The following is a 57,671-nucleotide window of genomic DNA, read 5'->3' as shown; positions in this document are numbered from 1 at the left end:
CCTTGTGCTGGCCGATGTCCGCAGATCACGAGCATCTCGACACCACGTTCGCTGCGGATAGGCTCTGTTGCGCCGCCGACCGCAGTCCTGGCGACGGCCTGGCGCGTCCGCGGGTCGAGTTGTCCGGCGATCACCTGTTGTAGAGGCGAAGATGTGCCGCTCAGATATTTCCGGATCAATGCCGGTGCGTCTTCACAGGACGTCACCTGCGATCGGAACTCCTGCGCTTCGCGCGCACGCCGATTGACGGCGGCCGGCTCGGCATCCGGGGTCAAGGGAAGGAGAACCTGCATCAACGAATACTGATCGCGCATCGGATCGGCCCCGGTGCCGGTCTGCATGGAGCGGACCTGGATGATGTAAAATCCATTCACGGTGCGGATCGGATCGGAGACCATACCGGGTTGCATGTTTGTGACGATGCTGCCGACGCCTTCGGGAAGCTGGCTGGCGTGCACCCATCCGATATCGCCGCCATTGGCTGCCGAAGGCGACTGACTGAATTGCCGCGCCACGCCTTCGAAGGGCGCGCCTTCGCGTATCTGCTCGACAAGACGTTGTATCCCGGCAGAGATTTCTTCGGCATGCACCGGGCTGTCAAAGGTGATGAGAATTTCGGATATGAGGTAACGCGGCTGGTCTGCCTCTTCTTCCAGGCGGCGCAGCACCTCATCGATCTCATTCTGCCCGACGGTAACAAGGCCGCCGAATTGCTGTTGCACGACACGCTGCCAGGCCATGTCGGATGCAATCTGGGCTTCCAGTGCCGATTTCGAGACGCCACCCTCTTCAAGGAACTCCTCGATCTGCGCGACTGTCATATTCGAACGCTGCGCGACGCGCTCCAGGGCAGAGTCAACCTCGGCCTGCTCGATCCGGATATTGAGGCGTTGTGCCTCCTGCCTTTTCAGATATTCATCGACAAGTGCGCGCAGCACCTGGCCTCGGATTCGCGACACATTCTCCGCCGTATTCGGGATACCGGAACTGACCATGACAAGGCGCACGCGCTGGTCGAGATCGTAGGATGATATGACCTGGTCGTTGACGATCGCTGCAATTGCCTGAGAATCGGTTGCACTGCGGGACTCCTGTGCGTCCACAGCGTCGGCGGGCAGGGCGGCAAGAGCAACGAAGCAGGCAAGCGTCAATCTCAGTACTGACCGGCGTAGTAGGCCTCGGGCGAGCGTTTTGGCGCCCGCTAACATCTCTAACTTCATGGCGTCTTTCTTGAGGGCCGCAGGCCCCTCCCGTTTAGGCGTGATGCCTAGATCTCCTCGGTGTCGCTGGCCGACAGAATACTTGAATCAGGTCGCTAATCAACCTGTCCGGATCCGGCGGTCTATGGCAAAAAGCACCACTTTTCAGGGGCTTGCGAGGGCCCTGGCGCGAATTCGCCGCTAGTCGTTAGGTGTCGCTCCTGCAACCTGGGTTCCGCCGAGAGTCTTCAGCGTAATCTGCAGAATAACGGATGTCTCGGGCTCTATATCGCGATCACGCGTAAACGACTGATTGAAGCTGAGCGAGAAATCGAAACATTCGTCCTCGTATCCAAACCCGACCCGGTTCGCCACAGCCCTGTCGTTGGCGATGTCATGTCGCGTTCGCCCATATACGCGCCAGTAATCGTCGAGTTTCACGGTTGCGCCAAGAAAAACCTCTTCACGCGACGTGAATGTCACGGACTGATCAGCCGCAAAATAAGCATATCCGAGCTGTCCACTGACGCGATCGACCGTGCCAAGCAGGTTAACCTCGTTGCGCCGGATCTTGTAGCGTTCGTCGTCAATCCGGAATCGATAGGAGAGCAGCAGGTCATTTGATGGGGCAATGGCAAGGCGGCCGACATAGTCGGACGTCTGATCGCTCAACCCCGTGCCGGGCGCGAGACTCGTATTGTCCTCGACACGATAACTTTGCCCGATCATGGCCGATGCCTGACCGCCATCGGGCGTGAAAATAGCGTACTTGACGCCAACATTGGCTCGGGCGCCGGTTTCCCAACGATCAAGTCCGGCGAAGCGGTCTTCGGAGAAGAGATTGGTATCGTCGAATTCGAAGCTCAATGAGTCTTCGTTCGGAATTTCGACCGTATTGCCGATATTGGGTGAGTAGATCAGTTGGACGATCGGTTCGATGACTTGCCGGAAGTTTTCATCGGAACGAACCATCGGGAAACTCCATTCGGCTCCAATGGTCGGCAGGCCGCGGGCGATTGTTGTGCTTTCGAAGGTAACGCCTGGCAGGGATGGATCCTGAACGCCACTCACCGAATAGAAGTCGCCACGCAGATTCGCAAAGAGGCGGTAGACCAGGCCCCCGGCTGTGGTTTCGCGCCGGTCCCAGCTGGCGGCGGCCGAAAGGCGGCGGGAACTCGCGCCTTGCCGTCGGTCCAGCACCATCGCATTGGCAGAAAGTCCGACCCTGCCGCCTGCGATCTGATCCGGATAGGAATAGTTGTATTGCAGGATCGGCGCGACCCATGGTGTCGTTGCGTTCTGGTCTGTTGCAAGCAGGCCGCGGAAGTAATAGGCGTCAGCCGTGAAGCTGTTGCGGCCATTTGCATATCGCGCATTGATGTTGCTGATCAGATCCGTCGCGGAGGACAGGTCATATTTGCGCAGATAGGTATCGTCCGTCGCGAGTTCCGAGCGAAAGCCCCAGCGCCAGTGCTCATCGACGACGAAATCGCCGTTGCCGAACAGACTGCCGCGGAAGTCGGCGTCGCCTGGCGTTCCTGCGGTCTGTGTCCGTGGCCACGTGCCAGTGCCGAACATCTCGAATTGTCCGCTTTCGACGCGCTGACGATACTCGCCTTTGTAAACAATGCCCTCTTTGGTCGTGAAGCGCGGCATCAGCGTCACGTCCTTGTCCGGCGCAATGGCCCAGAAGTAAGGGATTTCCACTTCCTGTCCGAGATCGGTTGAACTTGCGAGCTTGGGAGGCAGAAAGCCCGACTGCCGCTTCACGGTCGGGTCGGGTTGCGAGAAATACGGCACATAGGCCACTGGAACACCGAAGAATTCCAGAAACGCGTCCTCATAGATGATGCGCTGCTCTTCCTTGTTGTGGATGACGCGAAACGCCTTGATCTGCCAGAGAGGTGTCGTCTGGCCTTTTTCCTCGCAGATGTCGCAGGGGCTGTAGACGGCACGTTGCAATGTCGTCATGTTGCCGCCGGAGCGGACGACCTCATGGCCGGCGAGCCTTGAATTGTCGCTCAACAGAATCCGGAGCGTTTCGATCACACCATCCTTCATCTCGTTCCGAAGGACCAGACGGTCGGCAAACGCCACGTCGCCCTGAGGGTCGAGCAGGGACACATTTCCATCTGCAGTGACGACGCCGGTTGTTTCGTCATAGGTGACGCGATCGGCAAGGAGGACACGGCTTCCGAACGCGATCTCGACATGGCCGGTTGCCGTGACGACGCGGCTCGCGCGGTCATAGGCCAGCACATCGGCCTGCATCAATACTTCGCCCGACTGCGGAAACGAATGCTCTGGCGCACCGGCGAGCGCTGGCGTCTTGTCCTGAGCTGACACGGGACCCGCGCCGTGAAGGCAAAATGCCAGCACTGCGCTGATAACGAGCCCGCCCTTGCCTAGGCAGCGGCCGCCAAACCCCATCAATCGCCCCCGTGTCACGTCTGCGTCTTTTCCCCGGCCACCGGGATTCGTACCGGGGCCCGCCTAATGTCTAACCGTCTTCGAGGTGAAAGAGAACCGCAAGTCCCAAAAGCATGACGACCGCCGAAGGTGCCCAGGCCGCCAGCAGTGTGGGCAGGATCCCCGACAGGCCGAGAGCGATCGACAGGTCCCCGAGAAAATAGACCAGAAAGCCTGAAAATATGCCGCCCATGACGACCTGAACAAAGCCGCCAAAGCGGGCGGTGCGCATCGAGAACGCCGCGGCGACCAGCACCATGGTGCAGAGCAAAACCGGGGTCGCCAGAATCTGGTGAAAATGCAGATGGTAGCGCCGGGCCGAAAACCCCGCCGACTCGGCTGTCTCGATAAAATGTGGAAGATCCCAGAAGGATATCGTGTCCGGCCGCGCAAAACTATCCTGCACCTGTTCGGCCGTCAGCGATGTCTCCTGTTCGTAGGTTTCGTACCGCCGCGGCTGATCATTGGTCAGCAGGACCCAGACCTCCTGAAGAGCCCAATAGCCGTCCTTGAGAACGGCCTCGCGCGCGTCGATCCGCCCGAGAAAGCTGTTGGAATTGCCGTAAAGAAAGATCGTGACGTCATACAGCTCGATACCCTGTTCGCCCATCCGCAATGCGTGGACGACCGACTGGCCGGTCGAGTCGGCCTGACGCAACCAAAGCCCGTTCGAGGAGAGGGCGAGGAAGCTCGACTGCTGATCGAGATACTTCGATTCCAGCTGCCGGTATTGTGTTGCCAATGTTGCGGAAACGGGATTGTAGATCGTGACGACGAATGTGCCGATGACGAAGGTGACGACGAGTGCCGGTGCAATGATCTGCCACACCGACACGCCCGCCGCCCGCGCCACCACAAGTTCGTTGTTGCGGCTGAGGCGGAGAAATGCCGCCATGCCGCCGAACAGAACGGCAAAGGGCAGCGTCTTGCCACCGACGCGGGGCAACTCCATCAGCGCCATTGAGGCCAGCAATCCGAAGGTGACGCCGGGTTTCTCCGCGCCACGCCGCAGCAGTTCCACCAGTTCGAACATGAAGATGAGAGAAAGAAATACTGCGAAGGTGATCAGGACAACGGTCAGGAACTGTCGGGCCAGATAGCGCGAAAGCGTCCAGGAGATGTTCATGAGCGGGCCTCTTCGCCGGGAGCCCGCTGCAGGATGGACCCGAAGCGAAAGCCGCCGAGAATGGCCAGCGAAATGGCACAAGCCATGATCGGCACGAGATACATCAATGGCATCAGATTGAGGTCGTTCTTGGAGGCATTGGCGAGCGCGAACCCTGCTACCCGCAATCCAAGGGCGGCGCCGGCCGCCGTTGCCATGCGCATTGCATAGCCGCGTCGATTGAACGGCGCAGGCAGCAATGCGGCAAGCGCGATCAGCGCCAGCGCCGTCGGAAAGATGCCTTCCGCGAGGCGTTCATGCGCGTCGGAACGGAGCTTGTCGCGATGCATCTGCCCATACTGATCGTCCGGTGCAGGATCGATCAGTTCGTTGAAGTACCGCTCTCTGCCTTCGTAGACTAGAGAGGGGTGATCCTGCATGTAGGGTGATAGGTCGAATGAGTATTTGTCGAAATAGAGCAACGTGGCCGCGCCCATTTCCTCGTCGCCGTCGCGTGACACCCGTTGAATGTTGCCATTGAACATCACGAGTAGTGGCCCACGCGGACCACGGACAAGACTGCCCGTTTCGGCCATGTAGGTGATGGGCTCGGCTGGATTGCGGCTGTCATGGACGAGAATGCCATAGGTCGTGCCATCGGGCGTGCGGTCGCGCACATAGACCGTCAATCCTGCCGTCGGATTGGCGAAGGTGCCTTCGCGGATCATTGACGACGCGACGTCGGTGCGAATGTCGTAGAGGCGGCTCTTGAGTTCGCGCAACCCGGCTGGCGCGATGTAGACGCTGAAGGAAAGTACGACCATCGACACAGCGACTGCGATGGCAAGGATTGGAAGAGCAACCGACCAGAGGCTGACGCCGGCTGAGAACATCACGACGATTTCGCTATCGGTAATGAGTTTGTGCAGCGTGTAGAGGAGCGCGCAGAAAAGAGAAATCGGCAGCACGATGATGAGGGTGCTGGGAAGAGCCAGTGCGGTCAGCTGGAAGAAGGTCACGAGCGTCTGTCCTTGCGCAATCATGACATCGAGCATCCGCAAGGCCTGGGTGAGCCAGATGATGCCGGTCAGCACCACAGTCGCCACGGCAAATGGCCCCAGCGTCTGAAAAAACAGGTATCGTGATAGACCTATCAGCATGAATCCGGCTCCCGACCGGAGGACTGGCTTGGGCGCTTGAGGATGCCACCCGAAGGGTGCTCCACATCCAGTCGGTGGCGTCTTTCCCTTGTCGCCGATTCAGTTAGGATACACGGCGATTTGTCGGATTCTATTGAGAGAAATGGTTATCCCATTTCGGCCTGTGGGAAAAGGCAGCAGAGGCTCATGGGGACCAGAGAGCCGGCGAATCAGTCAAATGCGACCCGAAATTTGAGCATAGAGTTAATTGAAAGAGGTCCAGATGAATATCTCCTTTGCCGACATCTCGCTTGCCAAGGCAGGTGCGCTGGCTGTGCTGGTGACAGAGGGCGCAACGCTTCGCGGCGCTGCTGCCGACCTTGACGGCAAGACGGGCGGGACCTTGAAGCGGGCGATGAAGGCCGCGGGATTTTCCGGCAAGGCCGGCTCGGTGCTTGAAGTTGCAGGGCCTCGCGGCATTGGCGCCAACCGCATCCTTCTTGTTGGTCTGGGCAAATCGGCGAGCCTCTCGGCATCGGGCATGGAGAAGGCTGGGGGGGAACTGTTCGGCCATCTCGAAAAGTCTAAGGAGACATCGCTCTCGATCGTGCTCGATGGCATTTCGGGCACGAAACTGACCGCGGGCGAAGCAGCCGCACGCTTTGCCTTCGGTGCAAAGCTGCGCTCGTATCGCTTCGACAAGTACAAGACGAAGAAGAAGGATGGCGATGCAAAGATCAGCCTGAAATCCCTGACCGTGATGACACGCGCCGCCGCGGCTGCCCGCAAGGATTATGCGACGCTCGCCAAGGTTGCCGATGGCATGTTCCTGACGCGCGACCTGGTCAATGAGCCGCCGAATATTCTCTTTCCGGGGGAGTTCGCCAAGCGGGTCAGCGCACTGTCCCGGGTCGGTCTCAAGGTCGAGGTGCTCGGCGAAGCGCAAATGAAGAAACTCGGCATGGGCTCGCTGCTGGGTGTCGGATACGGGAGTCAGCACGAAAGCAAGCTGGTCGTCATGCGCTGGATGGGCGGCAAGGCGGGCGAAAAGCCCGTCGCCTTTGTCGGCAAGGGTGTGTGTTTTGACACCGGCGGCATTTCGCTCAAGCCACCAGCCGGCATGGAAGACATGAAAGGCGACATGGGGGGTGCCGCTTGCGTCGCCGGCCTGATGCGCACGCTTGCGACGCGCAAGGCCAAGGTCAATGCAGTCGGTGTGATTGGTCTTGTCGAGAATATGCCGGACGGCAAGGCTCAGCGCCCTGGCGACATCGTGACCTCGATGTCGGGGCAGACAATTGAAGTTATCAATACCGATGCCGAAGGACGCCTCGTGCTGGCCGATGCGCTCTGGTACACGCAGTCGCGCTTCAAGCCGAAGTTCATGGTCGATCTTGCAACGCTGACCGGCGCCATCATGATTGCACTGGGTAAGGAATATGCCGGTCTCTTCTCCAACGATGACAAGCTTTCGAAGCAGTTGTTCGAAGCGGGCGAGGTCGAGGGAGAACGCGTCTGGCGCCTGCCGATGGGCGAAGCCTACGACAAGATGATCGAATCGAAGTTCGCCGACATGAAGAACGTGGGCGGACGCGACGGCGGGTCGATCACGGCGGCGCAGTTTCTTCAGCGGTTCGTCAACAAGGTTCCCTGGGCCCATCTCGACATTGCTGGTACCGCGATGGCGTCGCCGCAAACGGCGACGAACAGGTCATGGGGCTCGGGCTGGGGCGTGCGTTTGCTCGACCGCCTTGTTGCCGATCACTACGAGGGGTAACGGTCCGGTGGCGGTACGATGACCGAAGTGCTGTTCTACCATTTGCAGAACACACCGCTCGAGCGCGTGTTGCCGCAATTGCTGGAGCGCTCGCTGGAGCGCGGCTGGCGTGCGATCGTGCGTGCAGGCGGACCGGAACGTCTTGATGCTCTGAACAATGCGCTCTGGACCTATAGCGACGACAGTTTTCTTCCGCATGGCAGCCGCGAAGACGGACCGCCGGAAGCGGCGCCGATATTTCTGACGATCGAGGATGAAAATCCCAATAATGCGAACGTTCTGTTTCTGGTCGATGGCGCACGCCCGACGGCGCTCGACGGATATGAGCGTTGTGTTCTGATGTTCGATGGGCGGGACGATACAGCACTTTCGACGGCACGCGAGCACTGGAAGGTGCTCAAGGCCGAGGGGCACGACGCGACCTACTGGCAGCAGAACGAAGTCGGGAGGTGGGAAAAGAAGGCCTGAGAAGGCGAGCAGAAGTTGCGCTGGCGCCTGTGATTGGCCTGCGCTGCAACAGATTCATGGTGCGCAGCATGCGCAGAGAGCGAGAGAGGGGACGTCATGCCGATCTGGGTACGCCGTACACTGATATCAATCGGTGTTCTTGCTGTTGTCGGGGGCGCGGCCTATTACTGGCTGGTTGTCGAGAGCCGGATGCCCTCCGATGCCGAATTTGCGTTTGACATCAATCAGGTGCGCCGCGCTATCGCCGCCGTGCCTGGCGACAAGCCGGCAACGGTCGAAGTTGAGCATGTCGGCTCATTTCAGTTTCCGGCAACCGCGATTGTCGCGGGCGACGGCTGGGCGCTGCGCGACATGCCGGTCTATTCCTTCCGTCTCGCCTATCCCGACAGGAGCATCATCGTTGATACGGCGCTGAATGAGGAACTTGGTGGTGGCAATCTCGTGACCTTTGATGCGGAGGCCTATACCCGCATGATGTCGGCGATGACGTCGGCATCACTGATCCTCATAACGCATGAACACATGGACCATATTGGTGGTCTGACCGTGCACCCGGATCTGGTGGCGTTGCTGCCCTCGACGGCCTTGACGCGCGAGCAGGTCGAACATCCGGAGCGGAGCCTGCCGGCGCGTTTCCCTGAGGGAGCGCTTGATGACTATCAGCCGCTTGAGTACGAGCAGTTCAAGGTGGTGGCGCCGGGTGTTGCCTTGATCAAGGCGCCCGGCCACACGCCCGGTAGCCAGATGGTCTATGTGCAGAAGGCGAACGGGCAGGAGTTGCTGCTCATCGGGGACGTGGCCTGGCACTACCGCAATATCGAGGTGTTGCGCGAACGGGCGCGGCTCGTGACCCGCTTTTTTCTCAATGAGGACCGTACGGCGGTATTCGGTCAATTGGCGGCATTGCATGAGTTGCATTTGGCCGAGCCGGACATTGCCATCGTGCCGGGCCATGATGGCGGTATTGTCGATGGGCTGCTGGAGGCCGGGATTCTGGCGCGGGGGTTTTCCGTCGAGTAGAACAGATCCGACCCGGTGCGGAGGTGCCATGGTTCGCCGGACAAACAGATTTTTCGCCGCGATTCTGGCGAGCCTTGCGCTGTATTGTGCGCCAGCCTCCGCAACCGATATCGACAGGACTGTCATTGTCGTGCTGTTCGACGGGTTTGCGCCGTCGATGGTCAAGGCCGCAAACACACCGAATCTCGACAGAATGCGTGTGGAGGGCACGTGGTCGCACCGGCTTGCACCTGTCTTTCCATCGGTGTCCCTGACCAATCACACGAGTTTTACCACCGGATGCTGGCCGGCCCGGCACGGCATTCTCTCGAATGTCTTCTATGACCCGACGCTGGGACGCTTCGACCACAACTACGATGCCGACTGGCGCACGGGCTGTGAAACCATGTGGGAGGCCGCGGAACGTCAGGGCGTCGTTTCGGCGGCGCTCCAGATCGCAGGTCGCGCTTCGGGAACGACGGGAAAGCTTGCGACCTATGCCAATCGCCCGAGGCAGCACATGACCGACGACCAGGTCGCCGAACGCGCAATCGAATTGTTGTCGATGCGCGGCAGCGATAGGCCGCGTTTGATCGCCCTTTATTTTACCGGGCCGGACAACGCGGCGCACCGCTATGGCACGCGCTCGGAGGAGACGCTGGCGGCCGCCAATCGAAGCGATATGCTTGTCGGAAAGCTGATGGAAGCGATCGGTGCGCTGCCGCGGGATCGCGAGGCGACACTGATTGTCGGTACCGATCACGGAATGATGGATGTCGGTCCGTTGATCAACATTGCCCGCATCATCAACAAGCATGAGATAAGGGGGCGCGTCGCGGCATCCGGCGCGAGCGCCTATATCTATCTCGACGAAGACGAAAGTGCAGCCCGCGTCGAGAAAGCGCTTGCGGCATACGGTGCGGCGTTCGATGTTTTCCGCACGGGCATGCACCCGGCCTATGCCCGGTTGGGCAACGGCCCACGCGCCGGCGACCTGATGATCGTGGCAAAGCCGCCGCACTGGATCGAGGGGCCGGAGGTCTTTCCTGACTATGCCCGCCTGCTGGGCGTTACACAGTTGTGGCCGGAAATTTTCACGCCACCCATCGGGGTCCAGCGTGCTGCACATGGATACGATCCGGAAACCGTTCCGCAGATGCACGGAATCTTCTATGCGTGGGGTGCGGGGGTCGCCAGCGGCAAGCGCCTCGGCCGCATCGATATGGTCGACATCCATCCGACCGTCATGGCGCTGCTTGGCCTGTTGCCCGGCAAGGACGCCGAAGGCAGGCCGTTGGCGATTGATCGTTAGCTAGCCGGCGGCCATTGCCTCTTCATAAGTGGCGCTCGCTTCAAGCCACAACTCTTCGGCCCGCGCCCGCGCTCTGAGCGCCTCCGCGCGCTCCTTTGCGGTTGCGGACATGGCGGCCGGATCGCCGGCGACCCTGGGGTCGGCAAGCTTCGCATCAAGTGCATCGATGATCTTCTGAATGCGTTGTATTTCCTGCTCGGCCGCCTGGGCCTTCTTCTTCAGCGGTGCCATCTGCTCGCGCTTCTGCGCGGCAAGCCGCCTTGCTTCGCGCTTGTCGTTGGAGGGACGCGGTGCGGGCGCCGACACTTCGGTGTCATCTTCGGCAACCAGTGGCTTGATACGCCGCGCCGGATCCAGCAGCCATTTGCGGTAATCGTCGAGATCGCCGTCATAGGGCGCGACCGTGCCGTCGGCGACCAGCCACAGCCGGTCGGCGCAGGTCTCGACCAGATGCCGATCATGCGAAATCAGGATGAAGGCGCCGTCATACTCGTTGATTGCCATGACGAGCGCCTCGCGGCTATCGACATCGAGATGGTTGGTGGGCTCGTCGAGAATGATCATGTGCGGTTTGTGGAAGGTCGCGATGGCAAAGAGCAGTCGTGCCTTCTCGCCGCCGGACAGCTTTTCGACCCTTGTATCCGCCTTGTCGGCACCGAAGCCGTATGAGCCCGCCCGCGCGCGCACCTGGGCGATCGTCGCGTCCGGCATCAATTCGCGGAAATGCTCGTAGGGCGTGTCGCCCATATTGAGTTCGTCGAGCTGATGCTGCGCGAAATAGGCGATGCGCAGCTTCTTCGAGGCATATTTGTGGCCGGCCGAAACGCGCAGCCGGTCGCAGAGCAGTTTGGCAAAGGTCGATTTGCCATTGCCATTGGCGCCGAGCAGCGCAATCCGGTCATCCTGGTCGATGCGAAGGTCGAGATTCTTCAGCACCGGCTTGTCGGGCTCATAACCGACGCTCGCATGCTCAAGCCGGATGATCGGTGAGGCGAGAGGCTTTTCAGGTGCCGGGAAGTGGAAGGGGAGAACACGTTCGCTCATGATGTCGGCGATGGGTTCCATTTTTGCGAGCGCCTTCATGCGGCTCTGGGCCTGCCGGGCTTTGGACGCCTTCGCCTTGAAGCGCTCGATGAAGCTCTCCATGTGCCGGCGCGCATCCTCCTGCTTCTTCTTCATCGACAGTTGCAGCATCAGCTTTTCGCGCCGCGTGCGGTCGAAGCGGTCGTAGTTGCCGCTATAGACGCTGAGCTTCTTGTGTTCGAGATGAAGAATGTTCTGCGCCACATTGTTCAGAAGATCGCGGTCATGGCTGACGATCAGGACGGTATAGGGATAGGAGCGCAGATAGTCCTCGAGCCAGATCGTGCCTTCGAGATCGAGATAGTTGGTGGGTTCGTCGAGCAGCAGCAGGTCGGGCTCTGAAAAGAGCACGGCCGCCAGCGCTACGCGCATGCGCCAGCCGCCTGAGAAGTCGGAGCAGGGCCGAGCTTGGGCCGCTTCGTCGAAGCCCAGGCCGGAAAGGATCGTGGCGGCGCGCGCCGGGGCCGCATGGGCCCCCATGTCGGCGAGCCGCGTGTGGATCTCGGCGATGCGGTGCGGATCGGTGGCGGTGTCGGCCTCGGCCAGCAACGAGGCGCGTTCGGCATCGGCCGTCAGCACCGTGTCGAGCAGGGAGGTCGGACCCGCCAGCACTTCCTGCCGGACCATGCCAATACGCCAGCTCTTCGGGAAAGAGATGCTCCCGGTCTCCGGCCCGTACTCGCCGGTGATGAGCTTCAGAAGCGTGGACTTGCCCGTGCCATTGCGGCCGACAAAGCCGGTCCGCTGGCCCGGCGGGATGGCCGCCGTGACATGGTCGAGGAGCAGGCGCCCCTCCATTCGGAAGGTCAGATCGTTGATATGGAGCATGATGAGCGGGCTTTTAGCACCCCCGGTTGCCCGCGTCACCAACCCCGGCTATAAACCGCGCCAAATCTTCACCCCTTCAGATACAGGATGTTGACGCATGGCCCTCGAACGGACCTTCTCGATCATCAAGCCGGACGCGACCCGGCGTAACCTCACCGGCAAGATCATCGACCGCTTCGAAAGTGCCGGCCTCCGCGTGGTGGCCTCCAAGCGCATCCACATGACCAAGGCTCAGGCCGAAGGCTTCTATGCGGTCCATAAGGAGCGCCCCTTCTTCAACGATCTGGTCAAGTTCATGACCTCGGGCCCGGTCGTCGTGCAGGTGCTCGAAGGCGAGAACGCAATTGTCAAGAACCGCGAAGTGATGGGCGCGACCAACCCTGAGAATGCCGCCCCCGGCACGATTCGCAAGGACTTTGCGGAATCGATCGAGGCGAATTCGGTCCACGGCTCGGATGCGCCGGAAACCGCCGCCGAAGAGATCAAGTATTTCTTCAAGGACGAAGAAATCGTCGGCTGATTTGATCGGTCGCAGAGTTTGGAAAGCCCCGCTGGAAACGGCGGGGCTTCTTATCTGGGCGAGGGCATAAACAGTGCCGCCGGAACATTCCCTCCATCCGCGTCGCTCAGCACCACATGCTCGCCGACCACGCGGGCGCGGCCCTCGACCACGAGCTTCAGCGCCATCGGGTAGAGCTTGTGTTCGGCTTCGAGCACGCGCGCGGCCAGCGTCTCCGGTGTGTCGTCCGGTAGCACCGGCACGGCGGCCTGCGCGATAATCGGGCCTTCGTCCATTTCCGGCCGCACAAAATGCACGGTGCAGCCGGTGATCCGGACACCGGCATCGAGCGCTCGCCGATGCACATGCAAGCCCTTGAAGGCAGGGAGCAGAGAGGGGTGGATGTTGATCTGCCTGTTGCGCCATTTCTCGACAAAGCCATCGGAGAGAATGCGCATGAAGCCCGCATTGCATATCAGCTCGACACCCGTCTCGCGCAGCGCCCGGTCGAGTTCGGCATCGAAAGTCTCTCGGCTGGCGAAATCCTTGTGGTCGATGACAAGAGTCGGAATGCCGGCCGCCGCGGCAAGTGCGAGACCCGCGGCATTCGGTCGGTTTGAAATGACGATAGCGATCCGCCCGCGAAAGCCGGGTTCGGCGCAGGCTTCGATCAATGCCTTGAGGTTGGAGCCGCGGCCCGAAATGAGGACGCCGATCTTCACGGCCTGGAGCCCAATGCGCCTTTGACGGCGACGCGCGGCGCGCCTGCGGCCGCCTCGGTGAGGCGGCCGATGCGCTGCACTGTCTCGCCGGCATCGGCAAGAACGGTAGCGACCTTCTCTGCATCTTTCCCGGCGACGACCACCACCATGCCGATGCCGCAATTGAAGGTGCGGCCCATTTCCGCATCGTCGATCCCGCCAAGCTCCATCAGCCAGCGGAAGACGGGTGGCATTTTCCACGATGCGCCGTCGATCTCGACCGAGACGCCGTCTGGCAGCACGCGCGGAATGTTCTCCACGAAGCCGCCGCCGGTGATATGCGCCATTGCCTTCACGGCGCCGGTCTCGCGGATGGCGCGAAGCATCGCCTTCACGTAAATGCGTGTCGGGGCGAGCAACGCTTCGCCAATGCTCACCCCGTCGCCATGCGGGAAGGGTGCGGAATAGGAAAGCCGTTGATCCTCCACGATCCGGCGCACCAGCGAATAGCCGTTGGAATGGAAGCCGGATGAGGAAAGGCCAAGCAGAATGTCGCCGGGCGCAACATCGCCGCGCGGCAGGATCTGGTCTCGTTCGACCGCGCCGACAGCAAAGCCCGCAAGATCATAATCGCCCTTGGCATACATGCCAGGCATCTCGGCCGTTTCGCCGCCGATCAGCGCGCAGCCGGCCTGGCGGCAGCCTTCGGCGATTCCGGCCACCACTTCGCGGGCCACATCGACATGGAGCTTGCCGGTCGCATAGTAGTCGAGGAAGAAAAGCGGTTCGGCGCCCTGCACGATGAGGTCGTTGACCGACATGGCGACAAGGTCGATGCCGACCGTGTCGTGGATATTGGCGTCAATGGCGACCTTGAGCTTGGTCCCCACACCGTCATTGGCCGCCACCAGCACCGGGTCCTTGAAGCCACAAGCCGCAAGATCGAAAAGCCCGCCGAAGCCCCCCAGCGCCGCGTCGGAGCCGGTGCGCCGGGTCGAGGCGGCCAGCGGACCGATGGCCCTGACCAACTCGTTGCCGGCGTCGATGTCCACGCCCGCCTCTGCATAGGTATAGCGGTTGGGGCGGTCCTTCGGGGGGGTGGCGGCCATCGTTGCGGTTTCCGGGACTCGAATGCGGGAAAGAGGGGCACAAATCACCCGAAATCGTCTCCGGGTGCAAGAGAAAGGCTAAAAATCCGGAAGGCCTTTCGTCGCTTGCCGGTGACGGTGATATAGTGTCCGGCAAGTCGCGCCACGCTGGCGCTGAAAATCGTGACGGATCAAGGGCCTATCGATGATTTCTGTGATCGGAGTTTTGCGCGCGCCGGGCCTCGCCCTCGCGATACTGGCGGGTCTGGCGGCGTCGGCATCGGCCAGCGACATTTTCACCGTGCAGGGCATCGCCGTTGATCGCACGGCCGACAGCGCCACCGCCGCACGTGCTGCGGCGCAGGCCGAAGGCCAGCGCCTTGCGCTGATCGAGGTGATGAAGAAGCTGACATTGGCCGAGGACTGGGGTTCCCTGCCGGACGTCGACGAGGCGACGGCCCAGAGTGCCGTGCGCGGCTTTCAGGTTGCCAACGAAAGAGGCAGCGCAACGCGCTATATCGCGGAATTGATTGTCAGCTTCCAGCCGGAAGCTGTGCGTCGTCTGTTGCGCGGCGCCAGTGTGCCCTTCGGCGAGACGCAAGCCCGGCCGGCAGTGCTGCTGCCGGTGCTGCGGCGCGACGGACACCTGGTCCTCTGGGATGATGGCAATCCCTGGCGCGATGCATGGGCCTCGCTGGATCTGGGTAATGCGATGACCCCGCTGGTTCTGCCGCTGGGCGATATCGCCGAAATCAATTCCGTGCCGGCCGATCTGGCGATTTCCGACGACGAAACGTCACAGACGGCACTGGCAGGCCTGGCGGCAAACTATGGTGCGGCCGAGGTGATGGTCGCACAGGCGACGCTGATGGGAGATCGCCTTAATGTGACGCTGGCGCATCGCGGCGGGCCGGCGCCGGCAGCAACGCTCCGACAGAGTTTCGACGCAGGCGCGGATGAGGCAACGCAAATGCGCGACGCCGCGCGCGCCATGCTGGAAGCGCTTGCTCTGCAATGGAAAAGGCAGATCATCGTCCGCGATGCATCGCTTCAGATACTCACGGCTTCAGCAAGCTACGCCAGTCTTGAAGAATGGGAGCGGATTCGCAACAGCCTGACCACCGCGCCGCTGGTACAGGGTCTGGAAGTCATGGGCATCTCTTCGGATGGTGCGGAACTGCGAATTTCCTACAAGGGAGGCGTTGACTTGCTGACGCTGACGCTGGCACAGCGCAACGTCAGCCTGTCGAATGTTGCTGCGGCTGCGGTCGACCCCATGGTGATGGAAACGAACATTGGAACGGCGCCAGGTGCCGCTATCATGCCGGCCTGGCGCCTCAGCGTCGCGCCATGATAATCTCGGGCCAAGCTTTGGACGCGTCGCAATGACCATTCAGCGCCAGTTTGTGGTCTGGGCTCTTGTGATTGGCCTCTTCGTGCTCGGATTGTGGCTGCTGAAGGGCATCCTGTTGCCCTTCGTTGCTGGTATGGCAATTGCCTATCTTCTCGATCCGCTGGCCGATCGCCTCGAACGCTACGGTCTGTCGCGCTTGCTCGCCACGGCCTTGATCACGATATTTTTTCTCGTCTTCACCGTCGTGGCGATGATCCTGTTGTTGCCGGTTGTCTACAATCAGTCGATGGCGTTGCTGGATATCATGCCGGGCGTGATTCAGCGCGGTCAGACATACCTTCTGGAACTGGGCGACGGGCGCCTGGCCGAACTCCTTGGCGCGCGCGCACCGGATGTCGAGAAGGCAATTTCGGACAGCGTCGGCAATTCGGTGAAGTGGCTCGTCGATCTTCTTCCATCCCTTGGTTCGCAAGGTCTGCAGTTCGTCGGTCTGATTTCGCTGATTGTCGTGACGCCGGTCGTCGCCTTTTACCTGCTGCTTGACTGGGACCGCATGGTCGAGCGCATTGACGGCTTGCTGCCGCGAGACCATGCCGAGACGATCCGCCAGCTCGCCCGGGACATCAATGCGGTGCTCGCGGGCTTCGTGCGCGGGCAGGTGATCGTCTGCCTCGTGCTCGGCGTCATCTATGCAGTCGGATTGTCGCTCGTGGGGCTGCGCTTTGGCCTTGCGGTCGGGATTATCGCCGGCATTATCAGCTTCATTCCCTACCTTGGTACCATCGTTGGCTTTGTGGTTGGCGTGGCACTGGCGCTGTTTCAGTTCTGGCCGGACTATGTGTCGATCGGCCTGGTCGTCGCGGTGTTTGCGGTTGGCCAGTTCATCGAAGGGAATTTCCTCTCACCGAAACTCGTGGGCAACCGGGTCGGTCTCCATCCCGTATGGGTCATGTTTGCCATCTTTGCCTTCGCAGCCCTGTTCGGCTTCGCCGGCGCGTTGCTGGCCTTGCCCATTGCCGCCGCACTGGGTGTGCTGACACGCTTCGGCATTGCACGTTACAGGGCAAGCCAGCTCTATCTGGGATCCGGCACCGGGCCGGAAAGCTGAATGGCGCGGCAACTGGTTTTCGAACTCGGCCACCGTCCTGCCTTCGGCCGCGAGGATTTTCTGGTCGCGCGCTCCAATGTGGCCGCAGTGGCGCTGATCGATTCATGGCCGGCATGGAGTGGCTCTGCGGTGCTGCTCTCGGGTCCACCCGGCAGTGGCAAAACCCATCTGGCCGAAGTCTGGCGCAAAAAAGCGCAGGCGCAGCGGATGGAGGCGCCGGCACTTGAAACGGCCGAGATTCCGGCGTTGATCGCCGGTGGCGCTCTGATCGTCGAGAATCTCGGTGAGATGTCTGACGCCACCGAACGCGCGCTTTTCCATCTACTCAATCTGACCGCGCAGGACGGCGCCTTCCTGTTGCTGACGTCCCGCGAGGCGCCGGGTCATCTTGCGGTCCGTCTGCCCGATCTCGCCTCGCGGCTGAGAGCATTGCCGCATGCGGCGCTGGGGCCGCCCGACGACGCGCTTCTCTCCGGCATTCTCGTCAAGCTGTTCGACGACCGCCAGTTGCGCGTGCCCGAAATGCTGATCACCTACATCGCGGCGCGCATTGAACGCTCGGTTGCCGCCGCTCGCGACGTAGTGGCAGCGATTGACCGCGCCTCGCTCTCGGGCAAGCGGCCGATCACGGTGCCGCTCGCCGCCGAAGTCCTGGCAGGGCAGGGGGAGATGGATATCTGATCAGCCTGCCGTCGCGCCGCCGTCGATGACGAGTTCGGCGCCGGTCATGTAGCGAGACTCATCCGACGCCAGGAAGAGAACTCCCATCGCAATATCCTCCGGCACGCCGGCCTTGCCGAGTGGCGCCATCGCCGCTGCCAGCAGCGCCGGATCGACGGCATTGCCCTGTGCGGCGGCGCCGAAGACGGCGCGGGTCTCGGGCGTCACCTTGGTTCAGATCGGCGTGTCGATGACGCCGGGATGCACTGAGTTGACGCGGATCGCATCGCCGAGCTGTGCCATCTCAAGCGCCACGGCCTTTGCAAACAGGCGTACCGCGCCTTTGGTCGCGCAATAGCCCGACATGCCTGGAGCTCCGGTCAGGCCCGCTCCCGACGACATGATGACGATGGAACCGCCGCCCGACGCCCGCATCGCCGGGATCGCATGTTTGGTGCCGAGAAAGACGCCGTCGAGATTGATCGCCGTCTGCCGCCGCCAGTCTTCGAGCGAGAAGGTCTCGCACAAGCCGCCGACGCCGATGCCGGCATTGTTGACGAGAACGTGGAGTCCGCCGAACGCAGCGACGGTAGTCGCCACGACCTCGGCCCAGCATGTTTCCGAGGCGACATCGTGTTCGAGGAAGCGGGCTTTGCCGCCCACATCCCCGATTTCCTTTGCGACCCGCGCGCCGCCTTCCTTGTCGATGTCGCTGACGATGACCGACGCCCCCTCGCGCGCCAGCACTTTCGCGCTAGCCTCACCGATGCCCGAGGCGCCCCCCGTAACGATGGCAACCTTGCCCTCAACCCGTCCCATGATGCGGTTCCCTTCGGCCTTTATTCGGCCGCTGCCTTGACGCGCTGCTGGACCGGCGGAAGCCTCTGCAGTTCAGGCATCACCTTGCTCGCGAAGAGCTTCATGTTGCGTTCGGCATCGTCCCAAGGCATCCCCGAATAGGAGAAGACGCCGGTGAAGTGGTCGGAATGAATCCGCGCTGAGGTCTCTGCGATTTTCCGATAGCACTGCTCGGGTGTGCCCCAGATCTGCAGATCGAGGAAGAATTTGATCGCCGCGTCCTCGCCAGCTTCGCGAATGCCCTGCTGCATCTTGGCGTAGTACTCGTAGCCCTTGAGGTTCTTCATGTGGTCGGCGCGCAGCTCGTAGTGCTTCAGTACCGAGTCATAATAGGCGCCGATATATTTGAACGCGCCTTCATAGGCGGCCTGTTCGTCCTCGTGGCAATAGACCCAGCCGAACTGCAATGTCGGTGGCGCCTCGGTGCCGGTATATTGCAGATACTTGGCGCGGTAGCTGTCAAGTTCGGGGATCAGTTCTTCCCACGGCTTTTGCGGGATCACCAGAATGCCGACGCCGAGTTTCGCCATGATCTCGACGGACTCCGGGCTGACGGCTGCGGCATAGGAACGCCCACGGAACGATTTGAACGGGCGCGGGCGGATGTCGCGGCGCGGTTGCTTGATGTGTTCGCCGTCCATCTCGCAATAGCCTTGCTCCAGCCCTTCGAGGAGCATCTGCGCATATTCGACAAAGGCGCCGCGGCTCTGGTTCATGTCGAGGCGGTAGCCCTCGAATTCGATCCGTCCGAGGCCGCGCCCGATGCCGAGGATCATGCGCCCGTTCGACATATGGTCGAGCATCGCCACTTCTTCCGCGACCCGCATCGGATCGTGCCAGGGCAGAACGATGACGGCCGAGCCAAGCTCGATGTCCTTGGTGCGGCCTGCGAAATAGGACAGGAACTGAGTGACGTTCGGGCACATCGTGTAGTCCGTGAAGTGATGCTCGACGCTCCATAGCGACTGGAAGCCGAGCGGTTCCGCCATCGCGCCGAGCGCCAGCTCCTTCGTATAGACCTCGCGGTCGTTGCGGCCGCTTCCTTCCGGGTTCTGGAAGATCAACGCTATGCCGGTTTTGATTCTGTCTCCTCCCTCTGGTTTCGCTTCCTCTATTTACTTCGTACAAGGATTATCCAGTGATGCCCGTCCCGCTGCTGAAATGCGCCTGCGCCCAGGCCGAGCGAAACAGGAAAGAGCCTATGCCGATATAAGCCGCATATTCGAGTCCCATTGCGAGCCAGCGCGTGTCGTGAACGAGGTAGGTGGTCGTCTCGATCAGGCAGACGGTTGCCATGGCAGCATATCCGCAGGCGACTGCGCTCGGTGTCGCCGGCCAGCGGAGCGTGAGACCGCCGAGAAAGAGCGCCGCCGTCAGCAGCACGGATGTCCAGTGGGCGAGGAGGACACCGTGCGGAAACAGCGGATTGGCGACATGCGGCCAGGGCACGTCGAGACAGAACCACTCGGCGAAGCCCATCAGCGCCCAGACCAGCAAGCCAGCATGAAGAAGGACAAGTGCGGCAACAAAAAGCTTCGGCAGCGTCGTGCCCATATCGGCAGCTCTTCCATTTGCGAATAATGATCATTACTGTAATAATGATCATTATTGCAGTTCGCCGCGCTGTCAACCCCGTTTGCGAGTTCCATGCTGAAAAGAACCCCCTCGAAGCCGCCCCGTCCGGATCCCGAGGAACGAATCCTCGCTGCCGCCATCGAACTCTTCGCGGCCGAGGGCTATGCGAGCGTCGCAGTGCCGGAAGTGGCCGCACGGGCCAGTGTTGGCCTCGGTACGCTCTACCAACGCTTCCCGAGCAAGGAGGCGCTGGGCAATGCCGTTTTCCGCCGCTGCAAGCGCGCCTGGGCTGCAGCGACGCTCGACATCTGGCCGGAAGGCGAACCGCCGGAAACGCAGTTCCGCGTCTATTGGGAGCGACTCTGCGCCTTCGCCGAAAAGCATCGCGACATGGCCCTCTATAACGAGCGGAATCCGATCGGCCATGCCTATGACGCCGAAAGCCTGGCCTTGCGTGAGGAACTTGACCGCCGCTCCGAGGCCGTGCTGCGGGATTGGGTGAAAACGGGCACGGTCGCCGATCTACCTCTCGAGGTGATGGCAGGGCTGATTCACGGCTCGTTTCAGCGTATTCTGGAATTGCCCGTCCCGACACGTCAGCGCCGGAAACTGATGGACGAGACAGGCCGGGCGGTATGGCGGGCCCTGGCAAAGTCCGATTAACCGGCGCCTGCAACGAATCCGTCATAGGTTTGTCATAATCTTGAGCGATAGCAACGGCTTAACCCCTCCGACTTTGAAAGCCGCACGATGACCACGCCGCCCAATGCCGAGGCCGCAATAGAGATGACCGCGTCTGCCGCCGCGCCCGCGATCGGCATGGACAATCCTGAGCGCTTCATCAATCGCGAGCTCTCCTGGCTGGCCTTCAACATGCGCGTTCTCGAAGAGGCGCAGAACACCAACCACCCGCTGCTCGAACGTCTGCGCTTCCTTTCGATCTCGGCTTCGAACCTTGACGAGTTCTTCATGGTGCGCGTCGCCGGACTGCGCGGCCAGGTCAGTGCCGGCGTGGAGACGCTGAGCCAGGACGGCTGCACGCCGGCGCAGCAGCTCGATCGCATCAACGCAATGGCCAATGAGTTGATGGGCGAGCAGCAGAAGCAATGGGACGGCCTGCGCCGCGAGATGCGCGAGGCGGGCATTGCCGTCATCGAGCCCCAGGAAGTGACCCCCGACGAGTTCTCCTGGCTCGAAACCCGCTTTCTGGAGCAGGTCTTCCCGGTCCTGACGCCGCTGGCGATCGATCCGGCCCATCCGTTCCCCTTCATTCCCAATCTCGGTTTTGCCGTGGCGATGCAATTGCGGCGCACGGCGGACGGCAAGCTGATGGACGCCATGCTGCCGGTTCCGACGCAGGTCGAGCGTTTTATACGCCTGCCCGCATGGGACGGGGATAACGCCATCCGCTTCATCAGCCTCGAAAACATGATCGGTCTGTTCCTCGATCGACTTTTCCCCGGCTATACGGTGATCGGGCAGGGCGCGTTTCGCTTGCTGCGCGATAGCGATATCGAAATCGAGGAAGAAGCCGAAGATCTGGTGCGCTTCTTCGAAAGCGCCCTGAAGCGCCGCCGCCGCGGCAGCGTCATCCGGCTGAAGATCGAGGCCCGCACGCCGGCTTCGCTGCGCGACCTCGTCGTCAGCGAACTGGGTGTGACCGAACGCGAACTGGTGACGGTCGACGGACTGCTGGGTCTCGCCCAGACGAGCCAGTTGATCGTCGACGATCGTCCCGATCTCAAATTCACGCCCTACAATGCGCGTTTCCCGGAACGGATCCGCGACCATGGCGGCGATTGTTTCGCTGCCATCCGCTCCAAGGACATCATTGTCCACCATCCCTATGAATCATTCGACGTCGTCGTGCAGTTCATCCGGCAGGCCGCTGCCGATCCGGACGTGGTCGCGATCAAGCAGACGCTCTATCGCACATCGAAGGACAGTCCGATCGTGCAGGCGCTGATCGAGGCGGCCGAAGCCGGCAAGTCGGTGACGGCGCTGGTCGAGTTGAAGGCCCGTTTTGACGAGGCGGCCAACATCGTCTGGGCGCGCAACCTGGAACGTGCCGGCGTGCAGGTTGTTTTCGGTTTCATCGAGTTGAAGACCCACGCCAAGATTTCACTGGTCGCCCGGCGCGAAGGTGGAGCGCTGCGCTCCTATGTTCATTTCGGCACCGGCAACTACCATCCGGTCACCGCGAAGATCTATACCGACTGCTCTATGTTTACCTGCGACCCGCGTCTGGCCCATGACGCTGCACAGGTCTTCAACTACATCACCGGCTATGCCGAGCCCAAGGAATTGCAGCTGCTGGCAGTGTCGCCGATCAACATGCGCGCGCGCCTGGTCGCCGACATCGAGGCCGAGATCGCCCATGCCCGGGCGGGCCGTCCCGGGGTCATCTGGGCCAAGCTCAATTCGCTGGTCGATCCCCAGATCATCGACATGCTCTACCGGGCAAGCCAGGCCGGCGTCAGGATCGAACTGGTGGTGCGCGGCATTTGCTGCCTGCGCCCCGGCGTGCCGGGCCTGTCGGAAAACATCCGAGTCAAGAGCATAATCGGCCGGTTCCTCGAGCATTCGCGCATTGTCTGTTTCGGCAACGGCTACGGACTGCCTAACGACAAGGCCAAGGTCTACATTGCATCGGCCGACTGGATGCCGCGCAATCTCGACCGCCGCGTCGAGGTGCTGGTGCCGATTCTCAATCCCACGGTTCACGATCAGGTCATGGATCAGATCATGGTTGCGAACCTCAAGGACAATCAGCAGAGTTACGCCTTGGGGCCGGACGGTCGCTATCAGCGAATCGCCATGCAGTCGGGCGAAGAGCCGTTCAACGCCCATACCTATTTCATGAATAATGCGAGCCTTTCCGGGCGTGGCACATCTCTCAAGAAGAACCTTCCACCGAAATTCGACATCAAGACCGCCGAGCGCTAACTTCCGGCGTCAAACGGCGGAGGATATGCATTGAGCCGCGGAAAGCCCGGCGGCCGGTTCGGCATTGTCGACATCGGTTCGAATTCTGTGCGGCTCGTCGTCTATGCGGGCGCCGAGCGCAATCCGGTGATCGTCTTCAACGAAAAGGTGATGGCGGGTCTCGGCCGTTCGCTGGGGTCGACCGGCAAGCTCGACCCCAAGGGCATCGAACGGGCGCTCGATGCTTTGCGGCGTTTCATGGCACTGCGCGAGCAGATCGGCGTACCGACGCTGGTCGCCGCCGCAACGGCGGCGGTGCGCGATGCCGAAGACGGACCGGATTTTCTCGTTCGCGCCGAAAAGATATGCGGTTTTCCAATCGACCTCCTTTCCGGACAGGATGAGGCGCGCCTCTCGGCCCAGGGCGTCCTCTCGGGTATTCCCGAGGCTGAGGGCCTTGTCGGCGATCTCGGTGGTGGCAGCCTCGAACTGGTGCCCGTTGCCGGCGGCAGGACCGGCCCCGGCGCCACGCTGCCCATCGGTCCTCTCCGCCTGATCGATCTTGCCCATGGCAGCCTCGCCGAGGCGGAGGCCATCGTCGACCGGGCGCTGGGGGAGCATGAATGGCTGAAGGATGTACCTGGCAAGCGCTTCTATGCCGTTGGTGGCGTCTGGCGAAATCTTGCCCGCATCCACATGTCGCATCGCGACTACCCGATCCATGTTCTCCATCAATATGTGATTCCGGGCCGCGACGCGGCCGACATTGCCCGCCTGATCGAGAAGCTGGGTCCCAAATCGCTGGCCCAGATACCTGATGTCTCGGAGCGCCGGATCGAGGCATTGCCTTTCGGCGCACTTGTTCTCGACAAGCTGATTGCCGCCACGAAGGCCAGGGAAGTGGTGATTTCGGCCTATGGTCTGCGCGAAGGCATTCTCTTCGACCGGCTCGACAGGAAGGAGCAGGCGAAGGACCCGCTGATTGCCGGCTGCCGCGATCTTGCGGGGCGCCTCGCGCGCTTTCCGCAGCATGGCAGCGAGTTCTTCAAATGGACGACCCCGCTCTTTGATGAAGCAGTACTCGGCGAAACGGCTGAGGAGATGCGCCTGCGCCGTGCGGCCTGCATCCTGGCCGATATCGGCTGGTATGTGCATCCGGACTACCGCGCCCACCACGCGATGATGCAGATTCTGCTGGCGCCCTTCTCTGGCATCGACCACGCCGGACGCCTGTTCCTCGCCCGCGTCGGCTACCACCGTCACGAGGGTCGGGGCGAGCCCCAGATGCTGGGCAATGTCACGGGGTTGATCGGCGAGCGTGAACACGAGCGTGCACTGGTGCTGGGCCTTGCGCTGCGTCTGGCCTTCACGCTGTCGGGCGCGACCATGGGCATGCTGCCGAAAACGAAGCTTGAAGCCGGCAAAACCACGCTGACGCTCGCCGTGCCCCGACGCCACGAACCGCTGATCGGCGAGATCGTCGCCAAGCGCCTGGGAACGCTGGCCAGGGCCATTGGCCGCAAGGGCGATATCCGTATCGGAAAGTGAACGCCCGCAGGACGGCGCCCTATCGCTTCCCGGTCTCGATCAGCAGGATCTTTCGGCCGTTGGCGCCAATGGCCAGCTCGCCGCGCTTGAGGCGCAGTGCGTCTTCGCCGAAGAGTTCGCGCCGCCAGCCTTTCAGGGCCGGTACATCCGGTTCGGCATGCGCCGCAATGCGTTCGAGATCGGCCACATTGGCGACGAGCTTCTGCGCCACGTCATGCTCCTCGCACTTGATCTTGAGCAGGACCTTGAGGAGTTCGACCAGAGGCCCGATGCCGGGCGGCAAGGGCTCCGGTCCCTCGACCACCGGAATATCCTCTTCCTTCATGGCAAGGCCGCGCTCGATCGCTTCCATCAGGCTCGCTGCCGAGCGGCTGTTGGAAAAGCCCTTGGGCACGGCCCGCAGCCCGTCGAGATCGGACAGCGAGCGCGGAATCTGCGTGGCGATCTCGGCCAGCGCGTCGTCCTTCATGATCCGCGAACGCGGCATGTCGCGCTCCTGCGCCTGACGCTCGCGCCATGCTGCCACTTCGACCAGAACTGCCAGGCCGCGCGTGCCCCGGAACCGTCCCTTGACGCGCTTCCAGGCGTTTTCGGGTCGCATCGCATAGGTTTCTGGGTTCTGCAGCACCGACATTTCCTCGGCCACCCAACGCGCCCGCTTGGTCTGTGTCAGGCGCTTGGCCAGAACCTCGTAGATCGTCCGGAGATAGGTGACGTCCTTGATGGCATAGTTGAGCTGCTTCTCGCTCAGCGGCCGGCGCGACCAGTCGGTGAAGCGGGACGACTTGTCGACCTCGCCGCCGGCCAGCCGCTTGACCAGCGTCTCGTAGCCGACCGAATCGCCGAAGCCGCAAACCATCGCCGCGACCTGGGTATCGAACAGCGGATCGGGAATGGTGTCGCCCTCGTGATAGAAGATCTCGATGTCCTGCCGCGCCGCGTGAAAGACCTTCACGACCTTCGGGTTGCGCATCAGCGCGTAGAAGGGGGCAAGGTCGATATCGGGCGCCAGCGGGTCGACAATGACCTCGTCTTCCGGCCCGGCAAGCTGGATCAGGCACAGGATCGGCCAGAAGGTCGAATCCCGCATGAATTCGGTATCGACCGTGACAAAGCCCGCCTTGGAGAGCCGGCTGCAAACGGCCCTCAGGGCCTCATTCGTCGTGATGATTTCCATGCGCCGCTCTATAGCCGATCCGGCGGCCGCTGTCGCGGGGCCCGTGGCATCTGGCCAACCCTTGACAAGTCCCGCCGATCCATGCGCTTTTCGCCTCCGACTGGATAACAATATGTATACTTCCCGCCGATTCGTGCAGGAATCTCAAGGCTTTACACCATGACCCGTTTTCGCAGCCACCGCTGTGGCGAGATTCGCAAATCGCATGTCGGCGAGACCGTCCGCCTTTCAGGCTGGGTCCACCGCAAGCGCGACCATGGCGGGCTGCTGTTCATCGACCTGCGCGACAATGACGGGCTGACCCAGCTGGTCTTCGACCCCGACCGCGCGGAGGCCTTCGCGCTGGCCGAAAAGGTCCGTTCCGAATTCGTCATCATGATCGAGGGTGCGGTCGTCGCCCGAACCGCCGAAACCGTCAATCCGAACCTGCCGACCGGCGAAATCGAAATCGCGGTCGCCTCGATGGAAGTGCTGTCGGAAGCCCAGGACCTGCCGCTGCCGGTCTTCGGCGAACCGGACTATCCCGAAGACATCCGTCTGACCTATCGCTTCCTCGATCTCAGGCGCGAGACGCTGCACAAGAACATTCTGCTTCGTTCGCAGATCATCGCCGATATCCGCCGCCGCATGACGGAAGCGGGCTTCAACGAATTCCAGACGCCGATCCTGACGGCATCGAGCCCGGAAGGCGCACGCGACTTTCTGGTGCCGTCGCGCATGCATCCCGGCAGGTTCTACGCGCTGCCGCAGGCACCGCAGCAGTTCAAGCAATTGATCATGGTGGCGGGTTTCGACCGCTATTTCCAGATCGCGCCCTGCTTCCGCGACGAGGACGCCCGCGCCGACCGTTCACCCGGCGAGTTCTACCAGCTCGACGTCGAGATGAGTTTCGTCGATCAGGACGAGGTCTTCTCGGCGATCGAACCGGTGCTGCACGGGCTGTTCGAAAAATTCGCGAATGGCCGCAAGGTCTCGCCGTATCCCTTCGTGCGCATTCCCTATGCCGATGCAATGCGCAAATACGGCTCCGATAAACCGGACCTGCGCAATCCGATCGAGATGCAGTCGGTCACCGATCATTTCCGCGGCTCGGGTTTCAAGGTCTTTGCCGGTCTGATCGAAAAAGACCCGAAAGTCGAGGTCTGGGCGATTCCGGCGCCGACCGGCGGCAACCGCGCCTTCTGCGACCGCATGAACGCCTGGGCGCAAGGCGAGGGCCAGCCGGGCCTTGGCTACATCTTCTTCCGTGAAGAGGGTGGGGCACTCGAAGGCGCCGGCCCCGTCGCAAAGAATATCGGCCCGGAACGCACCGAGGCGATCCGCACCCAGCTCGGCCTGAAGGCGGGCGACGCGGTTTTCTTCGTTGCAGGCCAGCCGGCGAAGTTCACGAGCTTTGCCGGCGCGGCGCGCACGCGGGTCGGTGCCGAGCTGGGTCTCACGGAAGAAGGCGTCTTCGAGTTCTGCTGGATCGTCGACTTCCCGATGTTCGAATGGAACGAGGATGAGAAGAAGATCGATTTCTCGCACAACCCGTTCTCGATGCCGAACTATCCGCTCGACAGATTCCTGGAGCTGGGCGAGGGCGATACCGACGAAATTCTCGGCATCACGGCCTTCCAGTACGACATCGTCTGCAACGGCGTCGAGCTTTCCTCCGGTGCCATCCGCAATCACAAGCCGGACGTGATGTACAAGGCCTTCGGCATCGCCGGTTACGAGAAGTCGGTGGTCGAAACGAAGTTCGGCGGCATGCTGAACGCCTTCAAGTATGGCGCGCCGCCGCATGGCGGCCTCGCGCCCGGCATCGACCGCATGGTGATGCTGCTGGCCGGCGTCGAGAATCTGCGCGAAGTGACGATGTTCCCGATGAACCAGCAGGCGCAGGACCTGCTGATGCAGGCGCCCTCCGAAGTCGAGCCGAAGCAGCTCAAGGAGCTCCATATCCGCGTGGTGCCGCCGCTGGAAAAGAAGAAGGAAGGCTGAGGAGCGCGCGCCCATCGGCCGCGGTGACGTTGCCACCGCATTGCTGTTAGGATCGGCATCCACCTGTAAAGGAGGAGGCCATGCGCCCTGCGCTGATCTGGATTCTCGTCGCCGATGGCCAGAAAGCCCGCTTTCTGGCCAGCGAAAAGCGCAATGAAGACCTTGTCGCGGCAATGCCCGACATGGCAGTTCCCAACCCCCCATCCCGCGAACAGGGAACGGAGCGGCCGGGCCGCGTCCATGAAAGTGTCGGCGCCCGCCGTTCGGCCTATGAACCGCCGACGGACCCGCATCGGCAGGGAAAGCGCGATTTTGCCCGTTCGGTCGCCGACACGCTGCTCGAAAAGACGCGTGCCGGCGCCTTCGACAAGCTGATCGTCGTCGCCCCGCCCGAAATGCTGGGCGATCTGCGAAGCTTCATGGCGCCCGAAACCAGGGATCGCCTGATCGGCGAACGGGCCAAGGATTATACCGAACTGACACCGCGCGAGATCAGGGAACAGCTGTCCAACGACTTCAACGTCTGAACGCGGCCCGCTACTGCACCGGCGGCGGCGTCGTTTCGTCGAAAACCGGGATCGGCAGGGCGTCGACCGGCACGATGTTGCCGTTCGAAGCCGAAATCGCCGCGCCCGCAACATTGGCGCCGAACTCGCCACCAAAACGGATCGGCTCGCGCGTGCCGTCGATGCGGACCTTGCTGCGTTGCAGGGTCGTCGCTTCGGTGACCTTTCCGGCCAGCGTTTCAGGCGTGTGGCGTCCTGTCACGATCTGGTAGAGCAGCAGGGCGCGGGCATTCTCCTTCACACTGGGATTTTCGCCCGACAGCATGTCGTCGACGCCGCCCGGCTGGGCCAGAAGTGCCGCGTCGGTCGGCGCGAACACCGTGATCGTGCCTTGCGTGTAGCGAAACTTGAGGTCATTGGCCTCGATCATCCGCGCGAGCAGCGAAAACTGCGGATCGGCCTTCAGCGTCTGGTAGACGTCGGCCGCCATGGCCGGCGCGGCCAGAAACACCGAACAGGCCAGGATCGACAATGCCGAAACGAAACTTCCGATCGTCTTCATGTCCGTTCCTCTCCATGGCCCGGATGATCCGGGCGAAAAAGCCTACGCTTCGCCAGACAGACTATCTAGAGCCGGATTTTGACCGGAATGCGACGGAACGGCGCGGCACCACGCACTGGCAGCCCCGCGAAGCCATGCTTCCGGGGGGTCGGCACACAACGACAGGGCGACCTTCAGGCGTGAAGGATGCGCGGGGCGCATTTCGAATTCGGCCGCACATGTTGCATGTACATGTGCATGTGACATGTGGGGGCGGCTTCGTTCCCGCGCCCCGCGCGCCGCGGATTTATGGACCCACCAGCCTCCTGGACCGCCATCCGCTTTTGTCGGCGGCGGCGTCCCCGGGTCGTAGTGCCCGGCTCCCTTATGGGCCTCCCGGGGCTTGCGGTATGGCACCGCAAACCGCACGACCGCGACACCCTCTCCACGCATTCGGGGCCAGTCCGGACGCGCCCTTCGGTGGAGCGAGATGGATCTAATATGGGGACGGTTTGGTGGAGGGGGATAAGTTTATCTGGGGGTCAGCGTTCAGTCTGACACTCAACTCTTCATAGTCATGATCCGGACAAGCCGGGTCATGACGTGTTTGATTGGGGCCTGGGGACGGGCGAATGTGCGGGGCAGGTCCTTACTGCCCTCAGCCTTCAGCTACACCCGCTGGTCCCGCCGCAGGTGTCGCATTTCATGCAGGTCCCGTTCCGGACCATCGTGAAGTTGCCACACTCGCTGCAGGCCTCGCCCTCATAGCCCTTCATGCGGGCTTCGGCGACCCGAGACATGCCGCCGCCCGACGCATTGCCGCCCGCCGAGACGCTCATCGCCACCGTGCCGACGGCAAGGCTCTCGGATCCGGAGCGCATCAGCGCGCCGGCCGCCATCACTTCGGCCTTAACCGTCTGCTCGCGCATGGCCGGCGCCGCGACCGCTTCGGCAACGTCGGCACGTGCCGCCGCGGCGGCGCCGCCGCGCACCAGATAGAGGTTCCCCATCTGCGCATTGCGCGTGTAGCCGGGGCTGACCACGGCCGAGGCCGGAACCGGTGCCTTGCCTTCATCGGCGCCGTCGCCCATCGCGTCGAAGGCCATTTCCTTCGGGTCGACATGGCCGAGATCGGAGCGGCCGAGATAGGAGACGGCGAGTTCTCGGAACACATAGTCGAGGATCGATGTCGCGTTCTTGATCCGGTCGTTGCCCTGCACCATGCCCGCCGGCTCGAAGCGCGTGAAGGTGAAGGCCTCGACATATTCCTCCAGCGGAACGCCATACTGGAGCCCCAGCGAAATCGCGATGGCGAAATTGTTCATCAGCGAGCGGAAGGCCGCGCCCTCCTTGTGCATGTCGATGAAGATTTCGCCGATCTTGCCGTCGTCATATTCGCCGGTCCGCAGGTAGACCTTGTGGCCGCCGACCAGCGCCTTCTGCGTGTAGCCCTTGCGCCGGTCGGGCAGCTTTTCGCGCCGCTGCTCCGCCGCCTTGACCTGCTCGATAAGCTGCGTCACGCCGCGCTCGGCAACGATGCGGGCGCGCTCCTGCGCCGGCTGTGCCACCAGCATTTCGACGGCGCTTTCCTCCGCCTCTTCGTCTTCGTCCTCATCCTCGATCAGCTGCGCGCTCAAGGGTTGCGACAGTTTCGAGCCGTCGCGGTAGAGCGCGTTGGCCTTCAGCGCCAGCTTCCAGGACAGCATGTAGCTCTCCTTGCAGTCCTCGACGCTGGCACCGTTCGGCATGTTGATGGTCTTGGAGATCGCACCCGAAATGAAGGGCTGGGCGGCCGCCATCATGCGGATATGGCTTTCGACCGAAAGCGACCGCGTACCGGTGCGGCCGCACGGGCTGGCGCAGTCGAAGACGGCGAGATGCTCGGGCTTGAGGCCCGGCGCGCCTTCGAGCGTCATGGTCCCGCAGACATGGATGTTGGCGGCATCGATCTCGGTCTTGCTGAAGCCGAGCGCGCCCAGCATGTCGAAATCGAGATTGTCGGTCTCCTCGGCATCGAGGCCCAGCACTTCGGTGCAGAAGTCTTCGCCGATCTGCCACTTGTTGAAGACGAAACGGATGTCATAGGCGGTTGCAAGTGCGCCCTCGATGGCTTCGATCTTCGCGTCGGTGAAGCCGCGCGCGCGCAGCGTCTCGTGATTGATGCCGGGCGCGCCTGCCAGCGTGCCGAGCCCGACCGCGTAGTCGACGATGGTGGCGATCGCCCTGTCGTCATAGCCGAGCGTACGCAACGCCTGCGGCACGGCACGGTTGATGATCTTGAAATAGCCGCCGCCGGCCAGCTTCTTGAATTTGACCAGTGCGAAATCGGGTTCGATGCCGGTCGTGTCACAATCCATGACGAGGCCGATCGTGCCCGTTGGCGCGATGACGGTCGCCTGCGCGTTGCGGTAGCCGCTGCGCTCGCCCATGGCCACGGCGAGATCCCAGGCCGCCCGCGCATGATCCACCAGATCGGCTTGCGGGCAATTGGCCGCATCGAGCGGCACCGGCGCGACGTTGAGTGCCTCATAGCCCGAGGTGAGGCCATGCGCGGCGCGTGCGTGATTGCGCATCACGCGCAGCATGTGATCGGCATTCTCGGCATAGGCCGGGAAGGGGCCCAGTTCCCTGGCCATCTGCGCCGATGTCGCATAGGCCACGCCGGTCATCACGGCGCTGATGGCACCCGCCAGCGCGCGGCCGGCATCGGAATCGTAGGGCAGCCCGCTGGACATCAGCAGCCCGCCGATATTGGCGAAGCCGAGACCCAGCGTGCGGAAGCGGTAGCTGCGTTCGGCGATCTCGCGGCTCGGGAACTGCGCCATCAGCACCGAAATCTCGAGCACGATGGTCCAGAGCTTGACCGCATGTTCGAAGGCCTCGACATCGAAACGCCCATTGCTCTCGCGGAACTGCATCAGGTTGAGCGAGGCGAGGTTGCAGGCCGTGTCGTCGAGGAACATGTATTCCGAACACGGATTGCTGGCGCGTATCTCGCCGCTGGCAGGGCAGGTGTGCCAGTCATTGATCGTGGTGTGGAACTGGATGCCGGGATCGGCGCTCGCCCAGGCGGCATGGCCGACCTTCTCCCAGAGATGGCGCGCAGGCAGCGTTTTTGCCGCATTGCCGTTGAGGCGGTTGGTCAGCGTCCAGTCGGCGTCGTTTTCGACAGCGCGCAGGAAATCGTCGGTGACCCGGACGGTGTTGTTGGAGTTCTGGCCCGAAACGGTCAGATAGGCTTCGGAATCCCAATCGGTGTCGTAGACCCGGAAGTCGATCTCGTCATAGCCCTGCCGCGCGAACTGGATCACCCGCTGCACATAGTTTTCCGGCACATGCGCGCGCCGCGCAGCGAGGATCTCGCGCTTCAGCGCCGGGTTCTTCTTCGGGTCGAAACAGGCATCGCCATCCGCCTCGCAATTGAGGCAGGCGCGCATGATCGCATTGAGATGTTTGCGGTTGATCTTCGAGCCGGTGACGAGCGCGGCCACCTTCTGCTCCTCGGTCACCTTCCAGTCGATAAAGGCCTCGATGTCGGGATGGTCGATATCGACCACGACCATCTTGGCCGCGCGCCGTGTCGTGCCGCCCGATTTGATCGCGCCGGCCGCCCGGTCGCCGATCTTGAGGAAGCTCATCAGGCCCGACGACTTGCCGCCGCCCGACAAGCCTTCATTCTCGCCACGCAGATGCGAGAAATTGGAGCCCGTGCCCGAGCCGTATTTGAACAGGCGCGCCTCGCGCACCCAGAGATCCATGATGCCGTTCTCGTTGACGAGATCGTCGGCAACGCTCTGGATGAAGCAGGCATGCGGCTGCGGAAATTCATAGGCGCTGTGGGTCGGCGCCGTCACGCCGGTCTCGGGATCAGTCCGCCAGTGCCCCTGCGCGGGCCCATCGATGCCATAGGCCCAGTGCAGGCCGGTATTGAACCATTGCGGCGAGTTGGGCGCGCAAATCTGGGCCGCCAGCATGAAGCGCAGTTCGTCGAAAAAGGCACGGGCATCGGCCTCGCCGTCGAAATAGCGGCCCGTCCAGCCCCAATAGGTCCAGGCGCCGGCCAGCCGGTCGAACACCTGGCGCGCATCCATCTCGGGGCCGAAGCGGTCTTCCGGACGCAGCGCGGCCAGCGCATCCTGGTCAGGCACATGACGCCAGAGGAATTCGGGCATGCCGTCTTCCGGCACCTTCTTCAGCACCGCCGGGACGCCGGCCTTGCGGAAATATTTCTGGGCCAGCACGTCGCAGGCGACCTGGCTCCACTCGGCCGGCACCGCAATGTCCTGCAGGCGGAAGACGACCGAGCCGTCGGGGTTGCGGATTTCGCTGGCCGTCGTCCGGAACGGTACGCCTTCGTAGGGCGATTGTCCTTCGACAGTGAAACAACGCTGGATACGCATCTTTCCCCCGGTTCTTCGTCTGGCCCACTTGCCCCGTCGCGGCCGAAACCGGAAGACCGCAGGCCGATGCCCGGTTCATGCCATTCGCATGTGCCGGGCCCGCCCTGCGGGCGTGACTTCCCGTTGCGCCGCGCTCCCCGGGTCAACCAAGTTAAGTGGTTGATTCCGTTTAGCTTTCGTCGCCGAGCCTTGGCTCTGTTCGGGTGTCCGCCTGTCTCCTGCCTCGCCCCTTGGGGGAGATGAAATCCTAGGGAGGATGGCCATGCCCCGTCAAGCACTCGTCACAAGATGTAGGCGGGACAGGCATTCGCGGCCGCGATATCTGGTGGGCGAGCCACCCGAATCGGCGATTAACAAAGCCGAAACCCGGAATCGGTTACCAATAGTCTTCTCTCCATTACCCAGAACAGGCGGAGATCGGGCGTGGGTGAGCGCAGCAAGGCGTTCGGCAAGGAACTGAAAGACCTGCGGATTCTGATGGTCGACGACAATGGCAGCATGCGCCTTCTCGTCCGCACCATGTTGAACACGTTCGGGATTTCATATCTGCGTCAGGCTCGCGACGGCACTGACGGCCTCACCGAACTTGAAATCTACGATATCGATCTGGTGATCTCCGATTGGGAGATGCAGCCGATGAACGGCCGGGAATTCATCACCCGCGTCCGGGCCGTCGGCAACGAGCCGCTCTGTTTCACGCCGATCATCGTCCTGACGGGCCATGCCTCGCGCTCGCTGATCGCCGAAGCCTTCGAAATCGGCGCGACCCACCTCCTGGTCAAGCCGGTCACGCCGGCGAGCCTTCTCCACCGCATCGAATGGGTGCTCAACGACGATCGCGAATTCGAGGTCGCGGGCAACATCTATCGCCAGCCCATGCTGATCCAGCAGGCCGGTACGCTCCGCCGCAGTGCCCAGAAGACCGGAACCTGGTCGATCGACTGACCCGATAAGGCCGCCTTCGGTCTGGACCATCCGCGTGTCGGGTGTCATATTCGGCGCGCCTTCCGGCATGGCCGGAATCAGCCGGTTGATGAAATTCGCAAGCCCGGACAACAGGATAATGCGCCCATGACGCTGCTGCAGGAAGTATTCACCTGGTGGAACGGCCAGACCATGGGCACGAGGTTCCACACCTGGCGCAAGGGCCGCCTGATCGGCACCGACGGGCAGGGCAATCGCTACTATCAGTCCAGGGACGGCGCCGCGATCGACGGCTATGTGCGCCGCTGGGTGATCTATAACGGTCTCGCCGAAGCCTCGCGCGTGCCGCCGGAATGGCATGGCTGGCTCCATCACACGGTCGACGTGCCGCCCACCGAGGACGGCTACAAGCCGCATGAATGGGAAAAACCGCATGTGCCGAACCTGACCGGCACGTCCCGGGCGTGGCGGCCGCAAGGCAGCCTGCACAAGGGCGCGCGCCGCCCCGGCGCCACCGGCGATTACGAGGCCTGGCGGCCCGAATAGGCGCGGGTCGAAAACCGATTTTCCGAGGACAGACATGCAGAGCAATCTCGTCGAAACCCTGATCGGCACCATCGTCGTCGCCGTGGCCGCGCTGTTTCTTTTCTATGGCTACACCTCGTCGGGCATGCGCAGCAGCGCCGGCTACAAGGTGACGGCCCAGTTCAGCGGCGTCGACGGTCTGGCCAACGGCTCCGATGTGCGCCTGTCGGGCATCAAGATAGGGACAGTGGTTTCGCAAAGCCTGAACCCCGAAACCTATCAGGCGGTGGTCACGCTCGATCTGGCGCGCGATGTGAAGATCCCTGACGATACCAGCGCCAAGATCGCCAGCGACGGCCTGCTTGGCGGCAGCTATATCTCGCTGACGCCCGGCGGCAGCCCCGACTATCTGGCCGATGGCAGCGAGATCATGTTCACGCAGGGCGCCGTCGACCTGATGGGCCTGATCGGCCAGGCGGTCTTTTCGACCGGCAGCGGCGAGTGACTCTTGCCGGCCGGGCTTGAGGCCGGTCAGTAACGAAGCCCGATAGGGAAATGCCGATGCGCCTTGGCGGAATTTCAGTTTCCTGCGCCGTTCTTGCCGCGATGCTGGCGCTTGCGCCGGCCGCCGCGCATGCGGAGAAACACAGCGTCGCTGTCTTCAGTGGCCTCGACAAGATCACCGCCCGCGCCACCAGCTTTTCCGCCACGGTCGACGTGCCGCAACGCTATGGCGCGCTCGAAGTGCTGGTGCGCGCCTGTCACAAGGCGCCGCCCGAGGAGACGCCGCGCACCGCCGCCTATGTCGAGGTCCACCAGGTCGACACGGCGACCGGCGAGGTGCAGCCGCATCCGATCTTCAAGGGCTGGATGTTTGCCGAAAGCCCCGGCCTCAATGCGCTTGAGCATCCAGTCTACGATATCTGGGTGACCGATTGCAGGAATTCGAGCGGCGCGGCGCCTTCGGGCAACGAGTAGAAATCGGCCTCGACCGACGTCGCCTCGAACAGCCGGGCACGATAGGCGTCGCGCGAGATCTCGATGGCGCCGAACTGCTGCAGATGTTCCGTGACGAATTGCGTGTCGAGCAGCTTGTAGCCGCCGGCCACCAGCCGCGCCACGAGATGGACCAGCGCCACCTTGCTGGCGTCGGTCGCGCGGCTGAACATGCTTTCGCCGAAAAACGCCGCGCCGATCGAGACGCCGTAGAGCCCGCCGACCAGCGCGCCGTCGTGCCAGCACTCGACCGAATGGGCGTGACCGCGTTCATGCAGCTCGCAATAGAGCGATACGATCCGGTCGTTGATCCATGTGCCGTCGCGGTCGGGTGCGGTCGCCGCGCAGCCCAGCATCACCTCGCGAAACGCCGTGTCGATCCGGACGTCGAAGACGCCGGCGCGGACGCGCCGCCGCAGCCGTTTGGGCACATGAAAGCCGTCCAGCGGCAGGATGCCGCGTCGCTCGGGATCGATCCAGTAGAGCTGGGGATCGTCGCGCGATTCCGCCATCGGGAACACGCCATAGGCATAGGCGCGCAACAGGGCATCGGCGTCGATATCGCTCATGGCCGTCCGTCCGCGTCTGTTCCGGCGCGAGCGCAAGGCTTGCCGGCGTCAGGATTGCTTCTTGAGGAAATCTTCAAGCCAGTGAATATGGTACTCGCCGTTCATGAAATCCTGTTCGTTGACGAGATCCTGGAACAGCGGGATCGTCGTCTTGATGCCATCGATCACGAATTCATGCAGCGTGCGCCGAAGCCGCATCAGGCATTCGTTGCGGTTGCGGCCATGCACCACCAGCTTGCCGATCAGGCTGTCGTAATAGGGCGGGATGCGGTAGCCCGAATAGGCCGCGCTGTCGACGCGCACGCCAAGCCCGCCCGGCGTGTGGAAATCCTTGATCGTGCCGGGTGACGGCGTGAAGGTTTTCGGATCTTCCGCATTGATGCGGCATTCGATGGCATGGCCCGAGAAGGTGACGTCCTTCTGCGTGAAGCTCATTTCGAGTCCGGCCGCGATGCGGATCTGTTCGCGCACGATGTCGATGCCGGTAACGGCCTCGGTGATCGGATGCTCGACCTGCAGCCGGGTGTTCATCTCGATGAAGTAGAACTCGCCATCCTCATAGAGAAACTCGATCGTACCGACGCCGAGATAGCCGAGCTTGCCGATGGCGTTGCGCACGATCTCGCCGATCTTTTCGCGCTGCGTGTCGTTGAGGGCGGGCGAGGGGCATTCCTCCAGCACCTTCTGGTGGCGCCGCTGCAGCGAACAGTCGCGCTCGCCGAGATGCGCCACATTGCCATGTGAGTCGGCGATGATCTGCATTTCGATATGGCGCGGCTGGCCGAGATATTTTTCCATGTAGAGCGCGTCGTCGCCGAAGGCCGCCTTGGCCTCCGAACGCGCGTTCGACAGCGCTCCCGACAGTTCCTCGCGCGAGCGCGCCACCTTCATGCCGCGTCCGCCGCCGCCGGCGGCCGCCTTGACGAGCACCGGATAGCCCGTTTCCTCGGCGACCTTGTAGGCCTGCTCGTCGGTGGTGATGGCGCCGTCCGAACCCGGCACGCAGGGGATGCCGAGCGAGCGTGCCGTTGTCTTGGCCTGGATCTTGTCGCCCATCAGGCGGATATGGTCGCCGCTCGGTCCGATGAAGGTGATGCCATGCGCGGCCAGGATGTCGGCGAACTTGGCGTTCTCCGACAGGAAGCCGTAGCCCGGATGCACGGCGTCGGCGCCGGTGATCTCGCAGGCCGAGATGATCGCCGGAATGTTGAGATAGCTTTCGCTGGCGGCCGGCGGGCCGATGCAGACGCTTTCATTGGCCAGCCGCACATGCATCGCATCGGCGTCCGCCGTCGAATGCACGGCCACCGTCTTGATGCCCATCTCGCGGCAGGCGCGATGGATGCGCAGCGCGATTTCGCCGCGATTTGCAATGAGGACCTTCTCGAACATCGCGCTGGCCCGGCCCCCGCCTATTCGATCACGAGAAGCGGTTCGCCGAACTCGACCGGCTGGCCGTCTTCCACAAGGATCGCGGTGACCTTGCCCGCGCGCGGCGCGGGAATGTGGTTCATGGTCTTCATGGCCTCGATGATCAGCACCGTCTGGCCTTCCTTCACCGTCGAGCCGACGGTCACATAGGGCGCGGCGCCCGGCTCGGCAGCGAGATAGGTCGTGCCGACCATCGGCGAGGCGACTGCGCCGGGATGGGCGGCGGCCTCGGCCGGCGTGGCCGGCGCGGCGGCCGGTGCCGCGGCAGCCGGCGCGGCGGCGACATGTGCTGTCACTTGGCTCACCTGCCGCGACACGCGCAGCTTCAGATTGTCCGTTTCGATCTCGATTTCGCTGAGCTCGGTCTCCTTGAGGAGAGCGGCCAGTTGCCGGATCAGTTCCTGATCGACGCCCGATTTGCTCATCTCGCTCTTCTTGCTTCCTTTTTGGCCGGTCGGCTGGCGGGGTGCTGCCACGTCGCTGGTTCCTCGGTCGGGTTAAAGCTTGGAATGGATGGCCTCGAGCGCCAGCGCATAGCCGATGGTGCCGAGCCCGCAAATGACGCCGGTGGCGACCGGCGAGATCGTCGAATGATGCCGGAAGCTCTCGCGCTTGTGGACATTGGAGATATGGACCTCGACAACCGGCATGTCGAGCATGGCCAGCGCGTCGTGAATGGCGATCGAGGTGTGCGAATAGGCGCCGGCATTGAGGATCACGCCGGCCGCGGCGGTCCGCGCCTCCTGAATCCAGTCGACCAGTTCGCCCTCATGGTTCGACTGCCGGCAATCGACGGCGAGCCCGAGCGTCTTGGCCTTGGCCTTCACCATCTTTTCGATGTCGGGAAGCGTCGTCGAGCCATAGATCTCCGGCTCGCGCTGGCCGAGCAGGTTGAGGTTCGGGCCGTTGAGCACGAACACCGGCTTCGAGGCCTGTCTGGAGCTGGATTTTGCCATGCGTCGGCGGGCTTTCTGGCGGCTTCGGGGCGTGACGTCGCGGAAGGCGGCTTTCCGTAACCTGCGGGGTACAGGTCAGGCTCTAGGGCCGCAAATAGGCGAAATTGTGGTCCCTGCCGCGATCCTTTCGGTCCCCGAATCGCGGCGTCTCTTTATACGCAACTCGCGGGGCCAGTAAAAGCCTCGCTCAGGACCGGCCGGCCGCGCCTCGCCTTGAATTGCCGGGCTCCCTCACCCATTATCCGCGCCAATGGTAAACGGAGCGGGTTCTGATGCGGCTCACCATCAACGGCGAAAGCCGCGACTATGAGGGGCCTTTGACGGTGCTGGGGCTGATCGAGAGGCTGGGCCTGCCGGCCGCCAAGATCGCCGTCGAGCGCAATTTCGAGATCGTCCCGCGCTCGGCCTATGGCGAGGTCGTGCTCGGCGATGGCGACCGCCTGGAGATCGTCAATTTTGTCGGCGGCGGCTGAGCCCGCCTGAAGGAGTGAGTGACGTGAACGAAGCGGCCAAGCGCATCGAAACGACGACGGCGGACGACGACCCCTTCATCGTCGCCGGGCGCAAGCTGAAGTCGCGCCTGATCGTCGGCACCGGCAAATACAAGGACCTCGCCGAGAACGCGGCGGCGGTGGAAGCCGCCGGCGCCGAAATCGTCACCGTCGCGGTGCGCCGCGTCAACATCACCAATCCCGACGAGCCGATGCTGGTCGACTTCATCGACCCGAAGAAGGTGATCTACCTGCCCAACACGGCGGGCTGCTACACGGCCGACGACGCGGTGCGCACGCTGCGCCTTGCGCGCGAGGCCGGCGGCTGGAACCTCGTCAAGCTCGAGGTGCTGGGTGACCAGAAGACGCTCTATCCCGACATGATCGAAACCTTGCGCGCCGCCGAAGCGCTGCTGAAGGACGGCTTCGAGGTGATGGTCTATTGCACCGACGATCCGATCATGGCGAAGAAACTGGAAGAGATGGGCTGCTGCGCGATCATGCCGCTCGCAGCCCCGATAGGCTCCGGCCTCGGCATCCAGAACCCGATCAACATCCGTCTGATCGTCGAACAATCGAAAGTCCCGGTGCTGGTCGATGCCGGCGTCGGCACGGCGTCCGACGCCGCCGTCGCAATGGAACTCGGCTGCGACGGCGTGCTGATGAACACTGCGATCGCCGAAGCGAAAGACCCGATCAAAATGGCGCGGGCGATGAAACTCGCGGTCGAGGCGGGCAGGCTCGCCTATCTCGCGGGACGGATGCCGAAGAAACTCTATGCCGACCCCTCATCGCCGATGGGCGGGTTGATTTAGCTCCGTATTCATATCGACATCGACAGAAACATTCCGACCTTTATGTTTTTGACGATGCACGCTGCTCGTCAAGGCGACCCCCTAGTATTGTGGGAATCCACTGTGCCAGCGAATCGCAGCGAGTAGCATAGCCGACCGCTGTTAAAGCTTCCGACGTTTCCTCACCGATATATACTGCGAAGGCTGGCCACGGTCCTTGCGTGCGCTGATGATTGATGACCGGCGCTCCTGAACAACAAGAGCCCCCAACTTCGCTGAGTTCATAGAAGGCCTGCCCACGATAAATAGACACGGAAAATTCGCGCGATAATCTGCGGCGAACATACCCTCGGTTGTAGACAAGGTCAGGGCGGATGAGGGATTCTGCTTCTTCTGGACTGGTTGCATCCCTTCTCAATTCAGTAGCGGCCCGCTCCGGGTAACCCCAAAGTTCATAATCGCATGACGAGTGTTCACTAGAGGGGTTGATGTAAATAATTGAGTGCCAATTTCCTTGTAGTTTTACTACGGCAACGTCTTCAGATGGGTGTGACTCCATATCTATCACCGGTATCGGGTACCATTCGTGTCCGTCAGTAAAAAGACCAATGGGCTCGCCACCTCTTCGGAGGTCATCGGTTACATGCGCTGCTGTTACAGCGAAGCCGCGTTCACCGATGAAAAATGCGGTGCCTTTTAATGAAAAAATTCCATTGTGAACTGTACCTACAGGAAACACAAAGTCGCGGACCGGCTGATTTATTGTATTTTGCTGAAACAAGAACCTCACCTCGCTATCAGATTTCATAAAGTTATGTGTTCAGCCGCTCCCTTTTTTTGTATCACGCCCGCAGTCAATCGAATGTCTTGTAATCAGGAAGATGCAGCGCAAATGTAGCGGCTCCCGCTCCCTCATCGATTGAGAACCAACTCACCCCACCTCGCCGCCTGGACTCACCAGCACCTTCCCGCGCCGCCCGCCCGTCTGGGCCTGGATCAATGCTTCGCGGATATTGTCGATCGGATAAACACTGTCCACCGGCGCGTGGATCGTGCCCTTTGCGACGCCCTCGGCAAGCTCGGCATAGATCGCGCGTATCTCTTCCGCGCTCCGCCGCGCCATGAAGCGGCCGAGCATGAAGCCGGTGAAAGTCACGCCCCGGAAGACGAGATCGGCGACGGAAACCTCCGGTGCCTTGCCAGACATGCCGCCATAGGTGCAGACCGTCCCTTCATCCTTCACGCAAGACGCGATCCGCGCCGTCGCATCGCCCGCCACCGCGTCGAGCCCGAGCGGGATCGCCGCGCCGCCGGTCGCCTCGCGCACGCGGTCGGTGAGGCCCGGCCCGTCGGTGAGGCAGACATCGGCGCCGAGCGCCGTCAGTTCGGCAAACACATCCTCGCGCCGCGTCACGTTCACCGTGCGCAGCCCGCGCGCCTTCGCAAGCGTGATGACGAGCCGTCCCACGGCGGAATTCGCGACGTTCTGGATCACCCAGTCGCCGGGTTTCAATTCGACAATGTCGCTGAGCAGCAACAGCGCCGTCGGCGGGTTGATCCGCAGCATCGCGGCCTGTTTGGGATCGAGCCCCGAAGGGATCGGCACTGCGTCCTCCGCCTTCACGCGGCGGCGCGCGGCCCAGTTCTCGCGCGCAAGATTGATGACGAGGTCGCCTGGCTTCACATGAGTGACGCCGTCGCCGACCGCCGCAACGCGGCCGACGCATTCCGCCCCCGGCGTCGCGGGCAGCGGCGGCTTGATGCGATAGGTGCCGCGGCAAAAGCCGATATCGGCCGGGTTGATCGGAAAGGCGAGAACGTCGAACACGACCTCGCCCGGCCCCGGCGCGCCGACATCCGGCACCTCCACGCAGTGCGCCACCTCTTCGGGCACGCCGTAGGCCTCGAGTTCGATCCGTTTCATTGCGCGTCCCCCATCGTTCCGCGAATGAGCATAGCCGCAAACGGGTCGCCCCGCCTTACCTGAACAGCACCACCGGCACCTTGCAGGAACGGATCATCTCGGTCGTGGTCGAGCCGATGATCAGGCTGCGAATGCGCGAATGGCCATAGGCGCCCATCACGACAAGGCCGATCTGCTGGGCCGCCACATGCTCCGCGATGGCGGCTTCGGGCGCCATCTCCGCGACGAAGGCTTTGACGTCATACCCCGCCGCAGTGAGCGGGATGCAGGCATCGTCGAGCTTGCGGCGAAGTTCCGGCGTGCTCGCGCCGGCCATCAGCAAATGACATTCGAGCCCCTGAAAGAGCGGGCTCTGCGCAATATGATCGACGGCCTTGATGCTGCTGGCGCCACCGTCGAAGGCAATCAGAAAACGCTCGATCGGCCGGAACGCGCGCGCGGTGACGAAGACCGGCCTGTGGCTGGAACGCACGATGCGTTCGATATTCGAGCCGAGATGCAGCCTGGCGAAATCCGCCGCTTCGCCGCGCTTGCCGATCACCAGCATGTCGGCGGTCGCCTCGCTCTCTGCGACCGTTTCAACGATATCGCCGATCCTGAGCCGCGTCGTCACATTGTCGACACCTGCTGCGGCGATCACCGCTTTTGCGTCGTCCAGAATGGCGCGCCCGCGTAGCTGCTGCAGCTTGGCGCGTTGTTCGTCGAGCGCGGTCAGTTCCGCCAGCAGGGCGCTGCGGGCGCCGAGGGCGATGCTGCCGCTGAGGTCGGAGGCCTCCGCGCTCTCGCGCCGTCCGAGCACATGCAGCACCTCGATGGCCGCGCCCGTTCGCGCCGCGATCCATGCAGCATGCGCGCAGACGCTATGCGAATAGGTCGATCCGTCGACCAGCGCGATAATCTTCTGTGTCATGCCGCTCTCCCTCAATGTCCCATCAGCTTTTCAAGCGCGCCGGGCCTGTCATGGATCGCTAGCCGGTCGACGATCGTTTCGCTGGCATCGTTCAGCCCGACGATCTCGACCGTCGCGCCATCGCGGCGAAATTTCAGAACCGCCATGTCGAGCGCCGCAACACTCGAAATGTCCCAGATATGCGCGCGGCTGACATCGATGACGACTCGCTCCAGCGCTTCCTTGAAGTCGAACGAGGCAAGGAAATTATCGGCCGAGGCGAAGAATATCTGTCCTTCGACAACATAGGTCCTTTCGCGCCCGTCCTCCGAAGCGACGGAGGTCACGCGGAATATCTGGGCGATCTTCCAGGCGAAGAAGATACCGGAAAGCAGCACGCCCACCAGGACGCCGATGGCGAGATTATGGGTGACGACGACGGTGGCGACGGTCGCCAGCATCACCACGGAGGAGCTGCGCGGATGCTCGCGCAGGTTCTTGATCGACGACCAGCTGAAGGTGCCGATCGAGACCATGATCATGATGGCAACAAGCGCCGCCATCGGAATCTGCTTCACCCAGTCGCCCAGCACCACGATCATGAACAGCAGGAAGATGCCGGCGCAGAAGCTCGACAGCCGCCCGCGGCCGCCCGACTTCACATTGATGATCGACTGGCCGATCATCGCGCAGCCGGCCATGCCGCCGATGAAGCCGGTCGCCGTGTTGGCGATGCCCTGGCCGATGCATTCCTGGTTCTTGTCGCTCGGCGTGTCGGTCAGATCGTCGACGATGGTGGCGGTCATCAGCGATTCCAGCAGGCCCACCGCCGCCACCGCCGCCGAATAGGGCAGGATGATCATCAGCGTTTCGAGATTGAGCGGAATCTGCGGGATCAGGAAGACGGGCAGGGTGGAGGGCAGTTCGCCCATATGGCCGACGGTGCGGATGTCGAGTCCGAAATAGATCGCAATGCCGGTCAGCGCGACGATGCAGATCAGCGGCGAGGGGACGGATTTGGTCAGCAGCGGAAAGAGATAGATGATGCCGAGCCCGCCAGCGAGCATCGCATAAGTCAGCCACGGCACGCCGATCAGCTCGGGGATCTGCGCGATGAAGATCAGGATTGCCAGCGCGTTCACAAAGCCCGTCATCACCGAGCGCGACACGAAGCGCATCACATAGCCGAGTTTCAGCAGGCCGGCGACGATCTGCATCAGCCCGGCCAGCACGGTGGCGGCGAGCAGATATTCAAGCCCGTGATCCTTTACCAGCGTCACCATCAGCACGGCAGTCGCCGCCGTCGCGGCGGAGATCATTCCGGGCCGCCCGCCGGTGATGGCGACGATGACGGCGATCGAGAACGAGGCATAGAGCCCGACCTTGGGGTCGACGCCCGCGATGATCGAAAAGGCGATGGCTTCGGGAATGAGGGCAAGGGCGACAACGAGGCCGGCGAGAACGTCGCCACGAATATTGCCGAACCATTGCTGGCGGTACGCACTTACTGAGATCATGGAAATCCGGAAAGACACGAATGCGCACGGGATCGGAACGATCCGCGTCCGTGAAATCGGTCATTGGTTGGGAATATCCGGCGGATTGGCGGCCGGCAGAGCCACCCGGCATTTCACCGGGTCCAGTCGAGTTGCGCCTTGTTAGACCGGTTTATGCTGCAGCGCAACACAAATCTCGACGCCTGGCCTGCGGTCAGCGCCCCGCGCGTGCTTCCGCCACCACTCGCGCCAGCCGTTCCTTGTCGACCGCGCCGGGCAGCATCTCGCCGCCGATGATGAAGGCGGGCGTACCTTCGATACCGATCGCCTCGGCCAGCGCATATTGCCGCGCAAAGACGTCCATCAGCTTCGGGTCTTCCATGTCCTTCTTGAGGCGCGGCCCGTCGAGTCCGGCCTTGGCCGCGATTTCCATCAGCGCTTTCTCGCTGAGCTGTCCCTCATGCTCGAACAATGCGCGGTGCATTTCGATGTAGCGGCCCTGTTTGCGCGCCGCCAGCGCAGCCTTGGCGGCATCGAGCGCGCGCGGCCCGAGAATGGGGAACTCTTTCAGGATCAGGCGGATATTGCCATCGGCATCGACGAAATCCATCAGCGGCTGGAAACTGCGCTTGCAGTGGCCGCAGGTGTAGTCGAAGAACTCGACGATGGTCACATCGCCCTTCGGATTGCCATAGGTGTAGTCGTCCGGATCGTCATAGATCGCCGCGCGCTGCGCCTCGATGGCCGAACGTGTCTCGGCCAGCGCCGCGGCCTGGTGCCGTTCCTCCAGTTCATGCAGCGCTTCGAGCACGATCTCGGGATTCCGGATCAGATAGTCGCGCACGACCGTCTCGATGGCCTTTCGTTCGGCAGCATTGAAGGTGGCGGCGTCCTCTGCCATGGCGGGGGCTGTGAAGATGACGGGAAGCGCCATCAGCAACGCGGCAAGCGACAGGCAGGGCAGGGAACGGAAACGCGGCATCGGAAGCTTTCTTGGGAAGGTTGACGAAAAACAGTTGTTCGGCGCCTCAGCCGCGTTCGGCCGGATCGGCCTGGATGGCGAGATCCTGCGCCTGCAGCCATTCGGGCGAACCCTGACGCAGATTCTTCAGTGCCCGCGCCGCATGCATCTTGGACTGCTTGATGCGGCCCAGCGCATTGTAATACTGCGCCGTCGCAAGCTCGGCCATGCCGATATCGTCGAGGCGGCCATAGGCGATCGAAAGCTGGTAGAAGCCGAAGGGCTGCGCCGCGCCGCGCGTGCCGGTCAGCAGATGCGGGATCGCGGCGCGCGCGTTTTCCTCGCCGTCGCGGCCGAGCAGGGCGCGGCCGAGACCGAGGTGAAGCTGCGAGTCTTCGGGCTTCAGTTCGACGGATTGCCGGTAGGAAGTCACCGCCTCCTCGATCCGTCCGCTTTCGAACAGGATCTGCCCCTTGACCTCGTGGATATAGGGGTTCTTCGGATCGCTGGCGAGCAGCGGATCGATTTCGGTCAACGCCTCCGAGAGCGCACCGGTGCGGTGATAGGCGACCGCGCGCGCATAGCGCGCATAATCGCTGTTGTCGCTGGACGGATAGCGGTTGAAGGTGGTGTTCGGCTCGTCGAGAAACCCGTGCAGCTTGGCCTGCACCATCTTGAAGCGGTGGATCTCCGATGCCGGCAATTCGCGTTCGAAATAGGGCGAGGCCTTGACGCGCGTCTCGAGCGCGCTGAAGCGCGCCGCCGACATCGGATGCGAACGAGCGAACGGGTCCTGCCGCTCGGCCGACAGCATTTCCTGGTCGCGCATCGAGGCGAACAGGTCGAGCATGCCCTTGCCGGAAATGCCCGCGCGCTGCAGATAGCTGGCGCCAGCCTGGTCGGCGCTCGATTCCTGGCTGCGCGTATAGGCGAAGAAGCCGCGTTCGGCGAGATGCTGCCCGCCCAGGATCAGTGCCATGCCGGCATCGGGTTGTCCGGCCGCAATGGCGCCGACGCCGAGAATCATCGAGGCGATCATCGGCGCCTGCAACTGGCCGATATGTTCGCGCCGCTGCACCAGATGCCCGCCCGCCATATGACCGATTTCATGCGCCATCACACCGATCAGCTCCAGCGGCGAGTCGACGATGGTGATGAGGCCGGTATTGTAGAACATCTGCTGGCCTTCGGCGACGAAGGCATTGAGGCGGCGGTCGTTGACGAGATGAATCTTGACCGCGGAAGGTTCGAGGCCGGCGACCCGCAGGATCGGATCGGCATAGTCGCGCAGCATGCTCTCGGTTTCGGCGTCGCTGACGATCGAAATGCTCTGTGCGGCAGCCGTGCTGGCGCTGGCGAGGATCAGTGCGGCGCAAAGCGCCAGCGCGCCTGTCAAGCGCTGCAAGGCGTACCGGCCGGCAATCTGGCTGATGAATCGCATCGGGCGAACTTTCACACGCGTCACTGGCATTTCCGGCGGATTCGGCCCGCCGCCTTGTTGTGCCCGCATCCGGGCGCGTTGACGATACCGCCCCGACGAGACTAAACGGTAGGGAGGGGTGCGCAAGCCGTCAATCGGGCCCCGCCGGTCACGAATGATCACGAATTCAACGGCGAAAATGGCGGATTCCGTCGGCTTCGGCAAACAGAGGAAACAGCGCGAATGGGGCAGAAGTGTGGAATTCCGGTCGCCGTCTTGCGGCAGGCGACGGGGCTGGCCGGTATCGCCATGGCGGTTTCGCTCTCGGCCTGCGTCGAACTGGGCGAACCCGAGCCGATCGCCGCCACATCGGTCAGTCACGGCGTCGAAACCCGCACCCAGCGTCTGGCGCGCCTGACCGACAAGGACGCCGGCGGCAACCCGGCTTTCGGCGCGGCAATCGCCGACGAACCGGCCGCTGCGCTGGTCGCACGACAGGTCCTCGAACAGGGCGGCAATGCGGCCGACGCGGCAACTGCGCTTTACTTCGCTCTGTCGGTCACCTGGCCGGCGGCAGCAGGTCTCGGCGGCGGCGGTATCTGTCTGGCCCGCAATGCCGATGAGCGCACGGTCGAAAGCATCGCCTTCCTGGCGCGCAGCCCGCAGAATGGTGGCGCGGTTGCTGTGCCCGGCAATGTACGTGGTTTTGCGCTCTTGCAGTCGCGCTACGGTAACCGTCCCTGGGCGTCGGTTGTCGGTCCGGCCGAACGCATGGCGGCAACCGGTTTCCCCGTCTCGCGTGCCGCCGCTGGCCAGTTTGCCGATGCTGCCGCGCTGATCGCGGCGGCCCCCGCCTTGCAGGCGCATTTTTCCGGCGAAGGCGGCGCGCTGCCCCGCGAACTCGACCGTGTCACCCGCGGCGATCTGGCGACGACGCTGGCCGCCATCCGCAATCAGGGCGTCAATGGCTTCTATGCCGGCACCACGGCGCGCCGGCTGGTCGACGAGGCGGCGCGGGTTGGGGGCGCGTTGAGCCTTGCCGATCTGCGCGACTACCGGCCCGAGGTCGCGCCGGCGCAGCGTCTGCCGATGACGGCCGCCAATGTCGCCGTGCCGGCCGAAGCGCTGGGCGCCGGCCTCTACGCGGGCGCGCTCTGGCGCAACATCGAAAAGGCAGGCGCGTCCGAGCTGGCCGAACTGGCACGCCGTACCGCCGCCTCGCTGGGCGCGACCGACGCGCCCGGCCGCGATTATGGCTCGACAGCCTTCGCGGCGATCGACGGCCGCGGCGGCGCGGTAGCCTGTGCGGTCACGATGAATGGCGCTTTCGGTGCCGGCCATGTCGCGGAAGGCACCGGCATCGTCTTCTCCGCCAATCCGCAACAGGCGGCCTCGGGCATCGCCTCGGCCTATCTGATGCCGGTCATCGTCACCAGCGCCAATGGTTCGCGCGTCTTCTTCAGCGGCGCCGGTGCCGGCGCACCGAAGGGTGCGGCGGCAATCCAGCATGCCGCGCGGGCGGCGCTTGCGGGCCCGGAGGCGGTGACGTCGGCGCTGGCGGCATCGCCGGCCGATGCGCGTTCGCCGGCGCATGCGATCGCCTGTCCCGACGGCCAGCCGACCGGCGCCTGTGTGCTGGCCACCGGGCCGCGCGGTGATGGCATGGGCGTCACCGCGCTGGGCTTTTGAACCCGGCTTCGGCGCCTGAACGGAAAAGGGCCCGGGGTTCATGCCCCGGGCCCTTTTGTCGGATGGATAGGGTCGGTCGTCTCAGCGGCGTTGCCACCAGCCGCGTCGTGTCGGTTCGGCGGGCTGGTCCGGCTCGGCCGAACGCAGGGCCGGCGCCTCGGCCAGCAGCGGATCGCTTTCGGTTTCGATCGGCGCTTCGACCTCGCGGTCGGTCCGCGGTGCGTCCGACGGGTCGATTACCGTTGCCTGGGCTTCTTCCTCGGCCGGCGTTTCGGCTTCTTCTTCGTCACTCATGCTGTCGCTGCGCGAATAGGAAAGCAGCACCGGCGCTTCCGCCTCGGCCTCGCTGCCGCCGTCATCCGCGCCCGCGGTGTCGTCGCCCTCGGCCGAATTTTCGCCGGCAACCGCCCGGGTTTCCTGGCCGTCTTCTTCGGTCCGGCGGCGATTGCGCCGTCCGCCGCGTCGTCCGCGCCGGCGCCTTTTGCGCTGTCCGTTCTCGTCGAGTTCGTCCTGTGGCGCGGCGGCGCGTTCGCTGCTGTCGCCAGCTTCGTCCGCTTCCGCATCATTCGCATCGCTCTCGCCGGTCTCGCCATCGTCCGACGGCGCGGCCGTGCTGCCGGCTTCGCGTTCCTCGCCGGGCTTGCGCCGGCGCCGGCGCCGCTTGCGCTTGCGCGGGCCCTCGCCATCGCCTTCCTCGGCGCTGCGCCGGGGCGCGGCCGCTTCGGTCGTTTCCTCGGCTTCGTCCTCGGCCTCGTCTTCCTCGACCGCGTCGACGATGTCGTCATCCTCGGCCGCATAGCCGCTTTCGATGCTGATCGCACCCAGTGCCGGCCGCGTCCGCGTCAGCGCGCGCGCTTCGGCCTGCTCGATCTTGTGATCCGAACCGGTCAGCGTCGCATCGGCCTCGATATAGACCGACACGCCGTAGCGGTCCTCGATATCGAGCACATTGCCGCGCTTCTGATTGAGCATGTAGATCGCCACGACCGGCGGCACCTTGACGGTGAAGGCGGCCGCCCGGCCCTTGACGGCCTCGGCCTCGACACCGCGCAGCACATGCAGCGCCATCGACTCGACCGAGCGCACAAGCCCGGTGCCGGCGCAATGCGGACAGGTGACGGTCGAGCCTTCGAGCACGCCCGAGCGCATCCGCTGGCGCGACATTTCGAGCAGCCCGAAATGGCTGATCCGGCCGACCTGGATGCGGGCGCGATCGGTCTTCAGGCAGTCCTTGAGCTTGCGCTCGACGGCGCGGTTGTTGCGGTTCTCGTCCATGTCGATGAAATCGATCACGATCAGGCCCGCAAGGTCGCGCAGCCGCATCTGCCGCGTGATTTCCTCGGCCGCTTCGAGATTGGTCTTGAGCGCCGTCTGTTCGATATTGCGTTCCTTGGTGGAGCGCCCCGAATTGACGTCGATCGAAACCAGCGCTTCGGTCGGATTGATGACGATATAGCCGCCCGATTTCAGCGTGACGGTCGGGTTGAGCATCGAGTCGAGTTGCTGCTCGACGCCGTATTTCTGGAAGAGCGGCTGCTTTTCCTTGTAGGGCTGCACATTCTTGGCATGGCTCGGCATCAGCATCCGCATGAAGCTCTTGGCTTCGCGGTAGCCTTCGTCGCCTTCGATATGGATGGCGTCGATATCCTTGTCGTAGAGATCGCGGATCGAACGCTTGATCAGGCTGCCTTCTTCATAGACCAGCGCCGGCGCGATCGACTTCAGCGTCAGTTCGCGCACGCTCTCCCACATCCGGAGCAGATATTCGTAGTCGCGCTTGATCTCGGCCTTGGTGCGCTTGGCGCCGGCCGTACGCACGATCAGCCCCATGCCTTCCGGCACGTCCAGCGTCTCGGCGATGGCTTTCAGTTTCTTGCGGTCGGCCGCGACTGTGATCTTGCGCGAAATGCCGCCGCCGCGTGCCGTGTTGGGCATCAGCACGCAATAGCGGCCGGCAAGCGACAGATAGGTGGTCAGCGCCGCCCCCTTGTTGCCGCGCTCTTCCTTGACGACCTGCACCAGCAGGATCTGCCGGCGCTTGACGACTTCCTGGATCTTGTACGAACGGTAATTGACGCGCTGCTTGCGCGGCGCCGCCTCTTCCATCGCATCTTCGGCGCCGACCGACTCGATCGTCTCGTCGGAGAGCACGGTTTCGGTTTCGCCGCGCTCGACGGCGGCGGCGCGCTTGCCGTCATCCTCCGCCTCGGCCTCGTCGCCATTCTCGTCGCCATTCGCCTCGCCAGCGTTGCCGTTCTCCGGCGCGTCGGCGTCCTCGTCATTCTCGTCATCCGCATCGCTGGCGCCAGTCGGTGCGTCGGCGGTCGCGCGCGCCGCCGGCGCGTCGTCGGCATCTTCCTCGTCGCGTTCGCGGCGCGCTTCCGCGGCCTGTTGGCGCAGCAGCGCTTCGCGGTCGGCGACCGGGATCTGGTAGTAGTCGGGGTGAATTTCGCTGAAGGCGAGGAAGCCGTGCCGGTTGCCGCCATATTCGACGAACGCCGCCTGAAGCGACGGTTCGACGCGCGTTACCTTGGCAAGATAGATGTTTCCTCGAAGCTGTTTCCTGTTTTCCGACTCGAAGTCGAACTCTTCAACGCGATTGCCGCTCACGACCACAACCCGAGTTTCCTCGAGGTGGGCCGCGTCGATCAGCATGGTCTTTGCCATTGGGCATATCTCCGGAGCGCTGTCTGCCGCGCCGGTCCGGCCACAAATGCGACGGGCCGGACGGGCGCTGGCATGCGCCTTTTGTTGCATGAGCCCGGATCGCCGCGCCGGCGCCATCAAGGCGCGCCGCGTCGGGTCCGGACGGGAAAGGATGAAAAGGAGGGGCGAGGGCGCGCCGCGCAGCCGGTCTCGCAACCGGGCGGACCCGGCTCTCGAAAGAGCCCTGTCCGGTCGGCCGGTCGTGAAGTCGCGGAACTGCGTCGTGCATCTCTACCCTTGGTGCACCCAATGAGCCGCCGGGTGCCGGCGTGTTCTTGTCTCCGCCCGGCGGGACCCGGCCAGGGGCCGGGACGCGGGCGTTGCGGGCCGGGCCCGCGCTGCTGCGTTGGTTTGGCGTTGTCCGGGACGCTTGCCTTGGGAAAACGCCGGGCCCGACGCGGTCGACGCTGACATCCCGCCCGGAAGACCGGTTGGGGGGCGGCGCGACGGTTTGCCCGAAATCCTGTGTCGGCACCCTTGAAAGCCCGAGGCTCGCCGGGTGCGGTCCGTTTGTACCCGTTGCCGCGCTGATTTGGCAAGCACGGCGTCGATGGCCTTTATTGGTCCCGGACGCCCGGTTATTAACCATTCTACCCATTGAAACTTCGTAAATTTTGGCGCGCTAACCATTTTTGAAGTAATCTGGCCGTTATATGGGGTGAGTTGTTGAGCGGGACGCGATCCGCAAATGGCTGCGCGGGCCTGGCCCGGCAGTCGGGGCGGATCGGCCTGGCCGGCGGTGGCGTTCGGGTAACCGTGACGGACGGCACGGAAAGAGGGTCCCACGGTGGCGCTGCGGCGGGTGTGAATGGGACGGAATCGGCAGATTTGGGCGCGTCTGGAACGGCCGGGGCAGGTTCTCGGTCTGCTGGCGTTGTTCCTGGTGCTGGCCCTGACGATGCCGATGCGTGCGCTGGCCGAGGATTTCGTCGCCGAGGGCCTGACCGTCGACGAACTGGCCGAATTGCTGGCCCGCGATCTCGAAAATGACCTCCTGACCACCGGCGCGCTGAGCGATGCGCCGCCAGCCTCCAGCATTCCGCGCGCCGCGCCGCTGCCGCCGGGCATGTCGGCCGTCACCGGCATCCGCTTCGGCGATCACGGTCCCCAGACCCGCTTCGTGATGGAGCTGGCGGGCGATGCCGCCGCCGTCGACTACCGCGTCTTCACGCTGGCCGATCCCTACCGCGTCGTCATCGACCTGACCGGCGTGCCCTTCCGCCTCGACGAGGCCAAGCCCGAAGCCCGGGGCTTCGTCTCCGGCTTCCGCTATGGCCGCTTCCAGGCCGATACCTTCCGCGTCGTCATCGACACCAGCGAACCGGTCGCGGTGGCGCGCAATTTCGTCCTCGACCCGCAGGCCGGCTTCGGCCGCCGCATCGTCCTCGACCTGGCGCCCACCGACAGCGCCACCTTCGCGCAGACGGCCGGCGCGCCGGCCGCCGACCGGACGGCGGCTGCCGAGGCCACGCAGAAGATCGAGGCCGTGGCCGCCGTGCCGATGAGCCCGCCGGCCGAACGCCTCGAACGCCGCCGCATCGTCGTCATCGATCCCGGTCACGGCGGCGTCGATCCGGGCGCCACGGGCAGGAGCGGCGTCTACGAAAAGAACATCGTGCTGGCCTTTGCCCGCGAACTCGCCACGCAGCTGCGCGCGACCGGCCGCTACGAAGTCCATCTGACGCGCGAGACCGACATCTTCATTCCGCTGCGCGAACGCGTCGCCATTGCGCGCAATCACAAGGCCGATCTCTTTCTCTCGATCCATGCCGATGCGATCCAGAAGCCCGATGTGCGCGGCCTCTCGGTCTACACGCTCTCCGAAACCGCCTCCGACCAGGAAGCGGCCGCGCTGGCGCGCCAGGAAAACCGCGCCGACCTGATCGGTGGTCTCGACCTCCAGGGCGAGAGCCCCGAAGTGACCGGCATCCTGATCGATCTCGCCCAGCGCGAAACCAAGAACTATTCGGCCCGCTTCGCCCGCTCGATCGTCGACTATGCCGGCCAGAAGACCGCCATGCTGCAGCGGCCGCACCGTTTCGCCGGCTTCGTCGTGCTGAAGGCGCCCGACGTTCCCTCGGTGCTGATCGAACTGGGCTTCCTGACCAATGCTTCCGACGAGAAACAGCTGGTGTCGGCCGCATGGCGCACCGGCGTCGCCGGATCCTTCACCCGCGCCATCGACCGCTATTTCGGCGATCGTCTTGCCGAGGGGCCGCTTTAGACGACGAGATGACGCGCCTTGGAGTGGCCATATTTCGGCTCTAGCTGACGGCGATACTGTGAACCCATTGTCCGACGGAGGGCAGACCGCCCGATGCTGAGAGTTCTGTCGATCATTGCCGCCGTCCTGCTGGTGCTCGTGACCGGCGTCGTGCTGGCCGGCGGCTACTATGCCTGGCGTCTCAACCAGGATCTGCCGGATTACACGCGGCTGGCCAATTACGAACCGCCGGTCACCACCCGCGTCCATGCCGGCGACGGCCAGATCATCGGCGAGTTCGCCCGCGAGCGCCGCCTCTATGTCCCGATCGCGGCGATCCCGCCGCGTCTGGTCCAGGCTTTCCTGGCCGCCGAGGACAAGAATTTCTACAGCCATGGCGGCGTCGACGCGACCGGCATTCTCCGTGCCACCATCGACAACGTCTTCAACGTGCTGCGCGACCGCCGCCTGGTCGGCGCCTCGACCATCACCCAGCAGGTCGCCAAGAACTTCCTGCTCTCCAGCGAAGTGACCTTCGACCGCAAGCTGCGCGAGGCGCTGCTGGCGCTGCGTCTCGAGCGCGCCTTTTCGAAGGACCAGATTCTCGAACTCTATCTCAACGAGATCTATCTCGGTTCCGGCAGCTACGGCGTCGCCGCCGCGGCGCTGAACTATTTCGACAAGCCGCTCGACGAACTGACCGTCGCCGAAGTCGCCTATCTGGCGGCGCTGCCCAAGGCGCCCGGCAATTATCATCCCTTCCGTTTCCGCGACCGCGCGCTTGCGCGCCGCAACTGGGTCATTTCGCGCATGGCCGAGGAGCGCTTCATCACTGCCTATGAAGCGGCCGAGGCGCGCGCCACCGGACTCGACGTGACGCTGCGCCCGCGCGGTTTGCAGATGCGCGATGCCGAATATTTTCTCGAACAGGCGCGCCGTGAATTGCTGACGCAGTTCGGCGAACAGAAACTCTATGAAGGCGGCCTCTCGGTCCGCACCACCATCGACACGCGGCTTCAGGAAGTCGCCTCCGAGGCGCTGAAGAACGGCCTCGTTGCCTATGACCGCCGCTATGGCTGGCGCGGTCCGGCGGCCCGGCTCGAAGCGGGCGAGAACTGGCAGGAGGCGCTGGCCGCCATGGAGCTGCCGTCCGATCTCGCGCCCTGGACGCTGGCCGTCGTGCTCGACGTCGCTGCCGACCGCGCGACCGTCGGCCTGCGCCCGGCACGCAAGGCGGGCGGCGGCTTCGCAAAGGAAATCGTCAAGGGCGCGATCCTGCTCGAGGACATGAAATGGGCCCGGCCCAACGTCAACCGCATCCATCTCGGCCCGGAAGTGACGAAGCCGGCCGATGTGCTGAAGGTCGGCGATGTGGTCCATGTCGCGCCGCATGAAGAGGCCGGCCGCTACACGCTGCAGCAGGTCCCGGCCGTCAATGGCGCCATCATCGCGATGGACCCGCATACCGGCCGTGTGCTGGCGATGCAGGGCGGCTTCAGCTTCGGCCTCTCGGAATTCAACCGCGCGGTGCAGGCGCTGCGCCAGCCCGGCTCCTCCTTCAAGCCCTTCGTCTATGCCGCCGCGCTCGATCGCGGCTTCACGCCGGCAAGCCTGGTCCTCGATGCACCTTTCGTGATCGACCAGGGCCCGGGCCTCGGCCTGTGGAAGCCTGAAAACTACGAGCGCAAGTTCCACGGCCCCTCGACCATGCGCTTCGGCCTCGAGAATTCGCGCAACCTGATGACGATCCGCCTCGCGCAATATGCCGGCCCTGAAACCGTCTCGGATTATGCGCGCCGCTACGGCATTTCCGACGACATGCTGCCGGTGCTCGCAATGTCGCTGGGCGCGGGCGAAACCACGCTGATGCGGCTGGCCGGCGCCTATGCGATCCTGGCCAATGGCGGCCTCAAGGTCGAACCGACCCTGATCGACCGCGTCCAGGACCGCTACGGCCGCACCATCTACAAGCATGACGCCCGCGCCTGCCAGGCCTGCACACTCGACTTCGCCGATGCGCCCGAGCCGCCCGAACTGCCCGACAGCCGCGAACGCGTCGAGGACCGCCGCACCGCCTATCAGATCACCTCGATGCTCGAAGGCGCGGTCCAGCGCGGCACCGGTACGGCGGTCAAGGCGGTCGGCGTGCCGCTGGCCGGCAAGACCGGCACCTCCAACGAAGCGCGCGACACCTGGTTCATGGGCTATTCGCCCAATCTGGTGGTCGGCGTTTTTGTCGGCTTCGACGAACCGGCGCCCTTGGGCCGCGCCGAAACCGGCGGCCGCACCGCGGCGCCGATCTTCCGCGACTTCATGATGAAGGCGGTCGGCGGCAAGCCGGCCATTCCCTTCCGCGTGCCGTCGGGCATTACGCTGGTCAAGATCGACCGCAAGACCGGCGCGCTGGCTTCGGGCGACGGTCCGGGCACCATCCTCGAAGCCTTCAAGGCCGGCACCGAACCGCAACTGACCTCGGTCGCCCCGGCACTGGGCATTGCCGGCGGCATCCCGGGCGACACCGGGCCGCTCGACAGGAGCGGGGACATCTCGGGCGATTTCCTGCGCGGCGACATGTCGGGCGACATCAATACCGATCGCACGCCCGGCACGGGCGGACCCGGCTACGACCCGCAACACGCGGCGCCCGCCCGCGCGGTCGATCCCTTCGCGCTGCCCGACACCCCCTCCGCGCCCTTCGCGGGCATGCCGGCCGACGAAGCCATCGCGCTCGACGATGAGGACGCCGCCTCCGGCGGCGAACCCCGCGAAACCGGCGTCGTCGAGGAAGAAGACCGCCCCCGGCCGCCGCCCCGCACCGCCACCGGCCAGAGCCGCGACATCGGCGCCGGCACCGGCGGCCTCTACTGAAGTCGCCGGCCGCTTCGGCGCGGCGCCGCGAAGAAAAAGGATTTTTCACGCGGAGACGCGGAGGCGCGGAGAAGGGGAGATTTCTGGCGCTTCGCGCCGGCTAATTCTTCGCGCCGAAGGCGCAATCAATTCCTCTTCGCGTTTTCGCGCCTTCGCGTGGTCCATTCTTCCTTCCTTCCTTTCTCCGCGCCTCCGCGTCTCCGCGTGCAAAAACCGGCCTCCGATGCACCCCCCGGCGCCGAACCCTTTACACCCGCCGCCATCCCCCCTATTTTCCGCCTCCAATCGAGGCACCGGAAAAAATCTCATGCGCGCCGAAACCCAGAACCTCGCCGATGAAATCAAGCAGTCGCTCGCACTGCTGAGGAGGCATCTTTGACTGGGATGCAGCCCTCAGGCGCTATGACGAACTGACGGCGAAAGCCGAAGACCCCGATCTCTGGAACGACCCCGAAAACGCGCAGGCCCTGATGCGCGAACGCACCCGGCTGGAGGAATCGATCGCTCGCCTGCGCCGCTTCGAGGCGGGCCTTGCCGACAATCTCGAACTGATCGAGATGGGCGAGGCCGAAGGCGATGCCGGCATCGTCGCGGAAGCCGAGCAGGCGCTGAAGGCGCTGAAAGGCGAAACCGACGAAGCCGAGCTCGAAACCCTGCTGTCGGGCGAGGCCGATGCCAACGACACCTATCTCGAGGTCCATGCCGGCGCCGGCGGCACCGAAAGCCAGGACTGGGCGCAGATGCTCTTGCGCATGTACACCCGCTGGGCCGAGCGCCGCGGCTACAAGGTCGAGCTGATCGAGCGCCACGAGGGCGAAGAGGCCGGCATCAAGTCGGCGACCATCGTCGTCAAGGGCCACAACGCCTTCGGCTGGCTGAAGACGGAATCGGGCGTCCACCGCCTGGTCCGCATCTCGCCCTATGACAGCGCCGCCCGCCGCCACACCAGCTTCTCGTCGGTCTGGGTCTATCCGGTCGTCGACGACAGGATCGACATCGAGGTCAACGAGAGCGACTGCCGCATCGACACCTATCGCTCGTCCGGCGCCGGCGGCCAGCACATCAACACCACCGACAGCGCCGTGCGCATCACCCACATTCCGACCGGCATTGTGGTCGCCTGCCAGAACGAACGCTCGCAGCACAAGAACCGCGCCACCGCCTGGGACATGCTGCGCGCAAGGCTTTACGAAGCCGAATTGCAGAAGCGCGAAGACGCCGCCGCGGCCGAGGCCGCCGGCAAGACCGATATCGGCTGGGGCCACCAGATCCGTTCCTATGTGCTGCAGCCCTATCAGATGGTGAAGGACCTGCGCACCGGCGTCGAAACCTCCGACCCCGACCGCGTCCTCGGCGGCGACCTCGACCCCTTCATGGCCGCCGCCCTCGCCGCCCGCGTCAAGGGCACGACGGCGGAGGTGGAGGATATCGAGTAGGAGGGCAGGGTGGCAGCATCGTCTCTGTCTTCAACGTCCCACCCTCCCCTTGGGGATTCCTCTGCAAAAGAGAGTGGCATTTGGATTGTAG

46 protein-coding genes, 1 pseudogene and 1 other annotated feature (1 of these 48 running past the window's edge) are annotated in these 57,671 nt (G+C 63.5%); of the genes and pseudogenes, 23 read left to right on the top strand and 24 right to left on the bottom strand.

What is annotated here, in order from left to right:
* From AAC071_RS01925 to lptF, 4 genes are all read right to left on the bottom strand, one after another.
* A protein-coding gene (locus AAC071_RS01925) for a peptidylprolyl isomerase (protein WP_339829374.1) crosses the window boundary here: on the bottom strand, positions 1–1,220 show its 5' portion. Its footprint begins 115 nt before the window's first position; only the first 1,220 of its 1,335 coding nucleotides appear in the window; it begins with the start codon at positions 1,218–1,220; the stop codon falls past the left edge of the window.
* Between the two features lie 180 nt (positions 1,221–1,400).
* Positions 1,401–3,545: an LPS assembly protein LptD gene (lptD, locus tag AAC071_RS01920; RefSeq protein ID WP_339829371.1), complete on the bottom strand. Its 2,145-nt coding sequence runs from the start codon at positions 3,543–3,545 to the stop codon at positions 1,401–1,403.
* Between the two features lie 154 nt (positions 3,546–3,699).
* A complete protein-coding gene (gene lptG, locus AAC071_RS01915; RefSeq protein ID WP_339829367.1) occupies positions 3,700–4,794 on the bottom strand; it encodes an LPS export ABC transporter permease LptG in 1,095 nt (364 codons plus the stop codon).
* A complete protein-coding gene (gene lptF, locus AAC071_RS01910; protein WP_339829365.1) occupies positions 4,791–5,933 on the bottom strand; it encodes an LPS export ABC transporter permease LptF in 1,143 nt (380 codons plus the stop codon). Before lptF ends, lptG begins: the two co-directional genes overlap by 4 nt.
* 262 nt (positions 5,934–6,195) lie before the next feature.
* Here lptF and AAC071_RS01905 point away from each other — a divergent pair, with 262 nt between their 5' ends.
* The 4 genes from AAC071_RS01905 to AAC071_RS01890 all read left to right on the top strand — a co-directional run bounded on the left by AAC071_RS01905 (position 6,196) and on the right by AAC071_RS01890 (position 10,468).
* On the top strand, positions 6,196–7,689 hold the full coding sequence (locus tag AAC071_RS01905) for a leucyl aminopeptidase (RefSeq protein ID WP_339829363.1): 1,494 nt from the start codon (positions 6,196–6,198) through the stop codon (positions 7,687–7,689).
* 18 nt (positions 7,690–7,707) lie between these two features.
* Positions 7,708–8,157: a DNA polymerase III subunit chi gene (locus tag AAC071_RS01900; protein WP_339829361.1), complete on the top strand. Its 450-nt coding sequence runs from the start codon at positions 7,708–7,710 to the stop codon at positions 8,155–8,157.
* Positions 8,158–8,253: 96 nt separating this feature from the next.
* Entirely contained in the window at positions 8,254–9,177 is a 924-nt protein-coding gene (locus tag AAC071_RS01895) for an MBL fold metallo-hydrolase (protein ID WP_339829358.1), read from the top strand.
* A 28-nt stretch (positions 9,178–9,205) separates the two neighbouring features.
* Positions 9,206–10,468 (top strand): ectonucleotide pyrophosphatase/phosphodiesterase, encoded by a 1,263-nt coding sequence (locus tag AAC071_RS01890; protein ID WP_339829356.1) that lies wholly within the window; start codon positions 9,206–9,208, stop codon positions 10,466–10,468.
* On the opposite strand, the gene AAC071_RS01885 is transcribed toward AAC071_RS01890, so the two are convergent.
* Positions 10,469–12,379 (bottom strand): ABC-F family ATP-binding cassette domain-containing protein, encoded by a 1,911-nt coding sequence (locus tag AAC071_RS01885; RefSeq protein ID WP_339829354.1) that lies wholly within the window; start codon positions 12,377–12,379, stop codon positions 10,469–10,471.
* Between the two features lie 97 nt (positions 12,380–12,476).
* Between AAC071_RS01885 and ndk the strand changes: the two genes are divergently transcribed.
* The gene (ndk, locus tag AAC071_RS01880) at positions 12,477–12,899 is read left to right on the top strand and encodes a nucleoside-diphosphate kinase (protein WP_339829352.1); all 423 of its coding nucleotides are present in this window, start codon (positions 12,477–12,479) and stop codon (positions 12,897–12,899) included.
* A gap of 50 nt (positions 12,900–12,949) precedes the next feature.
* Here ndk and purN read toward each other — a convergent pair whose 3' ends face one another.
* Complete coding sequence (gene purN / locus AAC071_RS01875) at positions 12,950–13,600, bottom strand: phosphoribosylglycinamide formyltransferase (protein ID WP_339829350.1); 651 nt, start codon at positions 13,598–13,600, stop codon at positions 12,950–12,952.
* A complete protein-coding gene (gene purM / locus AAC071_RS01870; protein WP_339829348.1) occupies positions 13,597–14,688 on the bottom strand; it encodes a phosphoribosylformylglycinamidine cyclo-ligase in 1,092 nt (363 codons plus the stop codon). The genes purN and purM overlap by 4 nt, the downstream gene beginning before the upstream one ends.
* 184 nt (positions 14,689–14,872) lie before the next feature.
* Here purM and AAC071_RS01865 point away from each other — a divergent pair, with 184 nt between their 5' ends.
* The 3 genes from AAC071_RS01865 to AAC071_RS01855 are packed head-to-tail and all read left to right on the top strand — an operon-like array spanning position 14,873 to position 17,810.
* Entirely contained in the window at positions 14,873–16,021 is a 1,149-nt protein-coding gene (locus AAC071_RS01865; protein ID WP_339829346.1) for a DUF2066 domain-containing protein, read from the top strand.
* Between the two features lie 31 nt (positions 16,022–16,052).
* Positions 16,053–17,129 carry an AI-2E family transporter gene (locus AAC071_RS01860; RefSeq protein WP_339829344.1) on the top strand — a complete coding sequence of 359 codons (1,077 nt, stop codon included), beginning with the start codon at positions 16,053–16,055 and terminating at the stop codon, positions 17,127–17,129.
* Positions 17,130–17,810 carry a DnaA/Hda family protein gene (locus AAC071_RS01855; protein WP_339829341.1) on the top strand — a complete coding sequence of 227 codons (681 nt, stop codon included), beginning with the start codon at positions 17,130–17,132 and terminating at the stop codon, positions 17,808–17,810. It begins immediately after the preceding gene.
* Here the strand turns inward: AAC071_RS01855 and AAC071_RS01850 are convergent.
* The 3 genes and pseudogenes from AAC071_RS01850 to AAC071_RS01840 all read right to left on the bottom strand — a co-directional run bounded on the left by AAC071_RS01850 (position 17,811) and on the right by AAC071_RS01840 (position 20,201).
* Positions 17,811–18,611 (bottom strand): annotated as a pseudogene (locus AAC071_RS01850) (glucose 1-dehydrogenase).
* Positions 18,612–18,628: 17 nt separating this feature from the next.
* Positions 18,629–19,711 carry an LLM class flavin-dependent oxidoreductase gene (locus AAC071_RS01845; RefSeq protein ID WP_339829339.1) on the bottom strand — a complete coding sequence of 361 codons (1,083 nt, stop codon included), beginning with the start codon at positions 19,709–19,711 and terminating at the stop codon, positions 18,629–18,631.
* A gap of 67 nt (positions 19,712–19,778) precedes the next feature.
* Entirely contained in the window at positions 19,779–20,201 is a 423-nt protein-coding gene (locus tag AAC071_RS01840; protein WP_339829337.1) for a hypothetical protein, read from the bottom strand.
* Between the two features lie 93 nt (positions 20,202–20,294).
* Between AAC071_RS01840 and AAC071_RS01835 the strand changes: the two genes are divergently transcribed.
* From AAC071_RS01835 to AAC071_RS01825, 3 genes are all read left to right on the top strand, one after another.
* A complete protein-coding gene (locus AAC071_RS01835; protein WP_339829335.1) occupies positions 20,295–20,885 on the top strand; it encodes a TetR/AcrR family transcriptional regulator in 591 nt (196 codons plus the stop codon).
* A gap of 123 nt (positions 20,886–21,008) precedes the next feature.
* A complete protein-coding gene (locus AAC071_RS01830; protein ID WP_339829841.1) occupies positions 21,009–23,168 on the top strand; it encodes an RNA degradosome polyphosphate kinase in 2,160 nt (719 codons plus the stop codon).
* A 30-nt stretch (positions 23,169–23,198) separates the two neighbouring features.
* Positions 23,199–24,695: a Ppx/GppA family phosphatase gene (locus tag AAC071_RS01825; RefSeq protein WP_339829333.1), complete on the top strand. Its 1,497-nt coding sequence runs from the start codon at positions 23,199–23,201 to the stop codon at positions 24,693–24,695.
* Between the two features lie 19 nt (positions 24,696–24,714).
* Here the strand turns inward: AAC071_RS01825 and rnd are convergent, their stop codons facing one another.
* A complete protein-coding gene (gene rnd, locus AAC071_RS01820; protein ID WP_339829331.1) occupies positions 24,715–25,872 on the bottom strand; it encodes a ribonuclease D in 1,158 nt (385 codons plus the stop codon).
* 159 nt (positions 25,873–26,031) lie between these two features.
* On the opposite strand from rnd, the gene aspS reads away from it, so the two are divergent.
* Both aspS and AAC071_RS01810 read left to right on the top strand, forming a co-directional pair.
* Positions 26,032–27,855, top strand: a complete 1,824-nt coding sequence (aspS, locus tag AAC071_RS01815; protein WP_339829328.1) for an aspartate--tRNA ligase — start codon at positions 26,032–26,034, stop codon at positions 27,853–27,855.
* Positions 27,856–27,935: 80 nt separating this feature from the next.
* Positions 27,936–28,382, top strand: a complete 447-nt coding sequence (locus AAC071_RS01810; protein ID WP_339829326.1) for a host attachment protein — start codon at positions 27,936–27,938, stop codon at positions 28,380–28,382.
* 10 nt (positions 28,383–28,392) lie between these two features.
* On the opposite strand, the gene AAC071_RS01805 is transcribed toward AAC071_RS01810, so the two are convergent.
* Both AAC071_RS01805 and AAC071_RS01800 read right to left on the bottom strand, forming a co-directional pair.
* A complete protein-coding gene (locus AAC071_RS01805; RefSeq protein ID WP_339829324.1) occupies positions 28,393–28,923 on the bottom strand; it encodes a fasciclin domain-containing protein in 531 nt (176 codons plus the stop codon).
* A gap of 644 nt (positions 28,924–29,567) precedes the next feature.
* Positions 29,568–33,302 carry a vitamin B12-dependent ribonucleotide reductase gene (locus AAC071_RS01800; RefSeq protein ID WP_339829322.1) on the bottom strand — a complete coding sequence of 1,245 codons (3,735 nt, stop codon included), beginning with the start codon at positions 33,300–33,302 and terminating at the stop codon, positions 29,568–29,570.
* 423 nt (positions 33,303–33,725) lie between these two features.
* On the opposite strand from AAC071_RS01800, the gene AAC071_RS01795 reads away from it, so the two are divergent.
* From AAC071_RS01795 to AAC071_RS01780, 4 genes are all read left to right on the top strand, one after another.
* The gene (locus tag AAC071_RS01795) at positions 33,726–34,247 is read left to right on the top strand and encodes a response regulator (RefSeq protein ID WP_339829320.1); all 522 of its coding nucleotides are present in this window, start codon (positions 33,726–33,728) and stop codon (positions 34,245–34,247) included.
* 126 nt (positions 34,248–34,373) lie between these two features.
* The gene (locus tag AAC071_RS01790) at positions 34,374–34,772 is read left to right on the top strand and encodes an NADH:ubiquinone oxidoreductase subunit NDUFA12 (RefSeq protein ID WP_339829317.1); all 399 of its coding nucleotides are present in this window, start codon (positions 34,374–34,376) and stop codon (positions 34,770–34,772) included.
* Between the two features lie 34 nt (positions 34,773–34,806).
* On the top strand, positions 34,807–35,256 hold the full coding sequence (gene mlaD, locus AAC071_RS01785) for an outer membrane lipid asymmetry maintenance protein MlaD (RefSeq protein WP_339829315.1): 450 nt from the start codon (positions 34,807–34,809) through the stop codon (positions 35,254–35,256).
* A 56-nt stretch (positions 35,257–35,312) separates the two neighbouring features.
* The gene (locus AAC071_RS01780; protein WP_339829313.1) at positions 35,313–35,729 is read left to right on the top strand and encodes a DUF2155 domain-containing protein; all 417 of its coding nucleotides are present in this window, start codon (positions 35,313–35,315) and stop codon (positions 35,727–35,729) included.
* Here AAC071_RS01780 and aat read toward each other — a convergent pair.
* The 4 genes from aat to aroQ all read right to left on the bottom strand — a co-directional run bounded on the left by aat (position 35,666) and on the right by aroQ (position 38,703).
* Positions 35,666–36,316, bottom strand: coding sequence for a leucyl/phenylalanyl-tRNA--protein transferase (gene aat, locus AAC071_RS01775; protein WP_339829310.1), 651 nt, complete (start codon positions 36,314–36,316; stop codon positions 35,666–35,668). The genes AAC071_RS01780 and aat overlap by 64 nt on opposite strands.
* Before the next feature lie 48 nt (positions 36,317–36,364).
* Positions 36,365–37,708 carry an acetyl-CoA carboxylase biotin carboxylase subunit gene (gene accC, locus AAC071_RS01770; protein WP_339829307.1) on the bottom strand — a complete coding sequence of 448 codons (1,344 nt, stop codon included), beginning with the start codon at positions 37,706–37,708 and terminating at the stop codon, positions 36,365–36,367.
* Positions 37,709–37,728: 20 nt separating this feature from the next.
* Complete coding sequence (gene accB / locus AAC071_RS01765; protein WP_339829304.1) at positions 37,729–38,172, bottom strand: acetyl-CoA carboxylase biotin carboxyl carrier protein; 444 nt, start codon at positions 38,170–38,172, stop codon at positions 37,729–37,731.
* 72 nt (positions 38,173–38,244) lie between these two features.
* Positions 38,245–38,703: a type II 3-dehydroquinate dehydratase gene (gene aroQ, locus AAC071_RS01760; protein ID WP_339829302.1), complete on the bottom strand. Its 459-nt coding sequence runs from the start codon at positions 38,701–38,703 to the stop codon at positions 38,245–38,247.
* 272 nt (positions 38,704–38,975) lie between these two features.
* Here aroQ and thiS point away from each other — a divergent pair, with 272 nt between their 5' ends.
* Entirely contained in the window at positions 38,976–39,176 is a 201-nt protein-coding gene (thiS, locus tag AAC071_RS01755; RefSeq protein ID WP_339829298.1) for a sulfur carrier protein ThiS, read from the top strand.
* 44 nt (positions 39,177–39,220) lie between these two features.
* A complete protein-coding gene (locus tag AAC071_RS01750; RefSeq protein WP_339829839.1) occupies positions 39,221–40,009 on the top strand; it encodes a thiazole synthase in 789 nt (262 codons plus the stop codon).
* A 40-nt stretch (positions 40,010–40,049) separates the two neighbouring features.
* Here the strand turns inward: AAC071_RS01750 and AAC071_RS01745 are convergent, their stop codons facing one another.
* The 6 genes from AAC071_RS01745 to AAC071_RS01720 form a co-directional block, all read right to left on the bottom strand.
* Entirely contained in the window at positions 40,050–40,769 is a 720-nt protein-coding gene (locus AAC071_RS01745; protein WP_339829295.1) for a trypsin-like peptidase domain-containing protein, read from the bottom strand.
* Between the two features lie 150 nt (positions 40,770–40,919).
* Complete coding sequence (locus AAC071_RS01740) at positions 40,920–41,912, bottom strand: zinc-dependent alcohol dehydrogenase family protein (protein WP_339829293.1); 993 nt, start codon at positions 41,910–41,912, stop codon at positions 40,920–40,922.
* A gap of 55 nt (positions 41,913–41,967) precedes the next feature.
* Complete coding sequence (locus AAC071_RS01735) at positions 41,968–42,822, bottom strand: universal stress protein (RefSeq protein WP_339829289.1); 855 nt, start codon at positions 42,820–42,822, stop codon at positions 41,968–41,970.
* 11 nt (positions 42,823–42,833) lie between these two features.
* The gene (locus AAC071_RS01730) at positions 42,834–44,318 is read right to left on the bottom strand and encodes a SulP family inorganic anion transporter (protein ID WP_339829286.1); all 1,485 of its coding nucleotides are present in this window, start codon (positions 44,316–44,318) and stop codon (positions 42,834–42,836) included.
* A 71-nt stretch (positions 44,319–44,389) separates the two neighbouring features.
* Positions 44,390–44,445 (bottom strand) — a sequence feature (sul1 is cis-regulatory element that is thought to sense ions involved in sulfur or methionine metabolism; They are found in Alphaproteobacteria).
* 66 nt (positions 44,446–44,511) lie between these two features.
* Entirely contained in the window at positions 44,512–45,279 is a 768-nt protein-coding gene (locus tag AAC071_RS01725; RefSeq protein WP_339829284.1) for a DsbA family protein, read from the bottom strand.
* 46 nt (positions 45,280–45,325) lie between these two features.
* Positions 45,326–46,699: a M48 family metalloprotease gene (locus AAC071_RS01720; protein ID WP_339829282.1), complete on the bottom strand. Its 1,374-nt coding sequence runs from the start codon at positions 46,697–46,699 to the stop codon at positions 45,326–45,328.
* 222 nt (positions 46,700–46,921) lie between these two features.
* Between AAC071_RS01720 and AAC071_RS01715 the strand changes: the two genes are divergently transcribed.
* Entirely contained in the window at positions 46,922–48,367 is a 1,446-nt protein-coding gene (locus tag AAC071_RS01715) for a gamma-glutamyltransferase (protein WP_339829280.1), read from the top strand.
* Positions 48,368–48,448: 81 nt separating this feature from the next.
* On the opposite strand, the gene AAC071_RS01710 is transcribed toward AAC071_RS01715, so the two are convergent.
* The gene (locus tag AAC071_RS01710; RefSeq protein WP_339829277.1) at positions 48,449–51,034 is read right to left on the bottom strand and encodes a ribonuclease E/G; all 2,586 of its coding nucleotides are present in this window, start codon (positions 51,032–51,034) and stop codon (positions 48,449–48,451) included.
* A gap of 847 nt (positions 51,035–51,881) precedes the next feature.
* On the opposite strand from AAC071_RS01710, the gene AAC071_RS01705 reads away from it, so the two are divergent.
* The 3 genes from AAC071_RS01705 (at position 51,882) to prfB (ending at position 57,580) form a co-directional block, all read left to right on the top strand.
* Positions 51,882–53,297, top strand: a complete 1,416-nt coding sequence (locus tag AAC071_RS01705) for an N-acetylmuramoyl-L-alanine amidase (protein ID WP_339829275.1) — start codon at positions 51,882–51,884, stop codon at positions 53,295–53,297.
* Between the two features lie 93 nt (positions 53,298–53,390).
* Positions 53,391–56,144, top strand: coding sequence for a penicillin-binding protein 1A (locus AAC071_RS01700; RefSeq protein ID WP_339829273.1), 2,754 nt, complete (start codon positions 53,391–53,393; stop codon positions 56,142–56,144).
* Positions 56,145–56,451: 307 nt separating this feature from the next.
* Positions 56,452–57,580, top strand: a protein-coding gene (gene prfB / locus AAC071_RS01695; protein ID WP_339829270.1) for a peptide chain release factor 2 whose coding sequence is annotated in 2 segments (ribosomal slippage) — positions 56,452–56,520 and positions 56,522–57,580 — 1,128 coding nt in all. Because the reading frame shifts where the segments join, the coding sequence is not laid out codon by codon here.
* The last annotated feature ends 91 nt before the right edge of the window (positions 57,581–57,671 follow it).

The sequence above is a fragment of the uncultured Parvibaculum sp. genome (assembly GCF_963975745.1).
In the GTDB taxonomy this organism is placed as follows: Bacteria; Pseudomonadota; Alphaproteobacteria; order Parvibaculales; family Parvibaculaceae; genus Parvibaculum.
This window is presented reverse-complemented; position numbering and strand designations above follow the sequence as displayed.

Excerpts from the sequence above, each read along its gene's own strand:
- AAC071_RS01710 (WP_339829277.1), bottom strand. The coding sequence starts at position 51,034 with ATGGCAAAGACCATGCTGATCGACGCGGCCCACCTCGAGGAAACTCGG.
- AAC071_RS01895 (WP_339829358.1), top strand. The coding sequence starts at position 8,254 with ATGCCGATCTGGGTACGCCGTACACTGATATCAATCGGTGTTCTTGCT.
- rnd (WP_339829331.1), bottom strand. The coding sequence starts at position 25,872 with ATGGAAATCATCACGACGAATGAGGCCCTGAGGGCCGTTTGCAGCCGG.
- AAC071_RS01725 (WP_339829284.1), bottom strand. The coding sequence starts at position 45,279 with ATGCCGCGTTTCCGTTCCCTGCCCTGCCTGTCGCTTGCCGCGTTGCTG.
- AAC071_RS01715 (WP_339829280.1), top strand. The coding sequence starts at position 46,922 with ATGGGGCAGAAGTGTGGAATTCCGGTCGCCGTCTTGCGGCAGGCGACG.
- AAC071_RS01780 (WP_339829313.1), top strand. The coding sequence starts at position 35,313 with ATGCGCCTTGGCGGAATTTCAGTTTCCTGCGCCGTTCTTGCCGCGATG.
- AAC071_RS01840 (WP_339829337.1), bottom strand. The coding sequence starts at position 20,201 with ATGGGCACGACGCTGCCGAAGCTTTTTGTTGCCGCACTTGTCCTTCTT.
- AAC071_RS01700 (WP_339829273.1), top strand. The coding sequence starts at position 53,391 with ATGCTGAGAGTTCTGTCGATCATTGCCGCCGTCCTGCTGGTGCTCGTG.
- aspS (WP_339829328.1), top strand. The coding sequence starts at position 26,032 with ATGACCCGTTTTCGCAGCCACCGCTGTGGCGAGATTCGCAAATCGCAT.
- aroQ (WP_339829302.1), bottom strand. The coding sequence starts at position 38,703 with ATGGCAAAATCCAGCTCCAGACAGGCCTCGAAGCCGGTGTTCGTGCTC.
- AAC071_RS01885 (WP_339829354.1), bottom strand. The coding sequence starts at position 12,379 with ATGCTCCATATCAACGATCTGACCTTCCGAATGGAGGGGCGCCTGCTC.
- AAC071_RS01705 (WP_339829275.1), top strand. The coding sequence starts at position 51,882 with ATGGGACGGAATCGGCAGATTTGGGCGCGTCTGGAACGGCCGGGGCAG.
- lptG (WP_339829367.1), bottom strand. The coding sequence starts at position 4,794 with ATGAACATCTCCTGGACGCTTTCGCGCTATCTGGCCCGACAGTTCCTG.
- AAC071_RS01800 (WP_339829322.1), bottom strand. The coding sequence starts at position 33,302 with ATGCGTATCCAGCGTTGTTTCACTGTCGAAGGACAATCGCCCTACGAA.
- ndk (WP_339829352.1), top strand. The coding sequence starts at position 12,477 with ATGGCCCTCGAACGGACCTTCTCGATCATCAAGCCGGACGCGACCCGG.
- accB (WP_339829304.1), bottom strand. The coding sequence starts at position 38,172 with ATGAGCAAATCGGGCGTCGATCAGGAACTGATCCGGCAACTGGCCGCT.
- AAC071_RS01805 (WP_339829324.1), bottom strand. The coding sequence starts at position 28,923 with ATGAAGACGATCGGAAGTTTCGTTTCGGCATTGTCGATCCTGGCCTGT.
- AAC071_RS01790 (WP_339829317.1), top strand. The coding sequence starts at position 34,374 with ATGACGCTGCTGCAGGAAGTATTCACCTGGTGGAACGGCCAGACCATG.
- AAC071_RS01865 (WP_339829346.1), top strand. The coding sequence starts at position 14,873 with ATGATTTCTGTGATCGGAGTTTTGCGCGCGCCGGGCCTCGCCCTCGCG.
- thiS (WP_339829298.1), top strand. The coding sequence starts at position 38,976 with ATGCGGCTCACCATCAACGGCGAAAGCCGCGACTATGAGGGGCCTTTG.
- AAC071_RS01730 (WP_339829286.1), bottom strand. The coding sequence starts at position 44,318 with ATGATCTCAGTAAGTGCGTACCGCCAGCAATGGTTCGGCAATATTCGT.
- AAC071_RS01890 (WP_339829356.1), top strand. The coding sequence starts at position 9,206 with ATGGTTCGCCGGACAAACAGATTTTTCGCCGCGATTCTGGCGAGCCTT.
- AAC071_RS01740 (WP_339829293.1), bottom strand. The coding sequence starts at position 41,912 with ATGAAACGGATCGAACTCGAGGCCTACGGCGTGCCCGAAGAGGTGGCG.
- AAC071_RS01720 (WP_339829282.1), bottom strand. The coding sequence starts at position 46,699 with ATGCGATTCATCAGCCAGATTGCCGGCCGGTACGCCTTGCAGCGCTTG.
- AAC071_RS01735 (WP_339829289.1), bottom strand. The coding sequence starts at position 42,822 with ATGACACAGAAGATTATCGCGCTGGTCGACGGATCGACCTATTCGCAT.
- purM (WP_339829348.1), bottom strand. The coding sequence starts at position 14,688 with ATGGCCGCCACCCCCCCGAAGGACCGCCCCAACCGCTATACCTATGCA.
- AAC071_RS01855 (WP_339829341.1), top strand. The coding sequence starts at position 17,130 with ATGGCGCGGCAACTGGTTTTCGAACTCGGCCACCGTCCTGCCTTCGGC.
- AAC071_RS01905 (WP_339829363.1), top strand. The coding sequence starts at position 6,196 with ATGAATATCTCCTTTGCCGACATCTCGCTTGCCAAGGCAGGTGCGCTG.
- AAC071_RS01860 (WP_339829344.1), top strand. The coding sequence starts at position 16,053 with ATGACCATTCAGCGCCAGTTTGTGGTCTGGGCTCTTGTGATTGGCCTC.
- aat (WP_339829310.1), bottom strand. The coding sequence starts at position 36,316 with ATGAGCGATATCGACGCCGATGCCCTGTTGCGCGCCTATGCCTATGGC.
- accC (WP_339829307.1), bottom strand. The coding sequence starts at position 37,708 with ATGTTCGAGAAGGTCCTCATTGCAAATCGCGGCGAAATCGCGCTGCGC.
- AAC071_RS01835 (WP_339829335.1), top strand. The coding sequence starts at position 20,295 with ATGCTGAAAAGAACCCCCTCGAAGCCGCCCCGTCCGGATCCCGAGGAA.
- lptF (WP_339829365.1), bottom strand. The coding sequence starts at position 5,933 with ATGCTGATAGGTCTATCACGATACCTGTTTTTTCAGACGCTGGGGCCA.
- mlaD (WP_339829315.1), top strand. The coding sequence starts at position 34,807 with ATGCAGAGCAATCTCGTCGAAACCCTGATCGGCACCATCGTCGTCGCC.
- AAC071_RS01830 (WP_339829841.1), top strand. The coding sequence starts at position 21,009 with ATGACCGCGTCTGCCGCCGCGCCCGCGATCGGCATGGACAATCCTGAG.
- AAC071_RS01810 (WP_339829326.1), top strand. The coding sequence starts at position 27,936 with ATGCGCCCTGCGCTGATCTGGATTCTCGTCGCCGATGGCCAGAAAGCC.
- AAC071_RS01900 (WP_339829361.1), top strand. The coding sequence starts at position 7,708 with ATGACCGAAGTGCTGTTCTACCATTTGCAGAACACACCGCTCGAGCGC.